This window comes from uncultured Brachyspira sp., from assembly GCF_944393015.1.
GTDB lineage: Bacteria > Spirochaetota > Brachyspiria > Brachyspirales > Brachyspiraceae > Brachyspira.
This window is the reverse complement of the sequence record NZ_CALXYQ010000018.1, coordinates 1-53,177: the sequence shown is the minus strand read 5'-3', so window position 1 is coordinate 53,177 and position 53,177 is coordinate 1. Positions and strand designations below refer to the sequence as shown.

The 53,177-nt window shown below is 26.2% G+C and carries 44 protein-coding genes; 27 read left to right on the top strand and 17 right to left on the bottom strand.

Features of this window, described 5'->3' with window-relative positions; all coding sequences use genetic code 11:
- A partial coding sequence (locus Q0K19_RS07755; RefSeq protein ID WP_297246936.1) for an L-fucose isomerase occupies positions 1-1,542 on the top strand: 1,542 nt, incomplete at its 5' end.
- 85 nt (positions 1,543-1,627) lie between these two features.
- Positions 1,628-2,065: an RbsD/FucU domain-containing protein gene (locus Q0K19_RS07750; RefSeq protein WP_014488262.1), complete on the top strand. Its 438-nt coding sequence runs from the start codon at positions 1,628-1,630 to the stop codon at positions 2,063-2,065.
- A gap of 109 nt (positions 2,066-2,174) precedes the next feature.
- On the opposite strand, the gene Q0K19_RS07745 is transcribed toward Q0K19_RS07750, so the two are convergent.
- From Q0K19_RS07745 to Q0K19_RS07735, 3 genes are all read right to left on the bottom strand, one after another.
- Positions 2,175-3,794, bottom strand: coding sequence for a gamma-glutamyltransferase family protein (locus Q0K19_RS07745; protein ID WP_297246933.1), 1,620 nt, complete (start codon positions 3,792-3,794; stop codon positions 2,175-2,177).
- Positions 3,795-3,933: 139 nt separating this feature from the next.
- Complete coding sequence (locus Q0K19_RS07740; RefSeq protein ID WP_297246931.1) at positions 3,934-6,081, bottom strand: tetratricopeptide repeat protein; 2,148 nt, start codon at positions 6,079-6,081, stop codon at positions 3,934-3,936.
- 94 nt (positions 6,082-6,175) lie between these two features.
- A complete protein-coding gene (locus Q0K19_RS07735) occupies positions 6,176-7,342 on the bottom strand; it encodes a hypothetical protein (protein WP_297246929.1) in 1,167 nt (388 codons plus the stop codon).
- A 209-nt stretch (positions 7,343-7,551) separates the two neighbouring features.
- Here Q0K19_RS07735 and Q0K19_RS07730 point away from each other — a divergent pair, with 209 nt between their 5' ends.
- Positions 7,552-7,806, top strand: coding sequence for a hypothetical protein (locus Q0K19_RS07730; protein WP_028329288.1), 255 nt, complete (start codon positions 7,552-7,554; stop codon positions 7,804-7,806).
- A 114-nt stretch (positions 7,807-7,920) separates the two neighbouring features.
- Positions 7,921-9,075: a PD-(D/E)XK nuclease family protein gene (locus tag Q0K19_RS07725; protein WP_297246926.1), complete on the top strand. Its 1,155-nt coding sequence runs from the start codon at positions 7,921-7,923 to the stop codon at positions 9,073-9,075.
- Positions 9,076-9,176: 101 nt separating this feature from the next.
- On the opposite strand, the gene Q0K19_RS15420 is transcribed toward Q0K19_RS07725, so the two are convergent.
- From Q0K19_RS15420 to Q0K19_RS07700, 6 genes are all read right to left on the bottom strand, one after another.
- Positions 9,177-9,341, bottom strand: coding sequence for a type II toxin-antitoxin system HicA family toxin (locus Q0K19_RS15420; RefSeq protein WP_367172152.1), 165 nt, complete (start codon positions 9,339-9,341; stop codon positions 9,177-9,179).
- On the bottom strand, positions 9,331-9,552 hold the full coding sequence (locus Q0K19_RS07720) for a type II toxin-antitoxin system HicB family antitoxin (protein ID WP_048594727.1): 222 nt from the start codon (positions 9,550-9,552) through the stop codon (positions 9,331-9,333). Before Q0K19_RS07720 ends, Q0K19_RS15420 begins: the two co-directional genes overlap by 11 nt.
- Positions 9,553-9,576: 24 nt before the next feature.
- Complete coding sequence (locus tag Q0K19_RS07715; RefSeq protein WP_297246923.1) at positions 9,577-10,218, bottom strand: Pr6Pr family membrane protein; 642 nt, start codon at positions 10,216-10,218, stop codon at positions 9,577-9,579.
- Positions 10,219-10,243: 25 nt separating this feature from the next.
- Positions 10,244-11,185 (bottom strand): ADP-ribosylglycohydrolase family protein, encoded by a 942-nt coding sequence (locus Q0K19_RS07710; protein WP_297246921.1) that lies wholly within the window; start codon positions 11,183-11,185, stop codon positions 10,244-10,246.
- A 183-nt stretch (positions 11,186-11,368) separates the two neighbouring features.
- Complete coding sequence (locus tag Q0K19_RS07705) at positions 11,369-11,725, bottom strand: FMN-binding protein (RefSeq protein ID WP_048594732.1); 357 nt, start codon at positions 11,723-11,725, stop codon at positions 11,369-11,371.
- A 71-nt stretch (positions 11,726-11,796) separates the two neighbouring features.
- Positions 11,797-12,219 (bottom strand): hypothetical protein, encoded by a 423-nt coding sequence (locus tag Q0K19_RS07700; RefSeq protein ID WP_297246919.1) that lies wholly within the window; start codon positions 12,217-12,219, stop codon positions 11,797-11,799.
- 147 nt (positions 12,220-12,366) lie between these two features.
- Between Q0K19_RS07700 and Q0K19_RS07695 the strand changes: the two genes are divergently transcribed.
- The 5 genes from Q0K19_RS07695 (at position 12,367) to Q0K19_RS07675 (ending at position 18,883) form a co-directional block, all read left to right on the top strand.
- A complete protein-coding gene (locus Q0K19_RS07695) occupies positions 12,367-13,989 on the top strand; it encodes a hypothetical protein (protein ID WP_297246917.1) in 1,623 nt (540 codons plus the stop codon).
- A gap of 175 nt (positions 13,990-14,164) precedes the next feature.
- Entirely contained in the window at positions 14,165-16,075 is a 1,911-nt protein-coding gene (locus tag Q0K19_RS07690) for a ribonuclease J (protein WP_297246915.1), read from the top strand.
- On the top strand, positions 15,967-17,064 hold the full coding sequence (gene sppA / locus Q0K19_RS07685) for a signal peptide peptidase SppA (protein WP_297246913.1): 1,098 nt from the start codon (positions 15,967-15,969) through the stop codon (positions 17,062-17,064). Before Q0K19_RS07690 ends, sppA begins: the two co-directional genes overlap by 109 nt.
- Positions 17,064-17,627, top strand: coding sequence for a hypothetical protein (locus Q0K19_RS07680; RefSeq protein ID WP_297246911.1), 564 nt, complete (start codon positions 17,064-17,066; stop codon positions 17,625-17,627). Before sppA ends, Q0K19_RS07680 begins: the two co-directional genes overlap by 1 nt.
- Positions 17,628-17,629: 2 nt before the next feature.
- Positions 17,630-18,883, top strand: a complete 1,254-nt coding sequence (locus tag Q0K19_RS07675) for an LptF/LptG family permease (RefSeq protein WP_297246909.1) — start codon at positions 17,630-17,632, stop codon at positions 18,881-18,883.
- A 463-nt stretch (positions 18,884-19,346) separates the two neighbouring features.
- Here the strand turns inward: Q0K19_RS07675 and Q0K19_RS07670 are convergent, their stop codons facing one another.
- Positions 19,347-19,697: a hypothetical protein gene (locus Q0K19_RS07670; protein WP_297246907.1), complete on the bottom strand. Its 351-nt coding sequence runs from the start codon at positions 19,695-19,697 to the stop codon at positions 19,347-19,349.
- Between the two features lie 52 nt (positions 19,698-19,749).
- Positions 19,750-21,789: a tetratricopeptide repeat protein gene (locus Q0K19_RS07665; RefSeq protein ID WP_297246905.1), complete on the bottom strand. Its 2,040-nt coding sequence runs from the start codon at positions 21,787-21,789 to the stop codon at positions 19,750-19,752.
- 166 nt (positions 21,790-21,955) lie between these two features.
- Here Q0K19_RS07665 and trpB point away from each other — a divergent pair, with 166 nt between their 5' ends.
- Positions 21,956-23,209 (top strand): tryptophan synthase subunit beta, encoded by a 1,254-nt coding sequence (gene trpB, locus Q0K19_RS07660; protein WP_297246903.1) that lies wholly within the window; start codon positions 21,956-21,958, stop codon positions 23,207-23,209.
- Positions 23,210-23,389: 180 nt separating this feature from the next.
- On the opposite strand, the gene Q0K19_RS15415 is transcribed toward trpB, so the two are convergent.
- On the bottom strand, positions 23,390-23,608 hold the full coding sequence (locus tag Q0K19_RS15415; RefSeq protein WP_335846314.1) for a hypothetical protein: 219 nt from the start codon (positions 23,606-23,608) through the stop codon (positions 23,390-23,392).
- A gap of 181 nt (positions 23,609-23,789) precedes the next feature.
- Between Q0K19_RS15415 and Q0K19_RS07655 the strand changes: the two genes are divergently transcribed.
- Positions 23,790-25,163, top strand: a complete 1,374-nt coding sequence (locus Q0K19_RS07655; RefSeq protein ID WP_367172151.1) for a hypothetical protein — start codon at positions 23,790-23,792, stop codon at positions 25,161-25,163.
- Between the two features lie 23 nt (positions 25,164-25,186).
- Here Q0K19_RS07655 and Q0K19_RS07650 read toward each other — a convergent pair whose 3' ends face one another.
- From Q0K19_RS07650 to gatC, 3 genes are read right to left on the bottom strand one after another with little or no spacing between them, the layout of a single operon-like run.
- Positions 25,187-26,434, bottom strand: coding sequence for a sugar MFS transporter (locus Q0K19_RS07650; protein WP_297246901.1), 1,248 nt, complete (start codon positions 26,432-26,434; stop codon positions 25,187-25,189).
- 41 nt (positions 26,435-26,475) lie between these two features.
- Entirely contained in the window at positions 26,476-27,207 is a 732-nt protein-coding gene (gene lepB / locus Q0K19_RS07645; RefSeq protein ID WP_297246900.1) for a signal peptidase I, read from the bottom strand.
- Between the two features lie 37 nt (positions 27,208-27,244).
- The gene (gatC, locus tag Q0K19_RS07640) at positions 27,245-27,568 is read right to left on the bottom strand and encodes an Asp-tRNA(Asn)/Glu-tRNA(Gln) amidotransferase subunit GatC (RefSeq protein WP_012670316.1); all 324 of its coding nucleotides are present in this window, start codon (positions 27,566-27,568) and stop codon (positions 27,245-27,247) included.
- Positions 27,569-27,869: 301 nt separating this feature from the next.
- Here gatC and mrdA point away from each other — a divergent pair, with 301 nt between their 5' ends.
- The 16 genes from mrdA (at position 27,870) to Q0K19_RS07560 (ending at position 50,136) form a co-directional block, all read left to right on the top strand.
- Entirely contained in the window at positions 27,870-29,882 is a 2,013-nt protein-coding gene (gene mrdA / locus Q0K19_RS07635; RefSeq protein WP_297246895.1) for a penicillin-binding protein 2, read from the top strand.
- Complete coding sequence (rodA, locus tag Q0K19_RS07630) at positions 29,875-31,191, top strand: FtsW/RodA/SpoVE family cell cycle protein (RefSeq protein ID WP_297246893.1); 1,317 nt, start codon at positions 29,875-29,877, stop codon at positions 31,189-31,191. The genes mrdA and rodA overlap by 8 nt, the downstream gene beginning before the upstream one ends.
- A gap of 11 nt (positions 31,192-31,202) precedes the next feature.
- Positions 31,203-32,354, top strand: a complete 1,152-nt coding sequence (locus Q0K19_RS07625; protein ID WP_297246892.1) for a fused response regulator/phosphatase — start codon at positions 31,203-31,205, stop codon at positions 32,352-32,354.
- A 157-nt stretch (positions 32,355-32,511) separates the two neighbouring features.
- Positions 32,512-33,123 carry an acetate uptake transporter gene (locus Q0K19_RS07620; RefSeq protein WP_297246890.1) on the top strand — a complete coding sequence of 204 codons (612 nt, stop codon included), beginning with the start codon at positions 32,512-32,514 and terminating at the stop codon, positions 33,121-33,123.
- 215 nt (positions 33,124-33,338) lie between these two features.
- A complete protein-coding gene (locus tag Q0K19_RS07615) occupies positions 33,339-34,064 on the top strand; it encodes a flagellar protein FlbB (protein ID WP_297246889.1) in 726 nt (241 codons plus the stop codon).
- Positions 34,065-34,198: 134 nt separating this feature from the next.
- Positions 34,199-34,783: a hypothetical protein gene (locus tag Q0K19_RS07610; protein ID WP_297246888.1), complete on the top strand. Its 585-nt coding sequence runs from the start codon at positions 34,199-34,201 to the stop codon at positions 34,781-34,783.
- 123 nt (positions 34,784-34,906) lie between these two features.
- Entirely contained in the window at positions 34,907-35,437 is a 531-nt protein-coding gene (gene thpR, locus Q0K19_RS07605; RefSeq protein WP_297246887.1) for an RNA 2',3'-cyclic phosphodiesterase, read from the top strand.
- A 310-nt stretch (positions 35,438-35,747) separates the two neighbouring features.
- Positions 35,748-36,341 carry a hypothetical protein gene (locus Q0K19_RS07600; protein WP_297246886.1) on the top strand — a complete coding sequence of 198 codons (594 nt, stop codon included), beginning with the start codon at positions 35,748-35,750 and terminating at the stop codon, positions 36,339-36,341.
- Between the two features lie 101 nt (positions 36,342-36,442).
- On the top strand, positions 36,443-38,929 hold the full coding sequence (locus Q0K19_RS07595; protein WP_297246885.1) for an NAD-binding protein: 2,487 nt from the start codon (positions 36,443-36,445) through the stop codon (positions 38,927-38,929).
- A 2-nt stretch (positions 38,930-38,931) separates the two neighbouring features.
- Positions 38,932-39,576 (top strand): hypothetical protein, encoded by a 645-nt coding sequence (locus Q0K19_RS07590; RefSeq protein WP_297246884.1) that lies wholly within the window; start codon positions 38,932-38,934, stop codon positions 39,574-39,576.
- 31 nt (positions 39,577-39,607) lie between these two features.
- On the top strand, positions 39,608-42,481 hold the full coding sequence (locus Q0K19_RS07585; protein WP_297246883.1) for a toll/interleukin-1 receptor domain-containing protein: 2,874 nt from the start codon (positions 39,608-39,610) through the stop codon (positions 42,479-42,481).
- A 167-nt stretch (positions 42,482-42,648) separates the two neighbouring features.
- Positions 42,649-45,693: a toll/interleukin-1 receptor domain-containing protein gene (locus tag Q0K19_RS07580; RefSeq protein ID WP_297246882.1), complete on the top strand. Its 3,045-nt coding sequence runs from the start codon at positions 42,649-42,651 to the stop codon at positions 45,691-45,693.
- Between the two features lie 557 nt (positions 45,694-46,250).
- Positions 46,251-47,012 carry a GAF domain-containing protein gene (locus Q0K19_RS07575; RefSeq protein WP_297246881.1) on the top strand — a complete coding sequence of 254 codons (762 nt, stop codon included), beginning with the start codon at positions 46,251-46,253 and terminating at the stop codon, positions 47,010-47,012.
- A gap of 3 nt (positions 47,013-47,015) precedes the next feature.
- The gene (locus tag Q0K19_RS07570) at positions 47,016-47,783 is read left to right on the top strand and encodes a S8 family serine peptidase (protein WP_297246880.1); all 768 of its coding nucleotides are present in this window, start codon (positions 47,016-47,018) and stop codon (positions 47,781-47,783) included.
- 262 nt (positions 47,784-48,045) lie between these two features.
- On the top strand, positions 48,046-49,503 hold the full coding sequence (locus tag Q0K19_RS07565) for a radical SAM protein (protein ID WP_297246879.1): 1,458 nt from the start codon (positions 48,046-48,048) through the stop codon (positions 49,501-49,503).
- Positions 49,504-49,578: 75 nt separating this feature from the next.
- Entirely contained in the window at positions 49,579-50,136 is a 558-nt protein-coding gene (locus tag Q0K19_RS07560; RefSeq protein ID WP_048594758.1) for a carboxymuconolactone decarboxylase family protein, read from the top strand.
- A gap of 111 nt (positions 50,137-50,247) precedes the next feature.
- Here Q0K19_RS07560 and Q0K19_RS07555 read toward each other — a convergent pair whose 3' ends face one another.
- Together Q0K19_RS07555 and Q0K19_RS07550 are read right to left on the bottom strand one after the other, a co-directional pair.
- Complete coding sequence (locus Q0K19_RS07555) at positions 50,248-50,763, bottom strand: ferritin (protein ID WP_297246878.1); 516 nt, start codon at positions 50,761-50,763, stop codon at positions 50,248-50,250.
- A gap of 146 nt (positions 50,764-50,909) precedes the next feature.
- Complete coding sequence (locus Q0K19_RS07550) at positions 50,910-52,844, bottom strand: methyl-accepting chemotaxis protein (protein ID WP_297246877.1); 1,935 nt, start codon at positions 52,842-52,844, stop codon at positions 50,910-50,912.
- Between the last annotated feature and the right edge of the window lie 333 nt (positions 52,845-53,177).

Below are 53,177 nucleotides of genomic sequence, written 5' to 3'. Positions count from 1 at the left end.
AATGTTAAATTAACTCTTACTGTTACACCTTGTTGGTGTTATGGTTCTGAGACTATTGATATGACTCCTGCTATACCTAAAGCAATTTGGGGTTTCAATGGTACTGAAAGACCTGGCGCTGTTTACTTGGCTGCTGCTGATGCTGGACATACTCAATTAGGACTTCCTGTATTCTCTATCTATGGTAAAGATGTTCAAGATGCAGGCGATGAAAATGTTCCTGATGACGTTAAAGAAAAAATACTTAGATTCGTAAGAGCTGGTCTTGCTGTTGCTACTATGAAAGATCAATCATACATAAGTATGGGTTATGTTGCTATGGGTATCATGGGTTCTATGGTTGATGCTGAATTCTTACTTGACTATTTAGGAATGAGAACTGAATTTGTAGATATGAGTGAAATCAAAAGAAGATTAGAATTAGAAATCTATGATAAAGAAGAATTCAAAAAAGCTTGGGAATGGGCTAAACAATGCAAATTCGGTGCTGATAACAATAAAGTAAAAGCTTCTGATGAGGAAAAAGAAAAAGAATGGGCTACTTCTATTAAAATGGCTATGATTATGCGTGATTTGATGGTAGGTAATCCAAAATTAGCTGAAATGGGATATATAGAAGAAGCACAAGGACACAATGCTATAGTTGGCGGTTTCCAAGGTCAAAGACATTGGACTGACTATATGCCTAACGGCGACTTTGCTGAAGCTATTCTTAACTCATCTTTCGACTGGAACGGTATAAGAGAACCTTATGTTGTTGCTACTGAAAATGACTCTTTGAATGGTCTTTCTATGCTATTCGCTCATTTATTAACTTGTAAATCTCAATTATTTGCTGACGTTAGAACTTATTGGAGTCCTGAAGCAGTTAAAAGAGTTACAGGAAAAGAACTTACTGGAAAAGCTAAAGACGGTATTATTCACTTAATCAATTCAGGTGCTGCATCTTTAGACTGGACTGGTGAAGAAAAAGTTAATGGAAATCCTGCTTTAAAAGAATTCTGGAATATCACTGAAGAAGAAGCTAAAAAATGTCTTGATGCAACTCAATTCTCTCCTGCTAACAGAGAATATTTCAGAGGAGGCGGATTCTCATCTACTTTCTTAACTAAAGGTGAAATGCCAATGACTATAATCAGACTTAACTTAGTTAAAGGTTATGGTCCTGTACTTCAAGTGGCTGAAGGTTATGCTGTTAATATTGATGACAGTATATTTGATCCTATTAACAAAAGAACTGACTCTACTTGGCCTACTACTTGGTTTGCTCCTATACTTACAGGTAAAGACTCTTTCAAAGATGTTTATTCTGTAATGAATGATTGGGGTGCTAACCACTGTGCTGCTGCTTATGGACATATAGGTGCTGATTTAATTACATTAGCTTCTATGTTACGTATACCTGTAAGCATGCATAATGTTAGTGAAGATAGAATATTCAGACCTAAAGCTTGGAAAGCATTTGGTACAAAAGATTTAGAAGGTGCTGATTTCAGAGCTTGTAAACATTTTGGACCTTTATTTGGAAAAGTAACTAGGTAACTATATACAATCTTTTTTTACTCCCATTTAATATGTAACAATATTAAATGGGATTTTTATTAAAATTAAATTAAAGGATTTAAATATGTTAAAAGGAATAGATCCTGTTGTTTCTCCTGAATTATTAAAAATATTATGTGAAATGGGTCATGGAAGTGAAATATTATTTGCGGATGGTAATTTCCCTTCTTATGATTACAATGCAAAAAAAATAATAAGACTTGATGGTATAGATATACCTACAGTTTTAAAAGCAATAATGCCATTATTTCCTTTAGATACTTTTGTAGAAAGCCCTGTTGTATTGATGCAGCCTAATGCTGATTTTGGAAGAGAACCTGATGTATGGGCTAAATATAAAGACATTATTGGAAAACATCAAAAAGTAAATTATGAATATTTGGAGAGATTTGCATATTATGACAGATGTAAAAATGTTTATGCTATTGTAGCTACAAGCGAACTTGAAATATATGCAAATATTATACTCAAAAAAGGCGTAATTTTTCCAGACAAAAAATGATATCTCCAAAATATAAAAGCAAGTCTTTATTAATTTAAAGGCTTGCTATTATAAATTAAATAAAAATTCTCTACTGCTTTAATATAAAAAAGAAACTTAAAAATATATTTTAAAATACTGCAATTCCAGAATCGGTTCTTCCATCACATCCTGCACAATAAACATTATTATCATTCTTTAGTATAACTTGTCCTCTTCCGAAATATCCGAAATTTGTTATATGAGGCTTTTTAGTAATATTATGTCCCAATGATGAAAGCTCTGAAAATAATATATCATCAAAATTATATTCTAATTCAATATTCTTCTCCCCTACCCATTGCCATCTAGGTTTATCTAATGCCGCTTGAGGATTCAAATTATGATCTATTAAATTACTCATAACCTGTAAATGTCCCTGAGGCTGCATGAAAGCTCCCATAACACCTAAAGCTGCATAAGGTTTTGAATCCTTACATATAAATGCCGGTATTATTGTATGATAAGGCTTTTTATGTGGGGCTATAAAATTATCTGAATTAGGGTCTAGTGAAAAATTAGCTCCTCTATTTTGTAACGCTATTCCTGTTTCTGGAATAACTATACCTGAACCGAATGCACAGTAATTACTTTGTATATAAGAAACCATATTTCCTTCACTATCTGCAGTTGCTAGATAAACAGTGTCGCCTGATGAGAATATATGATTTATAGGTTTTAATGCTTTATTTACTCTTATTAATGAAGCTCTTTTCATAGCATATTCTTTTGAAAGCATTTCCTCAATAGAAGTTTTCATGTGATAAATATCAGCAACATATTTTTTTGTGTCTATGAATGCCAATTTCAATGCCTCTATTTTATAATGAGTACTTTCTAATGGTGTCAAATCTTTTAAATCAAAATGAGATAAAATATTTAAAGCCATTAATACTGTAATGCCATGTCCGTTAGGAGGTATCTCATAAATATCGTATCCTCTGTAATTGGTTGTTATAGGAGTAACAAATTCAGGATAATATTCGTTTAAATCCTCTTTAGATAAATATCCTCCATACTTTTTCATAAATGCATCTATCTTTTCAGCATACTCTCCTCTATAAATACATTCTGAATTTGTGTTTCCTATATCTTCTAAAGTTTTTGCATGATATGGAAATGTAACTATTTCACCAAGTTCCGGAGTTCTTCCATTGAAAGTAAATGTATCAAACCAATATCTGAACTCTTCTTTTTTTAATTTATCAGATTCTTTTAAATATACATAATAAGATTCTTTCCAATCGAGAGCAACTTGAGGCTGAACAGCATAACCTTCATTAGCATATTTAATAGCAGGCTCAAGCACATCTATAAGTTTTAATTTACCGAACTTTTTTACAAGTGTTGCCCAAGTTGCAGGTATCCCTCCAACCGTTATAGGCAAAAGTCCATAAGTAGGTATTTGATCAAGATTAAGCGACAATATTTTATCAACATCTAAATTCTTTGGAGAAAATCCGCTTCCATTGATAGCATACAAATTATTTTCAAAATTGATTATAGCAAAAGCATCGCCTCCCAAACCGTTTGAAGTAGGTTCAACAACTGTAAGTGCAGCTGCTGTTGCAATTGCAGCATCAATAGCGTTTCCACCTTTCCTTAATATTTCAAGTCCCGCCTGAGAAGCTAGTATATTGCTTGTAGAAACTATATTTTTTCCAAAAACTACATTTCTTTTAGATGAATAAGTATTATCATAAAAATCCATAATAAAATCCAATACTTTATTTTAAATATTAGACTTGCAGCAAAACTTCTTAAAAATAATGTTTTATAATATTAGCTTTACAGCAAGTCTATTATGTATATATTTTATTATACTAACAAAAATATAATTGTCAAAAATTTTATATATTCAATTTTTCTAAACATTCTTTTGCTTCATTATCATAAATATTGATTTCTAAAACTTTTTTGTAACACTCTTTGGCATTTTCTTTATCATCAATTTTTAAATATAATTCAGCCATTTCTTTTAAAGTATCACATCTATATGGACGAGTCTCAAAATATTTTTTATCAATATCTATAGCTTTTTGATAATATTCTTTTGATAAGTCTTTTTCATTAAGATCATTATAAACTTCAGCAATTGATATATAATACTCTTCACGATTAGGTTCTAATGAAACAGCATGTTTATAACACTTTAATGCCTTATTTTTATTATCTATTTTCATATATAAATCGCCTATCTTTCTTGAATAATAACCTTTAAATTCTTTTCTCTCCCATCTGTTTTCTCTTCTGAACATACTACTAGCACTTTTTATTTCAAGTTTTATAGCTTTTTTATATGCTTCAATAGCTTTGTTTTTATTACCTATAGAATTATATAAATCTCCTATACTCTCTAAATCCCAAGAATTTTTATCTTTTTCATTTTCATAAATCTCTATTGCTTTTTTATAATATTCTTCTGCATTTTCCTTTTCTCCTAAACTTTCATAAATTTCTGCAATAGCTGTAAAATCATACCCATATTTTTTATTATCATCTAAACTTATATATTTTTGATAATATTCAATAGCCTTATATTTTTCACCTATATGCAAATATAAATTATATAATCCTTTATAATCATTCTTATCAATATAATAATTAATAGCTTTATTAATAAATAAATCTCTTTTATCCTTTTTTGAAATCTGCTCATATAAACCCAATAATTTTGTCATATTACAATAAACATTTCCACTGCTTCTGCATTCAAAATTCAAATATTTTTCGTACATCTCTAAAGCCTTATCATAATTTTTAATTTCTTGATAAATATGTCCTAAAAGAGAATAATAATAACTATCAAAATCATTAATTTCCATAAGTTTATTACACATTTCAATAGCTTCATCATATCTGTAAATATTTTTATATAAACCAGCTAAAGTTCCATAAACTCTATAATTAATATTATCTTTATTATTCAGTAAATATTTTTCAAGTACATTAGCCGCTTTATCACATATATTCAAATCATAAGAATATATAGTTTCTAACTCATCATAATATTCAAAATTACTAGGCTCTTCTTCTATAAGCTGATTAAATGCTTCTATCATATATTTATAATCTTCAATATCTTTGTTATAACAATCGCTTCTTATTGAACGCCAACAACCTGAAACATCTTTCTTTATATATTTTTTATATACTTCAATTCCTTTCTGATATTCTCCTAAAGCCATATAAGATTTAGCTAATGCATCTATTGGATTAATATTTTCTGCCCCCCAATACCTATAATTAATTTCCAATACCTTCTCATAATTTTCTATTGCCTTATCATATTCTTTTTTTTCAAAATATGATAATCCTAAATACATAAAATCGCTTTCATCATGCAAAGGAAGTTTTATTATTTCTTTAAACACTTCTATTGCTTCATCATATTTACCCAATTTAAAATATGATTCTCCTATCACAGTAAGATAATATTCTAAATAATTATCATAATCAAAAACATAACTTTTATTTAACTTAACTGCTTTTTCAGCATACTCTATTGCCGCATAATAATTTTCATTTTTATAATTAATATATCCCAAAATATACCAATATGCTGAATCATTTGCATTTAATTCTACAGCTTTTTTAATAAGTTTTAATGCTTCATTATAGTTTTCATTTCTACTGAAACAATATATATAATTGGCTGCCTTATAGTATAATGCTTTGTCATCATTAGGATTTATTAACAAAACTTTTCTAAACTGCTTTTCTGCTTTTTTGTTATCCCGATTAGAATAATATGCCCTTCCTAATAAAGTTAAAGCTTTTGTATTATTTTTATCTTTTTTAATATACTCTTTTAATACCTCTATAACTTGATCAATTATATTTTCATTATTATTCTCATCATTGTTTTGATAATCTTCATCATTTTCATTATTATCTGACTTGTAATCTTTTTCAAGTGAATCAGTTTCATCAAGTTCATAAGAAAACTCTTTGTTTATTATATTTTCAATTTCTTCTAAAGTGTATGATTTTTTCATAGTGTAGCTCCTATATTTTTATTATTTTTAATTATATAGAGGTACAAAAAACGGCTTCACGGGAGGTTTTTAAATAATAAATCAGTATAAATAATTACAGCTTATATAAAAATCTATTATCACCTTTAAAATATCTTTCTATAAGTTTATCCCTGTCTAAATGTCTTGTATAATTCATAATGTACCTTAAAGCCAAATCAATATACTCTTTGGAATTATCTTTGTAATTTTCTTTGATATATTCTTTTAATACATAAAGGGCTTTATTAGGAGCAAATCTATGATTAGGACTATAACCCAAAATATAATCATATAATAGTTTGTCGCATTTCTCTTTTATATCATCATTTATAGAATTATTAACTTCTTCTCTGTCTTTCATCAGCTTTTTATAAAAATGCTCAAATAATTCATTGTATCCTGTTATAAAAAATGGAAATGAAAATAAATCTCTATTTTCAAAATAATAATCAATATCTTCTTCATCATATATAATATAACTTTTCATGCAGTCATCATCATCTGTGATATTGTATTTATCCAATTCTCTTTGGTATTCTTCTTCCCAATGTTTATCAAGCCTTTCGTCAAAATACTTCATTGCTTCATTTTTATTTTCGCTTCCCCATTCGCTAGACCAAGTTCTTGAATCAACTTCCCCGCTTTCAAAAAACTCATCAACTAATTCTTTAGTTTCAAAATATATATATCCATTCTTCCTATACTTTTCAGAAATCATTTCTTTTTTATCTTTTTTATTTTCTTTATAATCTTCTTCATCTTCTTTTTCTATAAAATCTCTGTACTCACCGTAATCATATTCATAATGCCAAGAAGGAATTAATAATTCATACATTCCATCATCTTCTACATACACATGCAATTCTGAAAACTCATCATCTAGTATAGGAAATTTATCATTATGATACTCTTCATAAATATCTGGAAATTTATCCTTTTCTAATAAACATTTATATTCACCCCAATCCAATAAATCTTTCTGAGTTTCTGGGTCAGGATGCACAAACTGTTCAAAGTTAATTCTTATTAAATATTTTTCTAATACTCTTATAAAAGTATATACTGAACAATTATGATGATCATTTATTATGAGTTTATCTTCTTCTTTTATTTCTATATTATTTTTCTTTATAAGTTTATCAAGTTCTTCTAAAAAATAATTTAATGAATGTTTAGTATAATAGTAATCGTTTTTATCTTGTATAATATATTTTTTATTTTGTCTGTTTAATTCTTCCATAAGATTATGTCCTTTTAAATTTTTAATTTAATTATAATTTATGGACATGACAAATTTTGACACTTTTTTGAATATAAATTAAATAGAAGAATTTTTTTTTAATTTTTTTATCACTTTTTTATAATAAATAAATTTTGCGACAATTTTTGTCATAGTAATATGCTATGTTAATAATATAAAATAAATATTAAATACAGGAGGCTTTATATATGGCTCAAAATTTTTACTGTGAATACTGCGGAACAAAAGCAAATTCAATATCAGCTTTGACAAACAATAATTGTATCAGACACCCAAATGGTCCTAATAAAGGGAGACACAAACTTTATGAAGGAGATGAAAAATCCGAATATTTCTGTAAATATTGCGGAACAAAAGCTAATTCAATATCAGCTTTAACAAACAATAATTGTATCAGACATCCAAATGGTCCTAATAAAGGAAGACATTTACCTGCTTTATAAAGCAAACAGTTTTTATTTTGTGCATAGTAATTGATTTTATTATGCACATATTTTATTTATAATATTGATTTTAAGCATATAATATAATATTCTTAAATTAAAGGAGCATAATAAATGACGGCAGAAAATCTACTAGACTTTGTATTAAATGAAAAACAAAGTATTTTCAATGATATTAAAGAAAAAATCAGTCCTGAAATTAATCTCATAAATTCTATAAAAGAAAGTTTTGATGAGGTAAATAACAGCATATTATTGTTTAATCTATTAAAATTCAATGTCAAAATTAATAATGAAGATTTAAACATAGCAAGAAAATTTGCTGAAAAGTATATTAGTAATATAGACAATACTCATATATCAGTGTTTAATGAATATGCAATATCAAGCGGAAGACTTGATTTATTTATAAAAAATGCCTCTTTCCAATTAATCATAGAAAATAAAATAAATGCTGATGACCAAGAAGCTCAATTAGAAAGATATTATAAAGAATTATTAGAGAATCAAGGAAATACATTCATAATATATTTAACAAGAGACGGAAAAGAACCTTCTGAAAAATCCTTGAAAAGCAACGCAAAAGAAGAACTTTTAAAAGAAAATAGGCTTATATGTTTATCGCATGAAGATATAGGCGATTTTTTAAATAATGATATAATAGAAAAATTTCCAGCTTTAACAAATAAAAAATACCAATCTTTATATTCAGCTTTAATACAGATTAGAGATAATGAATATTTAATAAGCAATATTAATAGGGAGAAAAATATGTCAAAAGAAATTATAAAAAATCATTTAGAAAAAAATGAAGATTTTAAAAAAGAAATGGATTTAAATAAAATAAATGAATATGCAATCTTATTTGATGCTGTAAGTGAAGAAATATATAATAAAAAATTAGATTTTTACAAACATCTCGTGGCTAAATTAAAAGAAAAATATACAAATATAGAAATTATTACTGATAATGAAAATACATACCATATTGGATTTAAAGATATTTGTAACTGTAAATATTTTAATTTATACATAAGATATTCTTTTGCAGATAAAAAGAGAATAAAAGAAGATATACATATATATTATTATTGTGAAGATAAAGATAATGATACAATGTATAAAATATTACAAAATCACTGCGATGGAGCTTGGCATGATGGAGAAGATGGATATTATTTCGGTATCAATAATGAATTAAAATCATTAGAAGTAAAAACTCCTGAAAATATGGCAGCAAAAATAATAGATATAATTAATGCCATATAAGATGAATTTAATAAATAAAATTAAGTAATATTAAAGTGCTTGATTACAGCTTTTAATCAGGCACTTTAAAAATTATTCTATAATATCAAAAAGTTCTTTTATTATTTTAGGATGCAATATTTTAGAAGTATGAAAAGGTATAAGCATTCGTTTATTATCTTTTTTAATATTCTATGGCTTCCCTTTTCTCTATCTAAAATAAAACCATTATCAAATAAAAGTTTTTCAGCTTCTTTGGCGTTTAATTTAGGTAATTTATCTTTCAACTGCAACCTCTATAGGAGTTATTGAATAGTCTTTATTTTCTAATTGCTTTAATTCATCTTCGCTCATACTTTCTAAATAAAGTTCTATAGCTTCCTTTATATTTGACTTAACTTCTTCAAAAGTTTCACCTTCACTTACACAGCCTTTAAGTTCTGGCACAAAGGCAAAATATCCATTTTCATCTTTTTCTATTATAGTATTTATAATCATATAAAATTAAATAAAAAAGTAAAATTATTTATTATGTTTACTAAACACTTTATTAAAAAATCTGTCAACAAAATATCCTATATACCCCAAGAACACAAAAAATAAAGCTATAAAAAATATATTTCTTAATACAGTTTTAAGTCCGTATTGATCTATATCAACAATAAAGTAAGGATAATAACTCCCATTTGAAAAAGGACTTCCTACTTTAGCCCTTATGAGCATGAAAGTAAAATATATAATAGGTATTATAAGCCAAATCAAAGGATCAACTATTTTATAAAAGCCTTTCTTATCAAAAATTATATAATCAAAAATGGTCATAATTGGAACTATATAATGAAGTATAATATTTCTTATATAAAAAACCCCTTTATAATCTTCTGCTGTAGGACTCAACAAAAAATGATATATTAAAAATGTAAGAGTTATTGATGTTGTAACTGCACCTTTAAATCTTGGATAAAATGTTTCTTTTTTCTTTATAATATTAATAATATCCAAAATAAAATAAGTTATTACCAGTATATTACTTTGATATGTGAAATAGTATGCAGTTTCTATATCAAGTTTAAAATTATCATAGAAAAATCCATGAAGCACCGCTAAAGCACCAATTATAATTATGATTATTTTATATACTATAGAAAAATTAGTTTTTGTCATAATCTATTAGCTCCAATAAATATAATTATTTAAAAAAATTACAGCAAATATTTATTATCAATTCTTTATTTATTAAAGTATCAATCCACTTACTTGGAATATTATCCATACCATAGTATAAACCTGCAAGTCCTCCAGTAACTGCCGCAGTAGTATCAGTATCATCTCCAAAATTAACGGCTTTTAATACAGCATCTTTATAATTTGAAGTATTTAATAATATCCATATAGAAGCCTCCAAGGTATGAACAACATATCCGCTGCTTTCTATTTTTGTTTCTTGAAGTTTTTTAAAATCAGAATCGAATATTCTTTTGTAATTATTAATTTCTTTTTCATTTTCATAATAATCAGAAGAATCTTTTAATGCTTTATTAATAGCTTCTTCAATATTCATATCATTTATTAAATTCAATGCTATTGCAGTATATATTACACAAGCTATCAAACTTCTTTTATGAGAATGAGTTAATGAAGAAAGATTGTATATTATATTTATCACTTCACTATTTTCAAATAATTGACTATCAAAATATTTTTTTATATAAAATGCAATAGGAAGTATCCTCATCAAAGAGCCGTTTCCATTACTGTATTCATTAGATAATCCGCATTTTATAGGATTTTTTCCGCTTTTATAATTATTTATAGCATCGCTTGTAGTTATTCCAATATCAAATGTATGTCCGTCTGCAGTATAATGACCTTTGTCATACCATAATGCAAAACTATTCATAATATCATTATAATTTATATTTTTATTATTCAAATTATTAAGTAAACATAATGTTAAACTAGTATCATCAGACCAAGTACCAGCTTTTTTATTATGAGTACCGTATCCTATCATATCTATACAAGGATTATTTTTTATAATATCTCTTGATATAAATTCATAAGGAACACCCAAAGCATCTCCTATGGCAAGTCCTAATATTGCAGATTTTAACTTATTTTCCAAACTCATATAAAATTAATCCTATCATCAAATACAGTACATTAATAATTGTAAAAATTATAATAAATATATCAAAACTATCAATAGATTAAATAAAGAATATATAAAAAATTATTTAGATATATATGATAAAAAAAGCGTATCTAAAAAATATTAGATACGCCAGGGTTAGTGAATTTCTTATTAATTTAATTACTTAGCAGGAGTTAATTTAGTTAAAGCATCTTCTACTAATGCAACCCAAGTAGCACCGCTTACGCCATCAACATAGATGTTGTTAGCTTTGATCATTTTGTCATAAGCAGCTTTTCCTCTTGCAGGACCTGTGCTGTGTGCACATTTTGTTAATACAACTTTTGTTAATTTACCGCCAGCAACAGTAACTTTAGCTTGATAGTCACCTTTAGCTGTTTTGTAAGTAGCTTTATAATTTCCTAAGTATGTACCGTCAGGTATCTTAGCCAAGTCAATTTTTCCTTGAGCAAATAGGAATAAGCTAGCAGCAAAAAGAACTGTAACTACCAAAAATAAAACTTTTTTAAGACTCATACATCTTACCCTTTTTAATATAGTTGCTTATTAAAACTTTATAAGTAAGAAAAAGTAAAAAGTTTGTAAAACTAATTTAACATTTTTTTTATATTTCCGTTTCTAAGAAGTCCCAATAAATTATTATATTCTACAGTTGTCTTTATTTGACAGTATCTATCATCTACAAAGCTAGAATATTCCACTTTTATATACTTTTCTATTATATTTTTTAATTCATCATTCTCATATTTTCTATTTGGAAGTTCCTTAGCAAAAGCATTTTCTATTTTTACCTTTGATAAGGCTAATGCTGCATTAAAAGCACTTGTTTCAATCTCATCTTTAGTTACTGCATAACCATTAGGATATCCTATAGAAGTGGCTATAAATTTATTCTCATTAACCCAGCCTTCATTAAAATTGATATTATTATTGGCAGAAACAGTTTTTTCAGCAGATTTGCATGATACAAGCAAAGCAAAAATGATTATAATTATATAGCCGTATTTCATATATCCTCCAAATTTAAAATAACTCTAAAAAATATTCGTCAAAATTTTATTTTTTTTAAGTACATAATTATACATAATTATTAATTTTAGAGTATAATAGTTCCGAATATATAAAAAAATATATAAATATTAGCAGCGGGAATTATTATGAAAAAGTTATACATTATATCTATAGTATTTCTTTTATTATGTGCAAGAGGCTTCACTCAAATATACACATTTCAAATCGGAGAAAAACTAAATAATTCGTATATTTTATCAGAAACTAATTATGCAGTAATAATAGAAAAAAATACTGCTAATTCTGGAAAAACTTTTGATATAATATATAGAGATGCCAGATTAACTGGTTATAAAGATGCAGGCAGTATAAAAATACTTCCTAATGGTACTTTGGTTGCCACTATGTTAAAAACTTCTCTTGGTAAAGATATGTGGGTTTTAATATATGGAAATGTTGAACAAGAATTCGATTCTATAGAAAGAGAAATTTACTCAGGAAACAATTCTATAATATTCACTAGATTAATGAATTATGGAATAGCTGTTATAAACGGGGAAGCTAAAGTTCAGTATTCTGAATTATATGATAGTGTTATTAATGATAATTCTTATGCTTTTTCTTACTCAAGAGACGGACAATATTTTGTTAATATTAATGGAGAAGAAAAACAAGTATCAGCTAAAGCAGACAGACTCAAATTCTCAAATGATGGAAACAATATAGTATATGTTATAGAAAATGAAGGAAATGCTGTTATATTTACAGGAAGCACTGACAGTGAAGGTTTCAGATTAGTAGATGATTTAGCTTCATTCAATAATAATAGTATAGCCTATGCAGTAAAAGCTATACCGGGAATGGATACTAATTCAACAAATATGATTAGCTCAAATGATTCTATGTCAAATACTTTCATTACAAATACTAATGATATGACTAATGAAGTTATAACAAATACAACAACAATAACTAATTATAATCTTTCAAATGTCAGCGTATATACAAATGAAGAAGGTGTAACAGTAAAAGGACAATCAAATACTATAGCTTTAATGATTGTAACAAATGTAATTACAAATATAAGATATAATGAATTACCTAATCTTCCGGCTGCAGCAGATTCTACAAATTCAATTATAAGTAATGAATTTATTATGACAAGCGTTATAGCTAATGGAAGAAATTACGGAGAATTTAATTTAGTAACTAATATGTCATTCTCTCCTGATGGTAAAACATTAGTATTCATAAATATTAATAGCAATAATACTATGCAGCTATATGTAGGCGGTAATATGACTACTAATTATGATATGATACATAATTATAAATATTCTGATGACAGCAAAATATTAGCCTACTCTGCTCAGACAAATAATGTATCATTCTTAGTAGTTAATGGAAAAAGACTTCCTAGAACTTTTGATAAAATAAATGATATATATTTCTCTACAAATAATACTTTAGTTTATAATGCTTCTATGAATGAAAGAGAATATATAATAGCAAATGACTTTGAAAGCCCTTCTTATAACAAAATAACTTCATTTAAGTTCTTAGGAGATTCATTTGCATTCACAGCAGAAAGACTAGGCAAACATTATTACTTTATACTAAATAAAAACAGCTCTGTAAGAAGAGAATTCGGCGGATATGATTATGTATCAGCTATGGATAATAATCAAGAAGATGCTTTATCAATAGTATCTGACGGAAAAAACATTTTTATAATAAAAAATGGCGTAATAGTAAATAATCAACAATAGTTATTATAATCTTCTACCTATATTTTAATGCGTAAATCTTAATAAGGTTTACGCATTATGTTTTTAAACCTATTTCCTATAAAAAATTATAACTTGACTTAATTTCGATTATAGTTAAAATAAAAAATAAATTTGAATTTTGTTTATAGTAATTTAAATATAAAGTAGTTAATGAATGAATAATAATAATGATAAAATAAGAATCATACCTCTTGGCGGAGTACAAGAAATAGGTATGAATATGACTGTTATAGAATATGGAAATGAACTTTTAATAGTAGACTGCGGATTTATGTTCCCAAGATACCATATGCTAGGTATAGATTATGTTATTCCTGATACTTCATATTTAGAAGATAAAAATATCATAGGACTTATACTTACTCATGGGCATGAAGATCATATAGGTGCTATACCTCATTTCCTTAGAAAATTCCCTGATATTCCTATATACGGTTCAAGACTTACTTTGGCTTTTTTAAGAGCTAAATTAAATGATTATAAAAATGAATACAAAGATACAAAATTATATGAAGTTGAGCCTAGAAATAAAATACAATTGGGAATGAATTTTGGTATAGAGTTTATAAGGGTTAATCATAGTATACCTGACGGAGTTGGAATAGCTATAACAACTCCATTAGGAGTTATAATACATACAGGCGATTTCAAAATAGATTTAAACCCGACAACAGATAAATTTATAGATCTTTATAAATTTGCTGAATACGGAGAAAATGGTGTTCTTCTTATGCTGGCAGATTCGACAAACTGTCAGAGAGATGGGTTTTCTATGAGTGAAAGTGTTGTCCAAAACAATATGACTCCACTATTCGCTTATGAAGACGGAATGATTATTGTTGCAGTATTTGCAAGCAGTATAGAAAGAATACAAGATTTAGTAACTGCCGCAAAAGTCAATAATAAATTTGTGGCATTCTCTGGAAGAAGTTTAATCAAATTCACAAAAATTGCTCAGGATATGGGTTATTTAAATCTTTATGATATAGTAATACCAATAGATAAAATAAACAAATATCCTAGGGAAAAAATAGTATGCATAACTACAGGAACTCAAGGAGAACCTTATTCTTCACTATCTTTAATAGCTGCAGAGGCTCATAAACATATAAAAGTAGAAGACGGAGATATGGTTATATTCTCATCAAGCGTTATACCTGGTAATGAAATGGCTGTTACTAGAATGATAAATAATCTTTTTGATCTTGGTGCTAAAATGGTTGGAGAGGATAAAAAACTTCTTCATGTATCAGGGCATGCTTCAAGCGAAGATTTAAAATTAATGTACAGATTAGTAAAGCCTAAATATTTTATTCCTATACATGGTGAGAAAAGACATTTAATCACTCATATAAAATTAGTTGAAAATTTAAATGGTTTAGATACAAAAGGATTCCTTCTTTATAATGGAGATGTACTTGAAATAGATGAAACTTTAGAAGCGAAAATCACAGATCCTATAGATATAAGAAATATATATGTTGATGGAAAAGGCGTAGGAGATTTAGAGGAAAGTATATTCTATGACAGAGAACAATTATCACTTAATGGAGTGGTAGTTGCCAATGTTGTAGCAAAGAAAAATGCCGCAGGACAATACGATATAAAAGTTGATTTGGAAAGTAAGGGCTTTACATACACAGGCGGAGAAAAAGAAAGAATTATAAATAAAACTGAGCAGTTAAGAGAAGAAGGAATAAATTCAGCAATAGAAGCTGTGAGAAAATTATTAAACAGAAATAAAAGAACTCCTTCTACTATAAAATATGAAGTAAGGGAAGCTCTTCGTAAAAAATTTATTCAAATAATAGGAAGAGAACCTGTAATATTTGTATGCTTATATATGGATCATGTTTATATAGAACAAGCACATAGCAGTAATGATGAAAATAATAATAATAATGTTGATAAAAACAATATAGAAATAGAAAATAATAATGATGAGGAGAAAGAAAAATGTCATACGAAGAAGAAAAAGAGAATCAAGAAAACAGTAATGAAGAAGAATACATCCCAGATAAAAAGACTGAAATCAAAAAAGAAAAAAGCAGCAAAAGAGAGTTAATATTTACATTACTTATAATAATATCAATAATAGTTGGTGCTGCAAGCATATTTTTAAAAAGTGAAAATAAAAATATATCAGTAAACATTAATTCTTCTGAAAAATCATATTCGGTTTTAAAAGAAGGAATAGCAATAATAGATTTGAATGGAATAATAACTCATACCAAAAGAAAAAATGGTTTAGGTATAGAGTATCCTTCTGTAACAGAACAGCTTGTTTCGGATTTTGAATATTACTTACAGCATCCAAAAGTTAAAGCCATTGTACTTCAGGTTGATAGCCCAGGAGGTTCTTTAACTTCATGCGAAGAAGCTTTAAAATATTTAAAAGAATTAAAAGAAAAATATCCTAAACCAATAGTAGCTTCTTTCAGATCAATGGCAGCAAGCGGCGGATATTATATATCTATGATAGCTGATAAAATATATGCTAATGAATCTACTCTTACAGGAAGTATAGGTGTTATATCCCAATTCTTTAATATATCCGAATTGATGGATAAATATGGAATAAAGATGTACACTATAAAAAGCGGAAGAAATAAAGATTCACTCTCCCCTTTCAGAGCACCTAGAGAAGATGAACTTGCATATTGGCAGGATATGACAGATGAATTTGTAGGACAATTCACAAATGTAGTTGAACAGTCTAGAGGTGATAAAATAGAAGGTAATAGAGAAGATATATTCGACGGCAGAGTATTCAGCGGAAAAAAAGCATTAGAAATAGGACTTATAGATTCTATAGGAACTTTGCATGATGCTGTTAAAGATGCAGCAGAAATGGGCGGAATAGAAGATGAAGAACCTTATATAATAAAAAAGCCTAAAGAAAAAAATGATGTACTTAATTTGTTCTTTTCAAATATTTCAGAAGCTATTAAGCCTAAATCAAGCTTTCCTTTCCCTTATGAAGAGATAATGAATACTAAATATATTGGAGTTCCTATGTATATTTATATTCCAAATTATAATGGAGCAAATTAATGCAGTTACATGAAGCTATATACTATTATTTATTAAAACCTAAAGAGGCTATAAAAAAATCTATAACTTTTGAATATTCTTTCTTAGTATATTTATTAGCATCTTTGAGTATATCTATATCAGCAATATATACTATTAATAATAGATCTAATATATTAAATTTATTAATATTGACATTTGGAATAGCCGCATATATGGCAATATCCAATATAGTAAAAATCGCTGTTATTAATCTAACAGTATCATTATTTTTTAAAAATAATACTAATAATATAAAAACATTTATTAATAATTGTTTTGGTATATATGGTATATTTATATTTATACTTCCTATAACATTATTATTCAGCAGATTTAAATTTCTTTACTTTATTCAAGTTGCGATGTTTTTTATATTAGGACTATATTATATTATATTGATGTTTAATAATATAAAGCATTCTTTTAATATAGATAGTTCATTTAAAGCATTTTTAGTTTTAATTACACCTATAATATGTGATTATTTAACTTACATATCATTGGGAATATTAATATTTGGAAGCATTATTAGTTATATATAATTATGAAAAAAATTAATAAATATATTATAATTGAAACTATAGGACCTTTCTTCGCAGGTATTTTATTTTTTACGTTTGTATTTGTAATACAGCTTTTGCCTGAATTAATAAGACTTATTGTTAATAATGGTGCTCCTTTATTAATGTCATTAGAAGTATTTGTATATATGCTTCCTTTTAATATTGCCATAACAATACCTATGTCCATACTTATGGCAAGCATTATAGGATACGGAAGGCTTTCTTCAGATAATGAGATAATAGTAATGCGTGCTTTGGGATTTCCTCATATGAGGATATATATGCCTATTATAATATTGGGCGCTATTACATTTTGTTTTTCACTATTTTTTAACAATGTTGTTATGTCTGAATCTAATTACAGGTACAGAACTTTAATTTCATACATGGTAAATATTAAGCCTTCTATTGCTGTTGGAAAATTGGAATTCACTGAAATTCAAGATATGGGATTATCAATAGGTTCTAAATATGCTAATGATGTAGGTATGTCAAACGTTGTAATATATGACAGGTCAGATACTAAAAGAGTAATTACTGCCAAATACGGACTTTGGAAAAATAATCAGGCTAATGCGCAAGTAGTAACTTTAACTTTATATGACGGTGTTGTACAGGAGATGCCTAGCTATGGTTTTGTATCTAATGATTATACTGTATTTGATTCTATGGATATAAATATTGTGAGAAATGTAAGTACATTAACATCACATGAAAGAGGACTTAGAGAAATGCCTTCTTGGCAAATAATGAAAAAAATTAATGATTCAAAAGCGGCAGCAAACAAATCGGTAGATGAACAAATAAATGGAATGATAGTGAATGCTTACAATAATGTAGATACTAATACTGTTAATATAACTTCATTTTCTAATGAGTATATACAAACTAATTCATCAGAATTAACTTCTTTGAGAGAAAAAGCTATAGATGAAGCTGTACCGTATTTTTATTATGTAGAATTTCATAAATTTATTTCTATACCAGCAGCATGTTTATTTATGGTTTTAATAGGAGCTCCTTTAGGAATAGTAGGAAAAAGAAGCGGTAAAGGATTTGGATTCGGATTATCTGTAATAGTAGTTGTTATATATTATTTACTTATAACTGCAGCAGAATTAATGGCAGGCGGTAAAAAAGTACCCCCGCTTATTGCTATGTGGTTCCCAAATATAGTTCTGGCTTTAATGGGCGGTTTTCTTATGATAAAATCTTTCTTCAGCAGAGGAAAATAAAACTATTGTTATTAAAATTAATATCTTCTCATCGCACGCAGAATAAAATCTTAAATATATATTTGTTAAAAATCATAATACAATTTACATATTTAACTATATCATAACGTGCGTTAAGTAATTTTTCAATATAATAAAAACTAGGGCGGGAATGCTTTTACTATTAACACTTTAAATATAAATAAATATTATAAAATTTAAATAAACTAAAAAATATAAAGGGCGGGGTATGTAAATAAAGTTTTAAAATTTATTTTCATTCCCCACCCTCTAGGCTTTTTAATTTACTTTGCAATTTTTATCTTTTTTTCTTTATCATCTATTTAGAATTTAAAGCACCCACCCAAGTTTTTTTAAAATTAAAATGTTACATAACGCACGTAAAATGAAATCTTAAATATAAATTTAATAAAAATTACAATATAATTTATATATATAAGTATGCTTACCGTGCGTTAATTTATTATTTAATTGAATTAGAAAAACTTTCTTTTGCCTTATCAAGACCTTCAGCAGCTTTTTTCAAACCAGATTCTATAGATTTAGAAGCGTCATCTATATATTTAGAAGCTTCGTCAATCGCTTTAGAAGGATCAACTTTTTCCATAGCGTCTTCAACAGCTTTAGAAGCATTGTCTAATGTTTTATCTGTAACATTTCCAGCTTTTTTTATACCGTCCTGAGCAGCTTTTGAAGCATCGTCTATTTTCTCATTTATAGCATCTGTTGCTTTATCCACTACACTTTTATCTTTCTCGCATGAAAAAGTAAATATTGATAAAATAATAACTAAACAAAATATAATATTTTTCATCATATAATCCTTATAATTTTTTTACATGATTATAATAATTAATACATATTTGTCAAGATATAGGAGCATTCGATATATGAACATTAACTTTATATTTATTCTTCATATTTTTTGAATTATATATACTTGTAGCTTTTGCAAGCCTGTCATTAAACTTTTCTACTAAGAAGTCAGCATCATCAACTTTAGGAGCTAATATTACCTCTTTCAAAGATTTATTATCAAATATATAAAGATAATTTTTATAAGAACGCTTCATATCATCATCTATATGTAAAGGATTGCTGCCGTATTCTACAAGCTGTATTATACGCATCTCCTGCTCTTCTATGAAAGATGAATCCTTGATCAAATACTGAATATTCATAAGAAGCTGATACGATAATGATAATTCTTCTGAATTAAATTTTTTTATGATTTTAAATATAGAATTAAATATATAACCTATATTATTTTTTAATTTATCATAAACTTTTTTATCATAACTCCAAACATCATATTCTTTATTCAAATCAATAATAATATTATCATAATCAGATTCACAAGGATTAAATATTATTTCATTATTCTTAGAATTATAGTATAAAACAAAATATAAAGGTAAAGTCTGTTCATTATAAAACTCTATATTGGAATAATTATTTTTATCATAAGAAAATGAAAATAGTATGCTATTATTTAAATTATTAAAAGAAGTATCAAAAAAAGATTTATCAAAAACTAAACAGCAGCCTGTACCCTCTTTATTATCATATTTACCATATAATCTGTACATAGTTAAAGAATCTTTGCATCTGCTGAATGATGTCTGCAATGCTATAAAATTATTAATATTTCCATATTTAGAATTAAGCTTATTATTTCTAAGAAGCTGCATCAATATCTTTCCCTCTTTAGGATCATTTGCATTTTTTATGCTTGTCATTCTAAGTCTATTTTTCTTTAAATATGTATTGTACCTTGAATTATCTGATTTATCATATCTCTTATCAAATGCCATATCATCAAAAACTTCTATGCTTGTATAATGTGATATCTCATTGATTTTATCATCATCTTTTACAGAAACCAAATATAAAAATATATACTGAAGTATCCAGAGTTTTTTTAATTTTGATATATCTTTAATATCACGCACTATAAAATTAAAATACTCCTCTTTTTCTTCAGTCCAAAAACTATTTTCATTCAACACTATATCAATAATTTTTTCTATGTTTATATATTCTATGAATCTTGATATTATATTAAATATGGTAACATTTCTTGATTCTTTAATATCTAAAAGTAAAGTCAAAGCATAATCATACTCTTCTAATCCTATCAATGCTTCTGACTTTAAAAAATATATTCTGTCATATATAGTATCATTTTGCATAACATTCAATTCTATATACTCTTTATTTTTTACTATGGTATCGCCTTTTGAATTATTCTCATCTAAAATATAAAGTGCCTTATCAAGACATTCTATAGCTTCTTTATATCTTTTTATATTTATAAGCAGACTTGCTTTATTTAAATACAATACTTCCAAAGATTTATTTATCTCAAAAGCCTTATCATAAATATTAAATGCCTCATCTATTCTTCCTAATTTCTCTAAAACCATAGCAACATTCAAATAAGCATAATCGTATCCAAGCTCTAAAGCCTTGTTAAAATAAAATAATGCATCTTCATAACGTTCCAATTTTGAATATATGATTCCTATATTAAAATAGCATATCTCAGATTTATCATTTATTTCCAATGCCATATTGAATGCATATAATGCTTCATCAAATGCCATTAATTTGGCAAGTATTATACCTTTATTTATAAAAGCCTTTTCATATAATGGATTAATTTCTATAGCTTTACTGTAATAGTCTATTGCTTCTTCATATCTGTTTAAATAATATAATGTCAAGGCAGTTTTATAACAGCTTCTTGCAAAATATCTGTCTACATAATTTGTATCAAGTCCTTCACAATTTTTTTCAAAACAATTTATTATCTTTAAATATATTCTAAGTGCGGAGGAATATTTTTCTAAATTAAAATAAAATCTAGCCTGAATAAACATATTTTCTATTCTATCTTTCAGCATAAATAATTCTCCAATATTAGTATAATCTTATTATAAACTATTTTTTAATTATATAAAATTCTTTAATTATATCAAAACACTATTGACAATTTTTTTATGCATGTTAATATTACTACATAAAGTATTATTACTTATAAAAATATTTTAATTTAAGGATTTTATATATATGAAGAATAGTGATAAAGGTTTTTTCGGTAAATTCGGAGGGAGATTCGTACCGGAAGCATTAGAAAAATTATTAATTGAATTGGAAGAGGCTTTCCTGCATTATATTAATGATAAAGAATTTTTAAGCGAACTTGAAGAATTAAGATCTGATTTTCTAGGCAGACCTACACCATTAATGTATGCCAAGAATTTATCGGAGAAAATTGGCGGAGCAAAGATATATGTCAAACTAGAAGGACTTGCTCATACAGGTGCACATAAGATTAATAATTCTATAGGACAGGCATTGCTTGCAAAAAAGATGGGTAAGAAGAAGATTATAGCAGAAACAGGAGCCGGTCAGCATGGACTTGCCACCGCTGCATCCTGTGCCAAATTAGGACTTGAATGTTCTATTTATATGGGTGAAATGGATGTAAAAAGACAGCAGCCTAATGTAGCTTCTATGGAATTATATGGAGCTAATGTAGTATCCGTTACTAAAGGAGGACGCGGACTTAAAGATGCCGTTGATGCTGCATTAGAAGATTGGGTTAAAGATTTAAAAGATACTCATTATTTACTTGGAAGTGCTGTTGGTCCTAGCCCTTATCCTGATATTGTTAGGACTTTTCAATCTGTAATAGGAAGAGAATTGGATAAACAGATACAGGAAAGGAATTTGAATGTTAAAGCATTGATAGCATGCGTTGGAGGCGGTTCTAATGCTATAGGCTTTTTTGAGCCTTTTATAGAGAGAGAAAATCCAAAATTAATAGCTGTAGAAGCCGGCGGAATAAGCATGAATCTTGGAGAGAATGCTATTAGAATGACAAATCCTTATGCCAAAGATATAGCAGCTCAGGGATATATGAGTAAATTCATTTTAAAAGAAGATGGAGAAATATCTGAAACTATGTCTATATCTGCAGGACTTGATTATCCTGGAGTTGGTCCTCAGCTTGCATATTTAGGAGAATCTGGAAGAATAGAATTTACTCATGCCACAGATAAAGAGGCGATAAATGCAGTAAAAGAATTTGCAAAAAATGAAGGTGTTATATTTGCATTAGAAAGTGCCCATGCCGGTGCTAAAGCTATAGAATATGCGAAGCAGTACACTAAAGATGATGTCATCATAGTTAATATGTCTGGCAGAGGAGATAAAGATATATTCATAACATCGCCTATTTTCAGACCTGATAAATGGAAAGAATTCTTAAAAAGTGAATTAGAAAGATTAGAGAAAAATATAGATATTCACAAATTTTAACCTCACAATTATATTTTTTTGTTTATAGGTTTTTGTTTATTATTATTTAATATTCAAAAACCTATTTTTATTATATTTAAAGGCAATAATAGAAGTTGAAAAAATAATAGCCATAATATACAATTAGAATATAGGAGATAAATATTAGTATATAATTTATTTTTCTCTTATATAAAGGCATTATTTTATGAAAAGAAACTTAATATTAGTTTTAATAATACTATCAATAACATTATTAATAATATCGTGCAAAAAAATAAATTTACTAGGTCCTAACGATATACCTCCTCCAACATAATTTCCAAATACAGAATATCCAACACCTACTCCAGTACCTGTTCCTCCTATCCATATAGAAGAAAAACCAATAACAGTAAAACCAGAAATCGTTTCCGACAAAACAGTATTTGGTGGTTATGCTAAAAGATTTAAATATAAAAATGAATGGTATGTACTTGCCACAAATGAATATCAATATGATACTGATACAAAAAGTTTAGAAAAAACAGGAAAAGCTGCTTTATTAAAAATAGCCAATGATGGAAGCACAATAACAAAAATTGGCAGCATATCTCCTCTTATGGATCTTGAAGATGCTGATTATTGGACTAATTTAATTTCCGATAAACTAGTAATAGAACCAAATAAGGTAAAAGTATTATCTGAAGCATATACAACATCAAAATTTATAGGCATTTACAATCCAGATTTCAAAAAAGGTAATATAGTAAATTATAGTATGTCAGGTACATTCATAATTATAAAATCATTCATTGAAAATATTAAGTATGTAGAATCTGATGACTTAATAAATTGGAATTATTATTTAAATCCTATTACAAAAGAATATAACATGCCTAATACCAATCATATAAATCCTAATTTTTTGGGAAGATACGGCATAAATACAGATGAATATTTTATTGTTTATTTTAAAGAAAAAATATTTTTATATACAAAATATAAAAGTATTTTTGATGAACATCCAGACGGAAATAGAGATCCTAGCAAACCTCCTTTTGATTATTATAACAATGAATATTACATTATTGATTATGGTAAAGATATGAGCGATGCTAAGAATTGGACTACAAATTATTTTCCTGACTATAACAATGAAAAACTATTAGTTACAATGTATTTTCATACTGATAATGAAAAGCTATATTTCTCTCAAGGTCTTTTTGGTGATAATAAATTTGTATACAATGAAAAATCAGGAAATTGGTCGTCTGAAGCATCAATTAAATATCAAAATATATGTTTTTCAACAGAAGGTGGTATAAATTGGAAAGCAGATACTCTTCCGTCTTCTGATAAACTTACAGATATAAGAAGTTATGTTTTCTCTTATCCTAATTTTGAATTCAGAAATAATATGATAGGTTATGAAGAGCCTAATGCTGCACCTTTAGAGCCTTCATATACAGAACTTAACGGAAAATACTACAGAACTTTTAATACCACATACCCTATTCCTCCTATAAAAGAAATTATGGAAACTGCTAATAAATTAGAAACTAATTTCACAATCACAGAAGAACATATAAAAAAATCCGGTGCTTATCAATTACAGGTATCTTCAGTAAATCCTAATAATGCTCAGGAATCAGATTGGGTTAGCATAGTACCAAAAAATGAAATAAATTCGGTTGTAGGCTGGGAAAGCGGCGGCGGAAATTTATTTACTTTCAATAATAAGATAGTTCGTTTAGCTGATTATGACAGAGAATTTCAAATAAATAATCAATATGAAAACGCTTTGAACCTCTCTCAAAAATATTATAATATGCTAAAAACAGCTCCAACTATGGAAGATTATAAAAGGTATAATTATTATTTTCTTTATTACAAAGCTGTAGCTGATATGATAAAAATAATTAAGGATAAAGGAAATGCATATTTTATGCCTGACAAAGTTTGTACACATTATACATTTGAAGTCGTCAATTAATTTTTAATTAAAATACAATAATATTATATGGATTTGTTTTTTCTATTTTTGAATAATATTAAAACTATAAACATAATCACAGGAAATATTACAGCAAATAATATACCTGTTTTTAATCCTGCTTGTATATAATCGCTATTAATCAATACAAAACTAAATCTGTCAGAAATATTTCTATTATTTGAGACAATCCCAACAATACCGGGACCTATAGAACAGCCTACATCTCCGGCCAAAGCAAGCAATGCAAACATAGCCGTTCCTCCCCTATTATAATTTTTAGCAGCAAGAGAAAATACCGAAGGCCACATTATAGCTACTGATAGACCTGAAATACCGCATCCTATCAATGATAAAAATGCATAAGGACTAAACACAGTTACAAAATACCCTATAATGCAGAAAAATGCTGATACAATCAAAGACTTTTCTATATTAATGCTTTCAGACTTCATTCCATAAATAAGTCTTACCATACCCATACAGAATGCGAACATACAAGCACCAAATATATCGCCTACATTCTTATTAACATTAAGCCCTAATTCTGCAAATAATGATACCCATTGTGCTATTGACTGCTCGCTTGCCCCAGCACATATCATAAGTATAACAAATATTAAAACTATTTTTACAGATAATAACTTCCTTATAGAAACGATATTATCACTATTCATATTATCTTCATGGGTTTTCAAAACATTAAGAGGCACATTTACAAATAAAAATATATTGATAAATGGAATAATAGCCCAAATCATAGACATATATCTCCAATTTTCAATGCCGAATATATTGAAATACAAAGTTGAAAATATAACTACAGCCATAGAACCCCAACAGTAAAATGAATGCAGTATATTCATAGCTTTAGTCTTTTGTTTTTCAGGAAGTGCCTCCACAATAGGACTAACTAAAACTTCTATTAATCCTCCGCTTATTGCATTAATAAAAAAGCATACAAGTATTGCAGTATAAGGCTCAATATAAAAAGGAAGTATGCCAAGTAAAAATAATCCCAAAGCTGAAAATATATGTGCAGCTACTATAGGTATTCTGTATCCTATCTTATCAATAAATTTAATTGCCAAAAAATCTATAATCATTTGAACAGCAAAATTAAAAGAAGAAAGCAATCCTATATGAGTTAATGATATATTAAAATCTTTCTGAAACATTATAAAAACCAGAGGAGGAAATATATTTATAATAGCCTGATTCACATATCCTATATAACTAGCATATAATGTATGAGTATAATTAAGTTTCATAAAAAACTCGGTATAATATAAATTGATTTAGAAATATTTTATTATTTAGAAATAACTTTTCCGTCTATATTTGAGAAATGAACATTACCGAAATCTCTGCTGTCATAACCATAATCTATATTATCAGAAAGTACAAAATATTCATTGTAGCCTATGATATAAGGGCCGAAATTATCTCTTGTTGACACTTCAGCATCTAATATCCTGCCGTCAAATTCCACATTAGCCCAAGGCTCATTTAGAACTTCTCCGTTTATATAAACAACCTTATTTCTTATCTCTATAGTTTCATTTGGAAGCCCTACAACTCTTTTTATTAAATACCTAGTATTTGATATATTAACATTTCCAAAAGTTACAAAATAAACAAAGTATGAAACAAATCTTTTTAAAAAGAATTCTTTTTCAGTTCTAGGATCTATCATAAATACAATATCTCCCCTCTTAGGTCTTGAAAATATAATAGTTTTTCCGGTAAGAGATGAAACAAAAGGTTTTAATGCAATACCATATCTTAATTTAGAAGTGATCAATATTTCATTAGGCTCTATGGTATTCATCATTGTAGAACTTTTCATTCTATCAATTCTTATAAACAAAGTAAAAATACCGAATAAAACAAAAGCAATAATAAAGCCTAATATCAATCTGGCAACTACCCTATAAAGCAGGCTATTGCTCCTATAATATATAAAGATAAAAGGTTTTAATACAGCTTTGAGTGCATTAAGTTTTTCTTTTTTTAATTCTTCTCTATCATAAGAATAATTCATCTATAATTGATGACCTCTGTAAATTAAAAGTAATTTTTTATGATTTTTTAGCCTGATGCTCGCTGTTTTCTAAAGCTGCAGGAACTGCTGGAACTACGATATAACCGTATTCACCGCTTCTGCATAAGTCCATTATTACTTCATTATCTAATGTAGGACCTTGAACATCTTCTCTTAAATATTCAGGTAAATCTATAACATGATATAGAGGATCAATACCATCAACATTAACTTCAAATAATCCTTCTATAAACTCTAAGTCTTTATTTAATCTATCTAACATTTCGTCTTTTTGATTTTCTTCTATTCTTAATCTTGTTTGATATAAAAGAGCTTCTAATTCTTCTCTGTCTGTAGTCATTATTATATCCTTAAAAATTATAATTATAAACATAATATACTATAATCAATAATTTTTCAATAGTTTATATATTTTTTTAATATCATTGATTATCTTTACAAAAAATACAAATTTTATATTTTTGCTATTTAAATTTTATGTAAAACAATGTATCATTTTTCAAAATTAATTAACATAATATTAAATTAATAAGTAAAAAATATACTAAAAAATACCGTTATTTATACTATTGATAAAAATTTTTTGTTAATATAATATTGTAAATATTAATAATAATTCTTAAAAGGTAAAAGGTTTATTTATGAATTTTTTAGAAATAGAATTAAATAAAGATAAAAAAATAATAAGCGAAGATTTTAAATATAGAAAAAGATTAATAGTAGTATTTATAATATCAATATTGGTTGCAGCCTTATTATTGATAAGATTATTCTATTTACAAATAATACAAAATGAACATTATGACAGTTTAGCAAGAAACAATAAAGAACAAATTATCCCTATAGATGCATACAGGGGTGAAATATACGATAGAAATGGTGTTATAGTAGCAGAAAATATAAAAGCATACACAATGTATATGATACCTGTTTATTTACCTAAAAATTATTTTGAAAGAGAAGAATTATTATACAGAGTATCCAAAGTATTTAATATAGATTTAGGACATATAAAGTCTAGTTTGGAAAAAGTATCAAAAAACAGCTATGAATCAGTGGAGATATCAGAAAATATATCAATGTCACAGATGAGTTATTTAGCTGAAAGATCAGAAGAATATCCTGGAGTATACTATGGAAGTAAGTCCATTAGGCATTATCCTCTTGGTGAAACTATGACGCATGTACTTGGATATATAGGAAACATATCTCAAGAAGAATTTGAAAGCAAACAGGCTGAAGGATACAGAAGAAACAGCGTTATAGGTAAAGAAGGCGTTGAACAATTCTATGATAAAGAACTTAGAGGTATAGACGGTTATGAACAATGGATAGTAGACTCAAGGAACAGAGTAAAAGAAACTATAACTCCAGCAATAGGAAAACCTATACCGGGAAAAAAACTTATATTAAGTATAGATTCTAAAGTACAGAAAGATGCGGAAGATTTAATAAAAGGACAGGTAGGAACTATAATAGTATCAAAACCTACTACAGGTGAAATATTAGCTATGGTAAGTTCTCCTTGGTATGACCCTAACATATTTATAGGTAAAATAGACAGACAAAAATATGCAGAACTTATAAATAACCCAGCAAATCCATTCTGGAATAAAGCTATAAGAGGAAGATATCCTCCGGGTTCTACATTCAAGCTTGTAACAGCTGTAGGAGCATTAACTGAAAAAAGAATAGGTGTTAATACAACAAGATTCTGCGGCGGCGGTATGCTTCTTGAAAATAGATTCTACAGATGTACAGGTCAGCATGGATATGTAAATATGTATAAAGCTATACAGTATTCATGCAATACATATTTCTATAACCTAGCTTATGAATTAGGACCTAACTTCATTAAAAGATATGCTGAAATGTTAGGTTTCGGAGATGTTACAGGTATAGATTTACCTGGTGAAAAAGTGGGAGTTGTTCCTAGTGCCGATTGGAAAAGAAGAAAAATCGGAGAATATTGGTGGGACGGTGATACTATTCAATACGTTATGGGACAAGGTTATATGTCTGCTACTCCTATAGCTGTTCATATGGCAACTTCAGCTATAATAAATGACGGTGTAATGTACAGACCTCATGTTGTTAAAGAAATAAGAAGTTCTCAAACTGATGAAGTTATATACAATAATGATAAAGTAATAATCAAAAAATTAGATATAGACAAGAATATATTTACAGTAGTAAAAGAAGGTATGAGAATGGCTGTAACAGGCGGTACTGCTAGAAATGGTGCTTGGTCTCCTAATATTAAATTGGCAGCAAAAACAGGTACAGCACAAAACGCACAAGGTAAAGACCATACTTGGGTTACAATATTTGGACCTTATAATCCTAGACCTACTGATGATATGATAGCAGTTACAGTTATGCTTGAACATAGCGGCGGCGGTGGCGGTACTACTGCTGGCCCTATAGCTACTGCAATGCTTCGTTCTATATTAGGCGGAGAAGATGCTGTAGAGGCTAGAAATGTAATTTATGCTAGAATGCAATATATTTATCAGCAGATAAGACTTGCAAGAGAAAAAATGAGAGCAGAGGCAGAAGCTCAGCAAAATGGAGAAACTTTAGAAAATATTGACGGAGAACAGCAAAAACAAGAAGAAAAAACTGAAGAAGACGAGAGGATAAAATATGAATGATAAAAAAGAATTAAAAAAATTATTTGTCTTCGATTGGAAAATATTAGCAGCTGTAATATTTTTGATGACTGCGGGGGCTATTGCTGTATATTCTTCAACATACTCCCCTGAATCCGGAAAAACTAGCTGGATGTTTCTAAAGTTTATATTCTTCTGTGCCACTGGTATAGTTTTAATATTTATAAGTATGTTTATAAACTATACTAAATTAGCAGAACATAGAATGTCTTTGTATATACCTATGCTTGGAGTTCTTATTCTAGTTTTAATACCCGGAATAGGAACTACAGTAAACGGCAGCAGCAGCTGGTTATTTGGTATGCAGCCTTCTGAGTTCGGTAAAATAGTTGTTATAATCTTTTTAGCTGGTTATTTGGATCAAATAGGAGATAAGATAAAAGAAATAAAATATTTTGCTTTGGCAGGACTTTTTATTTCAATACCTATAGGTTTAGTACTTCTTCAGCCTGACTTGGGTACTGTGCTTGTATATTGTTTCATAGTATTCATAATGCTTTTTGTGGGAGGCGTTCCTACAAGATATATCATAGCTTTAATAAGTATAGGCGTTATAGGACTTTCAATACCTATGTTCCTTGAATATAAAAGAATGTCTGATGATATAGACAATATTTTATTTAACTTCTTATCTCAAAGAATATATATAGGTTATTTGGCAGGAATATTTTTATTTGTATCTGCCCTACTCCTTACATTGAATTTCTATATGAATAGTAAATATGTGGGATTATTAGCATTTACTTTCTTTGTATTATTCTTATGTATGGGAGCAGCATTAACTTTTGACATAGGATTAAAAGAGTATCAAAAGCAAAGATTATTAGTATTTATGAACCCTCAATTAACTAGATTAAGTTCCGGTTATAATATAATACAATCTCTTATAGCTGTAGGAAGCGGAGGATTATTCGGGGAAGGATTTTTAAATGGAAGCCAGTCACAATTAAACTTCATTCCGCAGCAGGTAAATGACTTCATATTCTCAAATATATGCGAAGAATGGGGATTTATCGGAAGTGCTTTAGTAGTTTTGGCTTATGCTGTTATATTTATAAGAGGAACAATGGCTGCATATTTTGCTAAGGATAGACTCGGAGCTTTGATAGTATCCGGAGTAATAGCTATGTTTTTATGCCATGTTATTATTAATATAGGAATGGTTGTGGGAATGATGCCTATTACAGGATTAACCTTGCCTTTTATAAGCAGCGGCGGTTCATCTATATGGACTTTTTCCATATCAATAGGTTTAATATTTAATGTAGAAGCAAGAAGGTATGTTCATTAAAAGTTGTTATTATGAAAAATAATATTTTAACAGAAAAAATTTTAATTGTAGATTCTAGTATAGACTATGCTAAATTTATTCAAAACTTTTTGAAAGAATCAGGATATTTATGCTATATAGCTTTATCCTATGATGAGGCTATTACTATGTCTTATGATAAAATACCTGATTGTATACTAGTTGATTATATGCTTCCTAATGCCGGAGCATGCAGACTTTCACAGCATATAAAAAATGATAATATGTTAAAAAATATTACTATACTATTTTTAACAGCAACTAACAGCAAATCTGAATTTCTAAAAGCTTATGAATGCGGTGCAGATGGTTTCTTCTTAAAATCATTAGATACAGATATTCTATTATCAAAAGTTAAATCATATATAAGATTAAAAAAAGTTATAGAATCTAATATAATGTATATGAATATGTTAAAACAGGATATTGAATATGCATCAAAATTGCAGAAATCTATACTTTCTTATGGAAACACTTCAATACCTAAAAATGACATATCTATTTTTCATTATGCTCCTAATGAAGTATCAGGAGATTACAGCGGAATAAAAAGTATTAATGATGGTTGGTACTCTATACTTTTAGCAGATGTATCAGGACATGGTGTGGCTGCTAGCATGCTTACAATACTAATAAAATCTTTTTTTGATTCTCATATCGTAACTAATTCTCATAATACTTCTCCTGCCAATTTCATAAAAGAGCTTAATCAATTTTTTATAGAAGAAAATTTTGATAAGAATTTATTCGCTTCCGTATTTTACGCTACATATAATAATGAAACAGGTGAATTAATATGCTCATCTGCCGGATCGCCTAAACCATTATTCAAATCAAAAGATGAAATACTTGAAATTGATGTAGGCGGCCCTTTAATTGGAATGACAGAGGATATAGAATACACTGAAACTAAGATACAACTAAATCATAATGATATATTATTTATATTCACAGATGGTGCTTATGAAATATTTGATAAAGACGGTAAAATGTTTGGAGATGAGCTTTTAAAAAATGTATTTATAAAAAACTCTCATAAAGACGTAAATGTTATAAAAGATAACATAATAAAAGAATTAAAATCATTTTCAGATAATATATTATCAGATGACATAAGTATGATAATATTGAGAAGAACTAATTGATAAAAAACAATTCATACATTATTTTCTAATATAAATTATAAAAAATCACAATAATTGCATCTTTTTGTAAAAAATTTTGAATTTATTTGTATATTTATTTGACATGTAAAAATATTTTTCTATACTAGGTTAATAAATAGAGCATAGGAGTATTTACATGAACAATGAAGTAAAAGTAACACACACATTAGCAGATCCAGCACCGTTTGGTTTATTTGGTCTTGCTGTAATCACATTTGTAGCATCTACACAAAAATTGGGTATCACTACAGGTGTATCAGGTCTTATACCTTGGGCTATATTTTTAGGCTGTATTCCTCAATTTGTAGCCGCTATTATTGACTTTAAAAAAGAAAATGTATTCGGGGCAACTGTATTCGGTTCTTTCGGATTATTTTGGTTTGCAGTAGCTTCTGTATGGCTTATATCTGTGGGCGTATTTGGGGAAGATATGAAAAATTCTCTTGATATGAAACAATTCGGTGTTGTATGCTTAGGATATTTGTTCCTTGTAGGACCTTTAACTTTTGGTGCTGCTGAAGCTCATAAAGTTCTATTCCTTATATTTGTTGCTGTAGATGTATTATTGGTAGCTATGGCATTAAATTATTTTGGTATAGCTGTTAAAGAAACTCAGATTGTGGCTGGAATATCTGAACTTGCTGCTGCTTTATTAGGTTTTTATGGATGTGCTGCTGGAGTATTAAATAAAAACTTAGGAAGAGTTGTATTACCTGTTGGAAAGCCATTAGGAATATTCAAAAAATAGTATATAGTATATTATAGAAAATAAGGTCATATATAATTATTTATATATGGCCTTTTTTATATGATATTTTTATATAAATAATAAAAAAATATGATAACTAAATATTTTATTATTACGATAATAATTATGATAACAAAATATTAGTTGACATATTATTGTTTTTTCTATATTATGTTATTATATATTTATCTATTGCAATAAGGTGATTAAAGGTTATGAAATTAAAAATAGGAATTTTAACTATAGTAAACTTAATAGCATTTATAGCACTATTATATATGTTTGATATATTTGGTGTTGTTAATTATTATACTTTAATGCGTAATAAAATAGCACCTAATGTACCGGGCTTCTTAACAAGATTCACTCAAAAACCTAGAGTAGAAGATATGACTCTTTTAGCAAGAGAAGATCTTAACAAAATGAGAGAATCATTCAACTTAAGAGAAAAAGATTTGCAGGCTCAGGAATCTTTAATAGCAAGCAGAGCAATAGAATTGAATACTCAATCTGAATTGATAGAACAAGACAGACAAAATCTTTTAAATGCTTGGTCTAATTATCAGGCTACTATGGATGAATCTTCTCAATATCAATTAGTATTAACAGATTTAGCTAATAAAATCAATAGTATGCCTCCGCAAAATTCTGTTGCATTACTTAATCAATTGGCTGCTAATGGTTCTGATGACTTAATCATAGATGTATTATTGGAAATGGACTCTATAGCTGCTGCTGAAGGCAGAAACAGTACAACTTCTTATCTTTTGAGTTTGATGGATCCTAATGTAGCTGCTAGAATATTAGAGAAATATGAAGCAAGATCTAATCCTGGAAATAATACAGTACCTTCTTCACCTAATGACTTCCCTAATTATTTACCTGATGAGATGAATAATGATGCTATGCTTAATGAAGGCATAATGGATATGGGAGCATAAAACTTTATATTAAAAATAATGAGCCGTTTCTAAATATTTAGAAGCGGCTTTTTTATTTTAACTTAAAAATCAATATTGACAAATAAAGGCTTATAGAGTATAACTTCATTTATCATAATTGGAGGTTTTTATATATGCTAAGATTAGCATTAATGTTTATTATATTATTTTCTTTTAATCTTTACTCACAAAATATTGATGATAAGCCTATGAAAATAAATAAAAATTATTTCACAGATGATGGTAATTTAAAAAACAATAGAAATTTATCTGTTTATGCTATTAGAAAAATCAGATTCACAGATAAATCATCTTATGAAATGATAATATTGAAAAATAATTATTGGTATTATTATAGTCTGTTTCAAATAGAACAAAACAATAAATACAATTATATAGGAACTATTGCTTTTAAAAGTTTTAATCAAACAGAAGGACTTGTTGGAAATATAGTTTATAAAGATAATTTCTTCACTGTAGAGCATACTGTTATGTCTAATCTAAAAATGTATATAACATTCAAATATAATGATGATAAAAAAATATATTTAGATAAAGCCAGTATGATTGTAGAAATTATTGATAATAGTGCAAAAGAAAATACTAATGAATCCAAAACAACTTCTAAGCAGGTTAATGGCAATGTAGTACCTAACAAGATTTTATACGAAGATGTTACAATGGATATGATATCAAAATTATTGAGTCTTGATTTATAATTATATTTTCTAAATAATTAATTATTAAAAAATTACTAGAGATATAATAAAGAATACAATTCTCTATAAATATATTACAATAGATAAAATATCAAAAATCATTAAATATAGAGCTGTAATAGTATGAGAGCATTTTTAGCATTAAACTTAAATCAAGAAATTAAAAATAAGTATTCTAATATACTTAGAATAAATGAAAATATAGCCCAATTAAAAAAAGTATCAAAAGATAAAATGCATATAACATTAGTATTCTTTGATAACATAAAAGAAGAACAAATAGAGTTGATAAAAAAAGAAGTAATAAACTCCTCACCTACTCCATTTAATATAAACTTCGAAAATATTTCTTACTTTACAAATAAATTCAAAGATATAAATGTAATATTTGTAAAAGCAGTAAGTGAAGAATTGAAAAACTATGTCAAAAATTTAAGAAGCAGTTTAGATAATATAAAGAATCTTAAATATGATAAAAAAGATTTTAAATCTCATATCACATTAGCAAGAGTTAAAAAAGTTTATGATAATGAAAAATTAAAAGAGAATATTGAGGAAATAGAATTTAGTCAATCAAGTTTTTTAGCTAATTCTATCACTTTATATTCAAGCGATTTCTATAATTATACAGAAATTTTCACTGTTAATTTTTAATAGCAAAAATCATAAAAATAAATAATATAGTTATTTTTATTAATAATTATAATTTTTTAAACAATATAATTTTAATTTTATAATTAATAAAATTAGTATTAGTCCTGATAATATTATTTATCAATATATGCATTATAATATAATAATCCTTCAATATTAAAAAAATATATAACAGTATAAATATACTAGAAAAAATAAAATGAACAATATAAAAAATAATTATTATTGGTAGGTATAAAAATATACCGATAATTTATAATAAAAAATAAGGTTATTTTTATAATTTACGTATTATATATTGGAAGATGTTATGTTAGAAAATGAAGAAAATGAAAAAAACATAGAGGAATTAATAATGGAATATTTTACAGATATTTTTATACAAAAAAATATTAACAAAAAAAATTTAACAATGTTTGATAAAATAATATTAGATTCTTCAAATAAGAAAAATGAATCCAATATAGATCATCAATTATTAGATGAAAAATATTCTATTATTAAAAATATTACTCATGACTATCTAGAAAAATATTTAGAAATAAATGATATTATATGTTTTTCAATACCTAATGACAATTTTATATTATACGATGAAGCAGAAGAAGATGAAGAAAATAAGGTTGTTGGATATAGTAAAAATTTACCGAATGAAAAAACAGTAAAACTAAATTATATAGATTCAGATTTACCTGTATATTTAACTTTTGATAATTCAAATATATATGTTACAGGAAATATTGAATGTATAGAAAACATTTCTTTAGAACTATGGATTATAAACCTAAAAACTAAAGAGAAAAAAAGATTATGTATGTTCAAAGATACATTATTCTCAAATTATAATCAAGAAGATATTTTTTATGAAAAAAACAGAATTTTTATTATAAAAAAATCTACATAATAACAAAATTACGTATTTATTTATATATGCAATATTTTTTAGATAAATTAATATTAAAATATGAGTTATTATATTATAAAATCACTTAATTGAAGGTTATTATGAATCACCCTATAACTATATATATATCAGATCTATCAAATGATGTAGATAAAGAAAAAATATTAGAGTCTTTTGCCTATATAATAAATCATTTAAGAAGAATTTACCCTAAAAGATTGGTAAAATTATACACCACATTATATACCGATACAGAAATAGCTATATCTAAATTAGCTATAGAATATCAAATAGTTATAGATATTATTACTCAAAACAAAATAGAAAAAGATAATAAAGATATAGACTTTATTTTAAAAAAAGCTAATTCAAGTTTTGTTATTGATGAAAATATCACAAATAAAGAATTAATATCATTGATATCTCATAAAACAGATATATCTATATTTATAACAGACAGTAATATAAATATAGAAAATTATATAAATACTAATTATAAAAAAAATTATAATATACCAACGTTATTATTTGAAAATTACTATAAAAACCCATTTATATTAAATATAGATGTAAATAAAAATTTAGATGATATAAAAAAAAATTTACTAAATAATATTAATAGCGATATATGTTCAAAAATAATAGGTGAAAAAATATATAAAAAAGCATCTTATTTTAGTATGACTGTTGCTTGGGTTATATCTTTTATTTTTATATCAATACTTGGAATAATTGCTTGGAAAGATTTTTGTTTAACTGAGTATAATGAAGATATCAGCATATTAACTGCATTATATAAAACTTTACAAATATTCCAATTAGAAGCAAGTTTTGATATGGAGCAATTACCTCCGCTGCTTAATATCATACGTTTTTTAGCACCTATAACATTAGCCGGAGCATTGTTTCAAATGCTTAAAAACTTGTTCTCAGATTTAATAACAAGAACTATAATTTCTATATTTTTTAAAAATCACACTATAATATGTGGCTGTAATACTAAATCATTATGCGTACTTAATGGAATATCCAAAGATAAAAAAATAGTGCTTATATGCGATGAAGATGAAATAGACAGTAAAGACATTTTCAATAAAAAAGTATTAAAATTAAAAGGTGATTATACTCAGCCTTCTACATTATTTAATGCAGGAATATTAAAATGCAATGAAATATTTTGTATTTCAGAAAATGATGATAAAAATATAGAAACTATGAGTATAGCTTCTAAAATAATTAGAACATATAAAATTAATCATAACATAGAACTAACTGTAGATATAGAAGACAATAATAAATATAAAAATTATGAAAAAATTAAGCCTATATCTTATGACGGAGACCCTGTTTATATAAAATTTTCTTCTTTCAAGAAAAATGCTATACGATTATTTATTGATAATATAGCTAAATATTCTGTTATAAGAAACATACACATTAATGAAGGAAAAGAACCTATAATACTTATTTTTGGCGTAAATAATAATGTTATAGAAATAATAAGAGAATTAATACTTCTTGTAGTGGGTAAAGATAATAATATTAATTTAATATTTGTAGATAAAAATCAGGAATTTTATAATAATGTATTAATAAATAAACTTCCTGAATTAAGCAGAGTAGCTAATTTGCATTTTTTAGACTATCCTTCATTTATCAATAATGAAATACCTGAAAACATAGCTAAACTACTAGAAAAATTATCCTCTTGTTTAATTTATGCAGAAAATGAAGAAAATTCATTGAATTGGGCAATAGAAACTAGACAAATTTTATTCAAGAATCTATCATTAAAAGATGAGCCAAAAATATTTGTATATTTAGATTCAAAAACAAATATATTAGAAGCAAATCCTGAATTATACAATAAATACTATAAAGTAGGAATAGATATATTTGCCTCTATGAATTATCTATCTTCTATAGACTATTCTTTGCAATATGATGATTTAGATATAATAGCTAAAAAAATACATTCTGAATATTGTAAAATGCCGACAGCAAACAATAATCTAATATGGAATAGTTTATCTGAAGGAGAAAAAAATGATAACAGATATGCAGCAAGATTCCTCAATATCAAATTAGATTATATAGGATTATCAATATTAGATTTTAATGACAAGAGAAAACACACTCCATTAAAAGAAATAAGGGATATAGATTTACTTAGAAGATTGGAACATAAAAGATGGTATGTATCTAAAATATTATCTGGATTTGACAGCATAAGTTCTAATTACACAAAAGAAACTTTGAATTTTATAAAAACTCATATGAGACTGCATAATTTACTAGTACCATTTGATGAATTATCCAATGAAGAATTATATAAAGATTCTATGGGATTAATAGATATACCTATAGCAATTAACAATGAAGAATATCAAATGATTATAGAAGATTTAAATGATAATGATAAAGAATTTGTAACTAAATATTACATATTAGATGACAATTCTACAAATAGAAGTTTATCTACTGATTTTATTGTAAACTATGATTTACTGGATAAGATGCGGGATATACTTTTTAATAATAAAAAATTAAATTCATTTATAAAATATAAAATAGGTAAAAATTATTAATTATGTGGGAAATATTAGATTTAATTGATTCTATTGATAGAAATCACAAAACATACATATACAAAATATACTCTAAAGTTGGTAATTATGAAGATGCTAATGATATTATGCAGGAAATATATGTAGAGTTATTAAATAAAATAGGAAACGGGTTTGAAAAAAATGGATATGATAAAATAGATGGTTACATATTCATAATGATTAATTCAAGAGTAAATGATTTCTTTAGAAAAAAGAATAATAAAATAAATAGAAAATATGAATTACAAGAATTTAATGATGAACTCATAAATTTATCTATATCCGATAATGAAATAAATGATTTATATAAAGAATATAAAGAAGGATTATTCTTATTTATTGAAGCCATAATAAAGCAAAGTATGGATGTTGTATGCAGTAAATGTAATATGTGTAATGAAAAACTATCTAATATAATAGAAGTAAAAAATAGACTTCATGAATATATAGATGATAGTTTCATTATATACAAAGAATATGTATTTTCATTTTTAAACAAAGATATAAAAATAAAAGATATAAAATCTAAATATAATATATCTGATCATACTTTAGAAAAAATCAAATTAGCTTATAACAACAAAATAAAAGATTGTATAACTAAATTAAACCATAAAAATATATAAAATTTCTTATATCATATTAGGGAGCAGAAATATGACAGATAAAGAAGTTATATATAATTATGATGTATTTATAAGCTACAGACATTTAGAAGAAGATAAGAAATGGGCTAAATGGCTTTTGGAATCTCTTGAAACTTGGAGAGTACCTAAAGAGCTTGTTAAAAAAGGCTTTCCTACAAGAATAGGCAGAGTATTCAGAGATGAAGAAGAGCTTCCAAGCAGTTCTGATTTAAATAAAAGCATAGAAGAAGCATTGATACATTCCAAATATCTAGTAGTAATATGTTCTAAAAATACTCCTGAATCTGTTTGGGTTGAACGTGAAATAAAAATATTCAAAGAGCTTGGACGTTTTGATAGAATAATTGGTTTATTAATAGACGGTGAGCCTTATGAATCTTTTAATAAAGAATTAACATATACAGAAGAAAATGGAATTATTAAAAAGATAGAACCTCTAGCCGCTGATGTTCGAAAGAGAAATGATCAAAAAGAAAAAGAAACTAAACAAATAGCATTATTAAAAATATTATCTTGTATATTAGCCTGCAATTTTGATGATTTAAGACAAAGAGAAAAATCAAGAGAAAAAAGAAAATTAAGGAATAAATTATTAATAGCTTCTTCTCTTTTCATAGTATTAATCTCTGCCCTACTATTCACTTGGGACTATAATAGAGTAAAAACTACTTATTACAATACTTTTGTATATCAGTATGGAATACCTAAAGGCGTAGGAAAACTCAGTAAATCACAATATTTAAAACGATCTGTAACATACATATTTGAAGAACAGAGAAGAATTTTAAAAAGTGTAAAAAGAGTCAACAGTTACGGCAGGCTTAGAGATGATGAAAATAATTTTAATATAAGTGTATGGCTGCCTGAAATAGATACTAGAGGCGGAGTAAAGAGAATAGTATGCAAAGACCATAATAATAAAATAGTTATGATTAGAGAGTACAGTGCAGATTTAAAAATTATAGAACTTCAAAATGAATTCAATCTTCCTTTTATATCCGGAGGTAATGAAATAGTAAGATATGAAGTTTCTTATAATGATAATGGATACGTTACTAATGAACTTTACTATAGAGATGCTTGGAATACACCTATATCAGATGAAGACGGATTCTATGGCAAAATATATGAAGTAGATAATAATGGAGTTGTTACTTCTGAATACGGTATAAATTATAATGGTGATATAGAAGCAAATAAAGAAGGAATATACAAACTTCAATTTAACTATGATAATAATTACAATTTAATAAAAGAAGAATTTATTGATGAAAATAATAATTTAATATATATAGGAAATAATTATGGTTATTCATATATAGAAAAAAGTTATGATAAAAACGGCAACTTAATAAAAAAATCTTTCTTTGATGAAAACAATCAAAGTATAAAATCAAATTATTTTGGAAGTGCCTCCTTAGTTTACAATATTGATAATAGAGGAAATATTACTAATATAACAAGCTATGATGAAAATAATAATTTATTTTTACAGCCGCAAGTATACAGATCAATATCATATTGCATGCATAATATGATATATGATGATAAAGGTAATGTTATAGAAGGAAGTTTCTATGATAATAATACTAATAAATACATAACAGAATTAAAATATCATCAATATAAAATAAAATATGATAATAATGACAATATAATTCAAGAAAGTTATTATAATCAAAACAATAATTTAACAGCAACATATAATCAGTATGCTATTATAAAAAAAGAGTATAATGATAATTATAATTTAATTAGAGAAAGCTACTACAATATAAATGATGAACCAGTATCTCAAATAGAAGAATATCATTTGATAGAATATAAATATGATAATTACAATAGAATAATCAATAAAAAATATTTTGATACTAATAATAAACTAATATTAAATAACGGCTATTGGGGAAAAGGAGGAGATTGCAGAATAAAATATGATAAAAAAGGGAATATTATAGAAGAAAGTTATTATGATGATAAGAATGATCTCATTCTAAATGAAAGAAATTATTCTGTAAAAAAAATTAATTATGATGAAAAAGGATATAAAATAGAAGAAAGTTATTACGGTATTAATGAAGAACCTGTTTATTCTAAAGAATATGTTTTTACAATTGACAATTATGTAAGCACCCATAAAACAAAATATGAGTATGATGATAAAGGAAATATTATAGAAAAATCATTCTATGATATATATGATAAACCAATGTTATTAACTTTAGATATATCCGACTCAATTGGAGAATTTGAATATATATTAGTAAATGCCTCTAAAATAAAATATGAATATTCCAATTCTATGCTAATAAAACAATCATATTATGGAATAAATGATGAACCTATAAATGCTTATGATAATTTATCTATTATAAAATATGAATATTTAGATTATGGATATATTACTAATTTAATAAAAAACGCAAATATAAAAATAAAGAATATCATAAAAAATTCTTTTTATGATAAAAACAATAATCCTATAATTCTAAAAAAAGAAAATTATCATTCTGAATATTACGGAAATAACAATAAATATTCGATACGTATTTACTGTGATACAAATAATAAATTAATAATAAATAACATATACAAATATGCCTATAATATATCTGAATATTCTTATACTAATAATATATCAATATCTGTTTCTAAAAATTTTGGAATAAATAATAATCCTGTACTGAATAATGACGGCGTTTTTAAAATTGTATATATAAAAAATTATCTTTCCAACACTCTTGAAAACTATGGAATTAATGATGAACCTGTTATATCTAAAATTTTTGAATGTTTTAAACGTATAGAATTTTTTGATAATAATTATAATCGTATGTATAAATATTATGATATAAACAATGAATTAATATCTGATAAAAAATAATTATACTAATAAGATAAATAATAATATAAAAAACTATTTAATTAATTATACAGTAAATAGTTTTTTATGTTATTATTTATATACATTGATAATTTTTTTAATTATGATATACTCTGCCATGTATATTAAAACTTTTAAATTATTAAAATCTCAAAGTATATAATATTATGGCAGATAAAGAAGTTATATATAATTATGATGTATTTATAAGCTACAGACATTTAGAAGAAGATAAGAAATGGGCTAAATGGCTTTTGGAATCTCTTGAAACTTGGAGAGTACCTAAAGAGCTTGTTAAAAAAGGCTTTCCTACAAGAATAGGCAGAGTATTCAGAGATGAAGAAGAGCTGCCAAGCAGTTCTGATTTAAATAAAAGCATAGAAGAAGCATTGATACATTCTAAATATCTAGTAGTAATATGTTCTAAAAATACTCCTGAATCTGTTTGGGTTGAACGTGAAATAAAAATATTTAAAGAGCTTGGACGTTTCGATAGAATAATTGGTTTATTAATAGACGGCGAACCTTATGAATCTTTTAATAAAGAATTAACATATACTATAGAAAACGGAATTATTAAAAAGATAGAACCTCTAGCCGCTGATGTTCGAAAGAGAAATGATCAAAAAGAAAAAGAAACCAAACAAATAGGATTATTAAAAATATTATCTTGTATATTAGCCTGCAATTTTGATGATTTAAGACAAAGAGAAAAAATGAGAGAGAAAAGAAAATTAAGAAATAAATTATTAATAGCCTCTTTATTAGCGGCAGTTTTAATGTCTGCCCTATTATTCACTTGGGACTATAACAGAGTAAAAACTACTTATTACAATACTTTTGTATATCAATATGGAATACCTAAAGGCGTAGGAAAACTCAGTAAATCACAATATTCAAAACGATCTGTAACATACATATTTGAAGAACAGAGAAGAATTTTAAAAAGTGTAAAAAGAGTCAACAGTTACGGCAGGCTTAGAGATGATGAAAATAATTTTAATATAAGTGTATGGCTGCCTGAAATAGATACTAGAGGCGGAGTAAAGAGAATAGTATGCAAAGACCATAATAATAAAATAGTTATGATTAGAGAGTATAGTGCGGATTTAAAGATAATAGAACTTCAAAATGAATTTAATCTTCCTTTTATATCTGGAGGTAATGAAATAGTAAGGTATGAAGTTTCTTATAATGATAATGGATACGTTACTAATGAACTTTATTATAGAGATGCTTGGAATACACCTATATCAGATAAAGAAGGATTTTACGGCAGAGGTTATGAAGTAGATAATAATGGTATGAATATAGTAAGATATGGAATAAATATAGATATGAAAAATGAAGCTAATAGGAGCGGAATATTTAAAATTAGATTTACCTATGATCATTTATACAATGTAATAAAAGAAGAATTTTTAGACAAAGAAAATAATCTTATATATAATATTTCTTTAGATTATGGATATTCTTATGTAGAAAAAGAATATGACAAAAATGGCAATTTAATAAAACTGTCTTATTTTGATAATACAACTAATAGAGTTATTCCATTAAGTAAATTATATTCATCTATCTCATATCAATTAGATAAATATGGAAATGTAATATATGAAAATTATTTAAATAATGAAGATGAATATATTAGGGCTTCTTATTGTAAAAGAAATTTTCAGTATGATAATTTCGGCAATAATATAAAAGTATCTTATTATGATATAAGTAATAGAAAAGCGTATTATACTAATGGAGCATCTAGTTATAATATTAAATATGATAATAATGATAATATTATAGAAATTATGTACTATGATATTAATGATAAAAATACATCTATAAATTCAGGCTACTCTATAATAAAAACTGAATATGATAATAATTTTAATCAAAAATCAATATCATATTATGGAATTAATACAAATAAAATATTAAATGAATTAAATTATCATAAATCTATTAAAATGTATGATAATTATAATAGAATAACTAATATATCATATTATGATACCAAAGATAAATTAATTAATGCTTTTATATATAGTGATGAATATTTAGGATATGACAGTTATGCTTCTCATGTTATACATTATGATAGGAAAGGCAATATAATAAAAAATATTTATTTAGATGAAAATAATAATTATAAAAATTTAAATAGCGGATATGCCATAAGCGAATACACATATAATAATCAAGGACTAGTTACAGAAGAAAAATATTATGACAATAATGAAAATAAAGCATTTTATATTAATTCAAAAAAATGGTTTAATGGTTTTCACAGATTAACAAGAGATTATGATGAAAAAGGAAATGTAATTAAAATACTTTTTTATGATGAAAATGATAAATTATATATGGCAAACGGAAAATTTCAGTATTGGGTATTTGATGAAGGTAAATGTGCTGGTTTAAAATACGAATATAATAATTCTAAAAGAAGCAAAATAACATATTTAGGAACAGACGAAAAACCTATAAACATTGCAAAAAATATATCCACTATCACATACGAGGATATACCTTTAGAAAAAATAAAAGATATAATCAAGAACAAAGAAATAAAATGCAATAACTTCCGAAAAGAATCTTATTATGATGTTAATAACAATCCTGTATTAGTAGACGGATACCATAGCAGTTATGTAGGCAATAATAATGGAGAGAAAATTTCTATTTTTACCGGCATTAATAATGAACTCGTTATCAATACAAACATTCAATATGGATGTGCATATTTAATATATAAATACAGAAATCCATTTACAAATGAAGATGAACTTACATATTATGATTCAAATAATCAAAATATGCTCAACAGTTTCGGATATTATAAACGTATAAATAAATATGATGATAAAGGTTTTAATATTATAAGCAGAGAATTTTATGATACTAATAATAATCCAACTTTTTTAGCTAATAGATTTTATAAAGTAGAATTTGATTATGACAATTTCGGTAATTTAGTTAATGAAAGACATTATGATACAAATAATAATCTAATAATAGACAGCGTTGACAAATATGCCAGATCTCATAGAGAATATGATTCAAACAACAGAATAACTCAATGCGTTTTTTATGATTTAGATGGAAATCTTATTACAAGCAGATTCGGATATGCTAAATACACAGTAGATTATGATGCAAACGGAACTTCTTATACAAACTTTTATGATAAAAATAATATTTTAATTACAAAGTGATAATTATTATAATATATAATTAAAAATCAATACATAAAAAACACTTTTTCTTTAAAAACTACGTATTTATTTATGTAAGATAATTAATAATTTATATCCATTATATTATTAAAAATTTATTAAATACAAAATATATTATAACAATATGATTATATGTGTATTAAATGCAATGCTCAAGTTTAATATTGCTAATAATAAAAAAAATAAAAAATAAATAAATCATTATCATAAAAGGAGTAAACAGTTATATTTATATAAAAAAGGTTGTATATAAAAAATTACAAAAGAAAAATAATGGACACAATAAAATATACTATAATAAAAAGATGTAAATATATAAAAGATTAATCTCAAAGTTATAGCATATATAACATATAAAATCGGAACTATTAATGGTTTTAATTCTTTAAATATAGTGATATAATGACTTTTGAAATATACATAATGAAATACTATAAAAAATAGTACTAGGAAAATCAATCATATTTTTTATTTCAAATATGCTCATAATTTTATGGGCATATTTGATTTGTATTTTAATAAAAAGGTATAATAAAATGGAAAAGTCAGATTTTTTTTCTTTGATTAAGCAAATGGATTTTGCTCTTTTACTTACCTCTTCAAAGCAGGAAGAAGAATGTTTCAATCAAATAATAGAGACAGCTGTTTCTATTACAGATTCAGAAGCCGGACATTTACTATTATTAGATGATAGCAATGAATATCTAGAATTAAAAGCATATAAAAATCTAAACAATGAAAAAGTTGAAAATTTCAAAGTACCTATAGGTAAAGGTATAACAGGAAATGTATTTATATCAGGACAAGCTTTGAATATAGCTGATGTATCTAAAAATAAAGAAATGTATAGATCTGTAAGTGCCGCTTTGCATGACACAGAAGACACCATACATATACAAATAGATGATATAGCAATAGTTCCAATAAAAATAAAAGACAATGTTATTGGAGTTTTAGAAGTTATAAATAAAAAAGATGATACTCATTTCTCACAACTGGATATGCATCATTTATACTCATTCGCTAAAATAGCTTCTATTGTAATTGAAGATAATTATACAGATAGAAATATAAGAGAAATCTTTGTATCTGCTATTAAAAATTTAGAAGATAATAAAAAAGAAGAAATCAAACAAGATTTATCATCATATACTAATAATCCATTATTAAAAGAAAATTTAAAAATAGCTGAAATATTAAATAAAATAGGCGACATAGATGAAAAAGAATTAAATTTCTGCAAACTATTTTTAAGCAATTATCTATCCCATTTAGAGAAAAAATTATTAAGGAAATGATTTATGAGTTCCAATATTTTTAATATGGATAAAGATGAATTCCTAAAATCTTTAACAGGAAAAGGAGTTAAAGTAGGAATAATAGACAGCGGTATAGAAGCCTCACATGATGTATTCAAAGATAGTGATGTAATAAAAGGAGGAGTTGTTATAGAATATGAAAACAATAAAGTTGTATTAAAAGATTATAAAGGTTTTGATCAGTATGGACATGGTACTGCTTGTGCAGGTATAATACATTCTATAGCAAAAGATGCTGAGCTTTATAGTATACAAGTATTAGGCAATAAGTTATCAGGAAAAGTAGATGTATTTCTTAAAGGATTAGAATGGGCTATAGAAAATGATATGGATGTTATAAATTTAAGTTTAGGAACAACTAATCAAACTTATAGCAGTTATTTTTATAATCTATTAGATAGAGCATATTATGAAAATAGAATATTAGTTGCAGCAGCTAATAATGATCCAATACCAAGCATACCTTCTATATTATCACCTGTAATATCTGTTGAGGCAATAGCAAGTGATGATAAATATGAGTTCTATTTCAGAGATACTAATCGTATAGAATTTTTAGCTAGAGGAATATATATAAGAGTACCTTGGGTAAATAATTCATATATGATGATGATAGGAAATAGTTTTGCTGCTCCTCACATATCAGGTATAGTGGCACTATTAAAAGAAAGAAATAAAGATTTATCACCTTTTGAAATAAAAAGTATATTAAAAAACATAAGCAATAAAAAAGAAGAAAATTATGAATAATGAAAATTATTTCTTTTCATTAAACAACTTCCTTACTATTAAGAATAGAGTTTTTATTTGATATATAATTTTATAATATATTGAATTTTTTTAAGTTTATTAAACTCTAAATGCATCGCATTTTTTCATTAATTACTAATTAATATATAAAATATTTTATACATTAAATTATATAAGCAATTTTTTATTTACATTTTTGTCAATTAAAGTATAATTAAAAAGATAAACATAATATTTAATAATTATAAAGGCAAATTAATTTATGAATAAAATAAATAGAATATATATAGGCTATCCTCCATTTGAAAGCGACAGAGGAGTAGCATTATTATCACAGAACAGACAATTTCAATGGTTCAAGAGTCCTACATATATTTATCCTGTTGTTCCTGCCACTGCTGCAACTATGATAAAAAATGCAGGATACAATGTGGATTTCATTGATGCTGTTGCAAGAAATATGACTACTAAACAATGGCATCAATATTTAGAAGCAAATACACCAGATTTATTATTCTTTGAAGTGAAGACCCCTGTTATATATAAAGCTTGGAAAATAGTTGATGATTTGAAAGAAAAATATCCAAATATGATTGTTGTTATTGCTGGCGACCATGTTACCGCTATGCCTGAAGAGACTATGAATAATTGCAAAGTTGATTATTTACTTACAGGCGGTGATTATGATTTCTTGCTTTTAAATTTAATAGAATATTTAAACGGCAAAGCTCAATTAGAAAAAGGAATATATTATAGAGAATCAAACACTATAAAAAATACAGGCTTATTTGAATTAAGACATGATTTAAAAAGCATTCCATTCATAGACAGAGATTTGACTCAGTGGCAAAGATACGCCTATGATAATGGAAATTTCAAACGTATACCAGGAACTTATATAATGGCGGGAAGGGATTGCTGGCATCATAGATGTACTTTCTGTTCTTGGACTGGTATATATACAAACTTCCGTGCTAGAACTGCTGAGAATGTAATTGATGAAGTGGACTTCCTTTATAATAAATACAATATAAGAGAGATAATGGACGATACAGGTTGTTTTCCAGTAAAGAAATGGCTTAATGATTTTTGTAATTATATGATAGATAAAAAGCTAAATAAAAAAGTTAATATAGACTGTAATATGCGTTTTGGTGCTTGTAATGAAGATGAATATAGACTAATGAAAAAAGCAGGATTCAGATTTTTATTATTCGGTTTAGAATCAGCAAGTCAAAATACATTAGACAGACTCATAAAAGGAAATAAAGTTGAAGAGATACTTCCTTCTTGTAAGGCAGCTTCCGATGCAGGACTCTCACCTCATATCACAGTAATGCTTGGTTATCCTTGGGAAACTGAAGAAGATATTGAAAAGACTTATGAACTTACTAAAAAACTTCTTCTAAAAGGTTATGCTAAAACTATGCAGGCTACAATAATAATTCCGTATCCTGGTACTGAATTATTTAATCAATGTAAAAGAGAAAATTGGCTTACTACAGAAAATTGGGAAGATTATGATATGCGTACAGCTATCATGAAAACCGATGTAGGCGAAGAAAAAATAAAATGTTGGATACAAAAACTTTATAATCTTAGCTTTACTCCTCAATTTTTAATGCATAAAGTATTATCAATTAGAGATTTAGACGATATAAAATATTATTTAAGAGCATTTAAAAAAGTATCAAAAGGACATTTAAAAGACTTTGAATAATTTTGTTTTTGCTATAAAATATATAGAACTATTAATCATAAATTTTTATTAATAATTTTAAATAAGGAGTTATTTATGGCTAGAGTTAAATTTATGGAATATGAGGAAGCTCAAGGAAAAGTAAAAGAAGCTTTCGATTATCAATTAAAAAAAAGCGGCAATGTTACAAATATGAAAAAAGCATTATTAAATGACTACGCTACTTATGAAGCATTTATGGGTTGGTATGTTTCATTCGATAGATTAGTAGAAGTTGTGGGTAAAAGAGCTGCTATGATACTAGCACATTCTGTTTCTACTACTAACGGATGTATGCTTTGTTCTTTATTCTTTATAAGAGATTTAAAAGCTATAGGAGATGATCCTAAAAATCTTAAACTTGATGAGAAAGAACAATTATTATCTCAATTAGGTATGCAAATGGTAAAAGACCCTAACGGCGTAACTGATGAACTTATGAATAATCTTAAAAAACATTTCAATGATTCTGAAATAGTTACTATAGTTGGTTTTGCTGCTCAAATGATGGCTACTAACAATTTCAATGCTGTATTGAAAATAGATTTAGATGAATCTTTGATACCTATACAAGGCGAGTTTGAAAAAGAAACTTGGAGAGCAAAAAATAATTAATTTATTATAAATAATTATTAAAATAAAAAACAAGGGGAATAATTCTCCTTGTTTTTTTGTCAACTTTCTAATTAATAATAATACCCATGAAACAGGTACTTATATTATACCTTATGAGTTATGTTCTTCGCTATCCAAATTACCTACAAACTTATCAAAAGTATAAAGATTTCTTCCTTCCAAATTTCCTAATATTTTTATTTTTTTAATAATATCATTGAATAGTTCTTCTTCTTCAAGCTGCTCTTCAACAAACCATTCTAAAAACTTCAAAGTAACATAATCTTTATTGTCCATTGCTATACCAACTAATTTATTAATACAGCTAGTAATATATTCTTCATGCTTAATTACTTTCTCAAATAACTCTTGAACAGAATTGAAATTACATTCAGGAGCTTTCATCTCTCCCATTATAGCCTGTCCTCCAGCTTTATTAATATACTCTCTAAACTTTTCTAAATGAGTATGTTCTTCTGCTGAATGATTATATAAAAATTTGCTGCATCCTTTAAGTCCTTGCTTTTCGCACCAGCCAGCCATATTAAAATAAAGATTTGCTGAATAATGCTCCTCATTTAAATGATCATTTAATAATTTTACTGTTTCTTCTTTTATTATAGGCATAATAAACTCCTTTTTTAGATTTAACTAACATTATTTTATAGTATTCTAACATTTTTAACAATATATCTTGATTATAAAAATATCCTAATATTATATTTTTTTATATAACATTAGGATATTATAAAACATATATAACAATTATAATATTAATATTTTAACTTAAAATATTCTATAGATCTCACTAATTCATTAGCCTCACTAAGTAATGATTCGGAAGCAGAAGTAGCCTCAGTAACTAATGCAGCATTCTTTTGAACAGCAGTATCCATATTATTTATAGCTATATTTATCTGTTCTATTCCTCTTTCTTGCTCCTGAGCAGCTATATTTATTCTATCCATCAAAGATGAAGCTTTATCCATTTTATCTGAAATTTCATCAAATATTTCTTTTGATTCCTGAACACTTTTAGCAGCTAAATTTATTTTTTCATTACTGTCTGTTATCAATGAAGTAATATTTTTTACAGATTCCTGAGTAGTTTGAGCTAGATTTCTTACCTCGCTTGCTACAACAGCAAAACCTCTTCCTTGATCTCCGGCACGTGCTGCTTCTACAGAGGCATTCAAAGCAAGTATATTTGTCTGAAATGCGATTCCTTCTATAAGTTTAGTAATATCCATAATTTTATTACTAGACTCATAAACATCATTCATTTTGCTAACACTATCCTCTACAATATTACCGGCTTTAACTAAATCTTCCTTAGCTTCTGACACCATATTTGTACTAGTAGATACATTTTCAGCAGATTCTTTAATAGCACTAGCCATTTGATTCATTGATGCTGCTGTCTCTTCCAAACTAGCGGCTTGAGATTCTGTTCTTTGTGATAAATCATTGTTTCCAATTAATACTTCATTTGCAGCAGTAGAAACCTGTTCTGCAGAATTTTTAACAGTATTTATTACATTATTAAAGTTCTTCATAGCTTTATCCCAGCCTCTTGCTATATCACCCCATTCATCTCTTCTCTTATCAAAATGTTTAGGTATTTCTCTAGTTAAATCTCCTTCAGCCATAGCTAAAATATCTTTTGATAATGCATTTATTATATTTGATACCTTTCTTCCTATAATATTTGGTATAAGAATAAATAATATAGCTAGTATAACAATTAAAATTACAAGAAGAACATATATCATAATAACACTATCTTTTAATACTACATTTCTTGCAGAAGCTAATTCCAAACACCAATAAACTCCTTTAGAAATCTCTATTGATGTAAATGCATATAAAAGCTCTTCCTTAGAAACATCACTATATCCATCTATCAATAATGATTTACCATTTCTGATATTTTCCAAAACATTGAATTTTTGATAATGAGGATATACTTGATAAATATCTTTAGATACATTATCCATATTATAACTATCATAAACCAAAAGACCATTTTGATCATACAAAGCAACAGTTGTATCTTCAAATATATTAATATTTCCTAATAAAGCAACAACAGAATCAACAAATATATCAACATATATAACGCCTATAAATTTATTTTGAGGCATTATAGGTATACATAAAGTAAAAAGAACTGTATCAGTATTAACAGTAGAATTATAAACTCCAGATACATATACATCTCCTGTTCTTTTAGGTTCTGTATAATAATCTACATTAAAAGTATCTATTCCTAAATATGCTTCTCCATTTCTTGATATATAATAATTAAATCTTCCATTAGAAGGTCTGTATTCTGTATTTGTATAATCAGCGTCATTATCTAAAGCATTAGGTTCAAAGGCTATTGAAAGACCATTTATATCATCAGGGAGGCTATTAAAAAATACTGAAGTTAATTGTTTATATGTGTTTCTTTCTCTTATTCCTCTATTATATATATTTTCTATATTCACTTTAAGTCCCATAACACTATATAAATGTTTTTGAATATTAAATTTTATATCATTAGCTTCTATTAATGAGGTTTCTTCTAATATTTTATACGACAAATTTTTAGTTATCTTACCTACATACAACATAATAAAGGTATTCGCTAATATTATAATTACTATAATAGGAACTAATATAATGGCTGTTATTTGAAATTTCAATCCGACTTTTTTAAACATAGCAACTCCATCTAAAATTATTTTATTTTATTATTATTGAAATAAAATAAAATAATTTTTATTAAGATAATGATAAGGGCCGACAAAGAAATAAACCCTAACATTTTATACTATATAATAGAAAAATAAAAAATGCAAGCGTATAAAATTTAATGATAAAAAAATCAAAAAAATGCTTGATTTTTTATCATTCTACTAATAGAATGCATGATTATATTTTTAAAAGTTTATTTAAACAATTTTATTAAATGGAGAAATAATTATGAGTTTCAGAGAAAATAGTTCTTTAAGAAGCGACAGAGTATTAAAAGGTGATGAAAGAGCACCAAACAG

Bases quoted from the DNA above. Each gene is read 5' to 3' on its own strand.
- Q0K19_RS07750 (WP_014488262.1), top strand. From the start codon at position 1,628: ATGTTAAAAGGAATAGATCCTGTTGTTTCTCCTGAATTATTAAAAATA.
- Q0K19_RS07745 (WP_297246933.1), bottom strand. From the start codon at position 3,794: ATGGATTTTTATGATAATACTTATTCATCTAAAAGAAATGTAGTTTTT.
- Q0K19_RS07740 (WP_297246931.1), bottom strand. From the start codon at position 6,081: ATGAAAAAATCATACACTTTAGAAGAAATTGAAAATATAATAAACAAA.
- Q0K19_RS07735 (WP_297246929.1), bottom strand. From the start codon at position 7,342: ATGGAAGAATTAAACAGACAAAATAAAAAATATATTATACAAGATAAA.
- Q0K19_RS07730 (WP_028329288.1), top strand. From the start codon at position 7,552: ATGGCTCAAAATTTTTACTGTGAATACTGCGGAACAAAAGCAAATTCA.
- Q0K19_RS07725 (WP_297246926.1), top strand. From the start codon at position 7,921: ATGACGGCAGAAAATCTACTAGACTTTGTATTAAATGAAAAACAAAGT.
- Q0K19_RS07720 (WP_048594727.1), bottom strand. From the start codon at position 9,552: ATGATTATAAATACTATAATAGAAAAAGATGAAAATGGATATTTTGCC.
- Q0K19_RS07715 (WP_297246923.1), bottom strand. From the start codon at position 10,218: ATGACAAAAACTAATTTTTCTATAGTATATAAAATAATCATAATTATA.
- Q0K19_RS07710 (WP_297246921.1), bottom strand. From the start codon at position 11,185: ATGAGTTTGGAAAATAAGTTAAAATCTGCAATATTAGGACTTGCCATA.
- Q0K19_RS07705 (WP_048594732.1), bottom strand. From the start codon at position 11,725: ATGAGTCTTAAAAAAGTTTTATTTTTGGTAGTTACAGTTCTTTTTGCT.
- Q0K19_RS07700 (WP_297246919.1), bottom strand. From the start codon at position 12,219: ATGAAATACGGCTATATAATTATAATCATTTTTGCTTTGCTTGTATCA.
- Q0K19_RS07695 (WP_297246917.1), top strand. From the start codon at position 12,367: ATGAAAAAGTTATACATTATATCTATAGTATTTCTTTTATTATGTGCA.
- Q0K19_RS07690 (WP_297246915.1), top strand. From the start codon at position 14,165: ATGAATAATAATAATGATAAAATAAGAATCATACCTCTTGGCGGAGTA.
- sppA (WP_297246913.1), top strand. From the start codon at position 15,967: ATGTCATACGAAGAAGAAAAAGAGAATCAAGAAAACAGTAATGAAGAA.
- Q0K19_RS07680 (WP_297246911.1), top strand. From the start codon at position 17,064: ATGCAGTTACATGAAGCTATATACTATTATTTATTAAAACCTAAAGAG.
- Q0K19_RS07675 (WP_297246909.1), top strand. From the start codon at position 17,630: ATGAAAAAAATTAATAAATATATTATAATTGAAACTATAGGACCTTTC.
- Q0K19_RS07670 (WP_297246907.1), bottom strand. From the start codon at position 19,697: ATGAAAAATATTATATTTTGTTTAGTTATTATTTTATCAATATTTACT.
- Q0K19_RS07665 (WP_297246905.1), bottom strand. From the start codon at position 21,789: ATGCTGAAAGATAGAATAGAAAATATGTTTATTCAGGCTAGATTTTAT.
- trpB (WP_297246903.1), top strand. From the start codon at position 21,956: ATGAAGAATAGTGATAAAGGTTTTTTCGGTAAATTCGGAGGGAGATTC.
- Q0K19_RS07655 (WP_367172151.1), top strand. From the start codon at position 23,790: ATGGATCTTGAAGATGCTGATTATTGGACTAATTTAATTTCCGATAAA.
- Q0K19_RS07650 (WP_297246901.1), bottom strand. From the start codon at position 26,434: ATGAAACTTAATTATACTCATACATTATATGCTAGTTATATAGGATAT.
- lepB (WP_297246900.1), bottom strand. From the start codon at position 27,207: ATGAATTATTCTTATGATAGAGAAGAATTAAAAAAAGAAAAACTTAAT.
- gatC (WP_012670316.1), bottom strand. From the start codon at position 27,568: ATGACTACAGACAGAGAAGAATTAGAAGCTCTTTTATATCAAACAAGA.
- mrdA (WP_297246895.1), top strand. From the start codon at position 27,870: ATGAATTTTTTAGAAATAGAATTAAATAAAGATAAAAAAATAATAAGC.
- rodA (WP_297246893.1), top strand. From the start codon at position 29,875: ATGAATGATAAAAAAGAATTAAAAAAATTATTTGTCTTCGATTGGAAA.
- Q0K19_RS07625 (WP_297246892.1), top strand. From the start codon at position 31,203: ATGAAAAATAATATTTTAACAGAAAAAATTTTAATTGTAGATTCTAGT.
- Q0K19_RS07620 (WP_297246890.1), top strand. From the start codon at position 32,512: ATGAACAATGAAGTAAAAGTAACACACACATTAGCAGATCCAGCACCG.
- Q0K19_RS07615 (WP_297246889.1), top strand. From the start codon at position 33,339: ATGAAATTAAAAATAGGAATTTTAACTATAGTAAACTTAATAGCATTT.
- Q0K19_RS07610 (WP_297246888.1), top strand. From the start codon at position 34,199: ATGCTAAGATTAGCATTAATGTTTATTATATTATTTTCTTTTAATCTT.
- thpR (WP_297246887.1), top strand. From the start codon at position 34,907: ATGAGAGCATTTTTAGCATTAAACTTAAATCAAGAAATTAAAAATAAG.
- Q0K19_RS07600 (WP_297246886.1), top strand. From the start codon at position 35,748: ATGTTAGAAAATGAAGAAAATGAAAAAAACATAGAGGAATTAATAATG.
- Q0K19_RS07595 (WP_297246885.1), top strand. From the start codon at position 36,443: ATGAATCACCCTATAACTATATATATATCAGATCTATCAAATGATGTA.
- Q0K19_RS07590 (WP_297246884.1), top strand. From the start codon at position 38,932: ATGTGGGAAATATTAGATTTAATTGATTCTATTGATAGAAATCACAAA.
- Q0K19_RS07585 (WP_297246883.1), top strand. From the start codon at position 39,608: ATGACAGATAAAGAAGTTATATATAATTATGATGTATTTATAAGCTAC.
- Q0K19_RS07580 (WP_297246882.1), top strand. From the start codon at position 42,649: ATGGCAGATAAAGAAGTTATATATAATTATGATGTATTTATAAGCTAC.
- Q0K19_RS07575 (WP_297246881.1), top strand. From the start codon at position 46,251: ATGGAAAAGTCAGATTTTTTTTCTTTGATTAAGCAAATGGATTTTGCT.
- Q0K19_RS07570 (WP_297246880.1), top strand. From the start codon at position 47,016: ATGAGTTCCAATATTTTTAATATGGATAAAGATGAATTCCTAAAATCT.
- Q0K19_RS07565 (WP_297246879.1), top strand. From the start codon at position 48,046: ATGAATAAAATAAATAGAATATATATAGGCTATCCTCCATTTGAAAGC.
- Q0K19_RS07560 (WP_048594758.1), top strand. From the start codon at position 49,579: ATGGCTAGAGTTAAATTTATGGAATATGAGGAAGCTCAAGGAAAAGTA.
- Q0K19_RS07555 (WP_297246878.1), bottom strand. From the start codon at position 50,763: ATGCCTATAATAAAAGAAGAAACAGTAAAATTATTAAATGATCATTTA.
- Q0K19_RS07550 (WP_297246877.1), bottom strand. From the start codon at position 52,844: ATGTTTAAAAAAGTCGGATTGAAATTTCAAATAACAGCCATTATATTA.